The sequence below is a fragment of the Micromonospora sp. DH14 genome, from assembly GCF_029809455.1.
Taxonomy (GTDB): domain Bacteria; phylum Actinomycetota; class Actinomycetes; order Mycobacteriales; family Micromonosporaceae; genus Micromonospora; species Micromonospora parva.
On the sequence record NZ_JARVKT010000040.1, the window covers coordinates 1 to 53,781 of the forward strand.

61 protein-coding genes and 1 riboswitch are annotated in these 53,781 nt (G+C 71.6%); of the genes, 37 read left to right on the forward strand and 24 right to left on the reverse strand.

Going from position 1 to position 53,781, the window contains the following annotated elements; all coding sequences use genetic code 11:
• Positions 1–169: 169 nt before the first annotated feature.
• The 10 genes from QCZ28_RS30815 (at position 170) to QCZ28_RS30860 (ending at position 8,609) form a co-directional block, all read left to right on the forward strand.
• Positions 170–454, forward strand: a complete 285-nt coding sequence (locus QCZ28_RS30815) for a GlsB/YeaQ/YmgE family stress response membrane protein (protein ID WP_279519895.1) — start codon at positions 170–172, stop codon at positions 452–454.
• A gap of 250 nt (positions 455–704) precedes the next feature.
• On the forward strand, positions 705–1,991 hold the full coding sequence (locus tag QCZ28_RS30820) for a sugar ABC transporter substrate-binding protein (RefSeq protein ID WP_279519896.1): 1,287 nt from the start codon (positions 705–707) through the stop codon (positions 1,989–1,991).
• Positions 1,988–2,974, forward strand: a complete 987-nt coding sequence (locus QCZ28_RS30825; RefSeq protein ID WP_030336498.1) for a sugar ABC transporter permease — start codon at positions 1,988–1,990, stop codon at positions 2,972–2,974. Before QCZ28_RS30820 ends, QCZ28_RS30825 begins: the two co-directional genes overlap by 4 nt.
• Complete coding sequence (locus QCZ28_RS30830) at positions 2,971–3,801, forward strand: carbohydrate ABC transporter permease (RefSeq protein WP_279519897.1); 831 nt, start codon at positions 2,971–2,973, stop codon at positions 3,799–3,801. The genes QCZ28_RS30825 and QCZ28_RS30830 overlap by 4 nt, the downstream gene beginning before the upstream one ends.
• A gap of 70 nt (positions 3,802–3,871) precedes the next feature.
• Positions 3,872–4,513 carry an MOSC domain-containing protein gene (locus tag QCZ28_RS30835; RefSeq protein ID WP_279519898.1) on the forward strand — a complete coding sequence of 214 codons (642 nt, stop codon included), beginning with the start codon at positions 3,872–3,874 and terminating at the stop codon, positions 4,511–4,513.
• An 80-nt stretch (positions 4,514–4,593) separates the two neighbouring features.
• Positions 4,594–5,190: a helix-turn-helix domain-containing protein gene (locus QCZ28_RS30840; protein ID WP_279519935.1), complete on the forward strand. Its 597-nt coding sequence runs from the start codon at positions 4,594–4,596 to the stop codon at positions 5,188–5,190.
• Complete coding sequence (locus tag QCZ28_RS30845) at positions 5,190–5,561, forward strand: hypothetical protein (protein ID WP_279519899.1); 372 nt, start codon at positions 5,190–5,192, stop codon at positions 5,559–5,561. The genes QCZ28_RS30840 and QCZ28_RS30845 overlap by 1 nt, the downstream gene beginning before the upstream one ends.
• The gene (locus tag QCZ28_RS30850) at positions 5,558–6,478 is read left to right on the forward strand and encodes an ATP-binding cassette domain-containing protein (protein ID WP_279519900.1); all 921 of its coding nucleotides are present in this window, start codon (positions 5,558–5,560) and stop codon (positions 6,476–6,478) included. The genes QCZ28_RS30845 and QCZ28_RS30850 overlap by 4 nt, the downstream gene beginning before the upstream one ends.
• Positions 6,478–7,275 (forward strand): ABC transporter permease, encoded by a 798-nt coding sequence (locus tag QCZ28_RS30855; RefSeq protein ID WP_279519901.1) that lies wholly within the window; start codon positions 6,478–6,480, stop codon positions 7,273–7,275. Before QCZ28_RS30850 ends, QCZ28_RS30855 begins: the two co-directional genes overlap by 1 nt.
• Positions 7,276–7,412: 137 nt before the next feature.
• The gene (locus QCZ28_RS30860; RefSeq protein ID WP_279519902.1) at positions 7,413–8,609 is read left to right on the forward strand and encodes a low temperature requirement protein A; all 1,197 of its coding nucleotides are present in this window, start codon (positions 7,413–7,415) and stop codon (positions 8,607–8,609) included.
• A 28-nt stretch (positions 8,610–8,637) separates the two neighbouring features.
• Here QCZ28_RS30860 and QCZ28_RS30865 read toward each other — a convergent pair whose 3' ends face one another.
• The 3 genes from QCZ28_RS30865 to QCZ28_RS30875 all read right to left on the reverse strand — a co-directional run bounded on the left by QCZ28_RS30865 (position 8,638) and on the right by QCZ28_RS30875 (position 11,984).
• The gene (locus QCZ28_RS30865) at positions 8,638–9,840 is read right to left on the reverse strand and encodes a low temperature requirement protein A (RefSeq protein WP_279519903.1); all 1,203 of its coding nucleotides are present in this window, start codon (positions 9,838–9,840) and stop codon (positions 8,638–8,640) included.
• A 158-nt stretch (positions 9,841–9,998) separates the two neighbouring features.
• Positions 9,999–10,901 carry a phytanoyl-CoA dioxygenase family protein gene (locus QCZ28_RS30870; RefSeq protein ID WP_030336481.1) on the reverse strand — a complete coding sequence of 301 codons (903 nt, stop codon included), beginning with the start codon at positions 10,899–10,901 and terminating at the stop codon, positions 9,999–10,001.
• Between the two features lie 222 nt (positions 10,902–11,123).
• Entirely contained in the window at positions 11,124–11,984 is an 861-nt protein-coding gene (locus QCZ28_RS30875) for a hypothetical protein (protein WP_279519904.1), read from the reverse strand.
• Positions 11,985–12,304: 320 nt separating this feature from the next.
• Between QCZ28_RS30875 and QCZ28_RS30880 the strand changes: the two genes are divergently transcribed.
• Positions 12,305–13,069: an SDR family NAD(P)-dependent oxidoreductase gene (locus QCZ28_RS30880; protein WP_279519905.1), complete on the forward strand. Its 765-nt coding sequence runs from the start codon at positions 12,305–12,307 to the stop codon at positions 13,067–13,069.
• A gap of 108 nt (positions 13,070–13,177) precedes the next feature.
• Here the strand turns inward: QCZ28_RS30880 and QCZ28_RS30885 are convergent, their stop codons facing one another.
• Positions 13,178–13,987 carry an enoyl-CoA hydratase-related protein gene (locus QCZ28_RS30885; RefSeq protein ID WP_279519906.1) on the reverse strand — a complete coding sequence of 270 codons (810 nt, stop codon included), beginning with the start codon at positions 13,985–13,987 and terminating at the stop codon, positions 13,178–13,180.
• A gap of 19 nt (positions 13,988–14,006) precedes the next feature.
• On the opposite strand from QCZ28_RS30885, the gene hemW reads away from it, so the two are divergent.
• Entirely contained in the window at positions 14,007–15,230 is a 1,224-nt protein-coding gene (hemW, locus tag QCZ28_RS30890) for a radical SAM family heme chaperone HemW (protein WP_279519936.1), read from the forward strand.
• Between the two features lie 48 nt (positions 15,231–15,278).
• Here hemW and QCZ28_RS30895 read toward each other — a convergent pair whose 3' ends face one another.
• Positions 15,279–15,902 carry a DUF4870 domain-containing protein gene (locus QCZ28_RS30895; protein ID WP_279519907.1) on the reverse strand — a complete coding sequence of 208 codons (624 nt, stop codon included), beginning with the start codon at positions 15,900–15,902 and terminating at the stop codon, positions 15,279–15,281.
• A gap of 225 nt (positions 15,903–16,127) precedes the next feature.
• Between QCZ28_RS30895 and hrcA the strand changes: the two genes are divergently transcribed.
• From hrcA to QCZ28_RS30910, 3 genes are all read left to right on the forward strand, one after another.
• On the forward strand, positions 16,128–17,150 hold the full coding sequence (gene hrcA, locus QCZ28_RS30900) for a heat-inducible transcriptional repressor HrcA (protein ID WP_030336470.1): 1,023 nt from the start codon (positions 16,128–16,130) through the stop codon (positions 17,148–17,150).
• 75 nt (positions 17,151–17,225) lie between these two features.
• Positions 17,226–18,368: a molecular chaperone DnaJ gene (dnaJ, locus tag QCZ28_RS30905; protein ID WP_279519937.1), complete on the forward strand. Its 1,143-nt coding sequence runs from the start codon at positions 17,226–17,228 to the stop codon at positions 18,366–18,368.
• A complete protein-coding gene (locus QCZ28_RS30910) occupies positions 18,369–19,103 on the forward strand; it encodes a 16S rRNA (uracil(1498)-N(3))-methyltransferase (protein WP_279519908.1) in 735 nt (244 codons plus the stop codon).
• A 52-nt stretch (positions 19,104–19,155) separates the two neighbouring features.
• Here the strand turns inward: QCZ28_RS30910 and QCZ28_RS34585 are convergent, their stop codons facing one another.
• The 5 genes from QCZ28_RS34585 to QCZ28_RS30930 all read right to left on the reverse strand — a co-directional run bounded on the left by QCZ28_RS34585 (position 19,156) and on the right by QCZ28_RS30930 (position 22,849).
• Positions 19,156–19,395: an alcohol dehydrogenase catalytic domain-containing protein gene (locus tag QCZ28_RS34585; protein ID WP_347815144.1), complete on the reverse strand. Its 240-nt coding sequence runs from the start codon at positions 19,393–19,395 to the stop codon at positions 19,156–19,158.
• Between the two features lie 78 nt (positions 19,396–19,473).
• Entirely contained in the window at positions 19,474–20,433 is a 960-nt protein-coding gene (locus tag QCZ28_RS30915; RefSeq protein WP_279519909.1) for an NADP-dependent oxidoreductase, read from the reverse strand.
• 25 nt (positions 20,434–20,458) lie between these two features.
• Entirely contained in the window at positions 20,459–21,553 is a 1,095-nt protein-coding gene (locus tag QCZ28_RS30920; RefSeq protein ID WP_279519910.1) for a Gfo/Idh/MocA family oxidoreductase, read from the reverse strand.
• Between the two features lie 175 nt (positions 21,554–21,728).
• Positions 21,729–21,953, reverse strand: a complete 225-nt coding sequence (locus QCZ28_RS30925; RefSeq protein ID WP_279519911.1) for a hypothetical protein — start codon at positions 21,951–21,953, stop codon at positions 21,729–21,731.
• 134 nt (positions 21,954–22,087) lie between these two features.
• Positions 22,088–22,849 carry an SDR family NAD(P)-dependent oxidoreductase gene (locus QCZ28_RS30930; RefSeq protein WP_279519912.1) on the reverse strand — a complete coding sequence of 254 codons (762 nt, stop codon included), beginning with the start codon at positions 22,847–22,849 and terminating at the stop codon, positions 22,088–22,090.
• 100 nt (positions 22,850–22,949) lie between these two features.
• Between QCZ28_RS30930 and QCZ28_RS30935 the strand changes: the two genes are divergently transcribed.
• The 8 genes from QCZ28_RS30935 to QCZ28_RS30970 all read left to right on the forward strand — a co-directional run bounded on the left by QCZ28_RS30935 (position 22,950) and on the right by QCZ28_RS30970 (position 30,314).
• A complete protein-coding gene (locus QCZ28_RS30935) occupies positions 22,950–23,309 on the forward strand; it encodes a histidine triad nucleotide-binding protein (RefSeq protein WP_279519913.1) in 360 nt (119 codons plus the stop codon).
• Positions 23,306–24,694: a serine hydrolase gene (locus tag QCZ28_RS30940; RefSeq protein ID WP_279519914.1), complete on the forward strand. Its 1,389-nt coding sequence runs from the start codon at positions 23,306–23,308 to the stop codon at positions 24,692–24,694. The genes QCZ28_RS30935 and QCZ28_RS30940 overlap by 4 nt, the downstream gene beginning before the upstream one ends.
• Before the next feature lie 131 nt (positions 24,695–24,825).
• Positions 24,826–25,884: a PhoH family protein gene (locus tag QCZ28_RS30945; RefSeq protein WP_030336459.1), complete on the forward strand. Its 1,059-nt coding sequence runs from the start codon at positions 24,826–24,828 to the stop codon at positions 25,882–25,884.
• Positions 25,885–25,899: 15 nt separating this feature from the next.
• A complete protein-coding gene (gene ybeY / locus QCZ28_RS30950) occupies positions 25,900–26,373 on the forward strand; it encodes an rRNA maturation RNase YbeY (protein WP_030336457.1) in 474 nt (157 codons plus the stop codon).
• Entirely contained in the window at positions 26,349–27,773 is a 1,425-nt protein-coding gene (locus QCZ28_RS30955; RefSeq protein ID WP_279519938.1) for a hemolysin family protein, read from the forward strand. The genes ybeY and QCZ28_RS30955 overlap by 25 nt, the downstream gene beginning before the upstream one ends.
• A complete protein-coding gene (locus QCZ28_RS30960; protein WP_030336454.1) occupies positions 27,766–28,152 on the forward strand; it encodes a hypothetical protein in 387 nt (128 codons plus the stop codon). The genes QCZ28_RS30955 and QCZ28_RS30960 overlap by 8 nt, the downstream gene beginning before the upstream one ends.
• The gene (era, locus tag QCZ28_RS30965; RefSeq protein WP_279519915.1) at positions 28,149–29,054 is read left to right on the forward strand and encodes a GTPase Era; all 906 of its coding nucleotides are present in this window, start codon (positions 28,149–28,151) and stop codon (positions 29,052–29,054) included. Before QCZ28_RS30960 ends, era begins: the two co-directional genes overlap by 4 nt.
• A gap of 129 nt (positions 29,055–29,183) precedes the next feature.
• Positions 29,184–30,314: an acyltransferase gene (locus QCZ28_RS30970; protein ID WP_279519916.1), complete on the forward strand. Its 1,131-nt coding sequence runs from the start codon at positions 29,184–29,186 to the stop codon at positions 30,312–30,314.
• On the opposite strand, the gene QCZ28_RS30975 is transcribed toward QCZ28_RS30970, so the two are convergent.
• Positions 30,301–31,116, reverse strand: coding sequence for a DUF4097 family beta strand repeat-containing protein (locus QCZ28_RS30975; RefSeq protein ID WP_279519917.1), 816 nt, complete (start codon positions 31,114–31,116; stop codon positions 30,301–30,303). The genes QCZ28_RS30970 and QCZ28_RS30975 overlap by 14 nt on opposite strands.
• 102 nt (positions 31,117–31,218) lie before the next feature.
• Here QCZ28_RS30975 and recO point away from each other — a divergent pair, with 102 nt between their 5' ends.
• The 5 genes from recO (at position 31,219) to QCZ28_RS31000 (ending at position 34,345) form a co-directional block, all read left to right on the forward strand.
• Positions 31,219–32,085: a DNA repair protein RecO gene (gene recO, locus QCZ28_RS30980; RefSeq protein WP_279519918.1), complete on the forward strand. Its 867-nt coding sequence runs from the start codon at positions 31,219–31,221 to the stop codon at positions 32,083–32,085.
• Positions 32,086–32,089: 4 nt separating this feature from the next.
• Complete coding sequence (locus QCZ28_RS30985) at positions 32,090–32,902, forward strand: isoprenyl transferase (RefSeq protein WP_030336443.1); 813 nt, start codon at positions 32,090–32,092, stop codon at positions 32,900–32,902.
• A gap of 71 nt (positions 32,903–32,973) precedes the next feature.
• The gene (locus QCZ28_RS30990; protein WP_279519919.1) at positions 32,974–33,159 is read left to right on the forward strand and encodes a hypothetical protein; all 186 of its coding nucleotides are present in this window, start codon (positions 32,974–32,976) and stop codon (positions 33,157–33,159) included.
• A 200-nt stretch (positions 33,160–33,359) separates the two neighbouring features.
• On the forward strand, positions 33,360–33,587 hold the full coding sequence (locus tag QCZ28_RS30995) for a thioredoxin reductase (protein ID WP_279519920.1): 228 nt from the start codon (positions 33,360–33,362) through the stop codon (positions 33,585–33,587).
• Positions 33,584–34,345 (forward strand): pirin-like bicupin family protein, encoded by a 762-nt coding sequence (locus QCZ28_RS31000; RefSeq protein WP_279519921.1) that lies wholly within the window; start codon positions 33,584–33,586, stop codon positions 34,343–34,345. The genes QCZ28_RS30995 and QCZ28_RS31000 overlap by 4 nt, the downstream gene beginning before the upstream one ends.
• A gap of 249 nt (positions 34,346–34,594) precedes the next feature.
• On the opposite strand, the gene gndA is transcribed toward QCZ28_RS31000, so the two are convergent.
• Positions 34,595–36,037 (reverse strand): NADP-dependent phosphogluconate dehydrogenase, encoded by a 1,443-nt coding sequence (gene gndA / locus QCZ28_RS31005; protein WP_279519922.1) that lies wholly within the window; start codon positions 36,035–36,037, stop codon positions 34,595–34,597.
• 189 nt (positions 36,038–36,226) lie between these two features.
• Positions 36,227–36,523, reverse strand: a complete 297-nt coding sequence (locus tag QCZ28_RS31010; protein WP_196919265.1) for a thiamine-binding protein — start codon at positions 36,521–36,523, stop codon at positions 36,227–36,229.
• Positions 36,524–36,814: 291 nt separating this feature from the next.
• On the opposite strand from QCZ28_RS31010, the gene QCZ28_RS31015 reads away from it, so the two are divergent.
• A complete protein-coding gene (locus tag QCZ28_RS31015) occupies positions 36,815–37,315 on the forward strand; it encodes a hypothetical protein (protein WP_279519923.1) in 501 nt (166 codons plus the stop codon).
• A 347-nt stretch (positions 37,316–37,662) separates the two neighbouring features.
• On the opposite strand, the gene QCZ28_RS31020 is transcribed toward QCZ28_RS31015, so the two are convergent.
• The 3 genes from QCZ28_RS31020 to QCZ28_RS31030 all read right to left on the reverse strand — a co-directional run bounded on the left by QCZ28_RS31020 (position 37,663) and on the right by QCZ28_RS31030 (position 40,608).
• Positions 37,663–38,463, reverse strand: coding sequence for an energy-coupling factor transporter transmembrane component T (locus tag QCZ28_RS31020; RefSeq protein WP_279519924.1), 801 nt, complete (start codon positions 38,461–38,463; stop codon positions 37,663–37,665).
• Positions 38,460–39,890 (reverse strand): ABC transporter ATP-binding protein, encoded by a 1,431-nt coding sequence (locus QCZ28_RS31025; protein ID WP_279519925.1) that lies wholly within the window; start codon positions 39,888–39,890, stop codon positions 38,460–38,462. Before QCZ28_RS31025 ends, QCZ28_RS31020 begins: the two co-directional genes overlap by 4 nt.
• A 130-nt stretch (positions 39,891–40,020) precedes the next feature.
• The gene (locus tag QCZ28_RS31030) at positions 40,021–40,608 is read right to left on the reverse strand and encodes an ECF transporter S component (RefSeq protein WP_279519926.1); all 588 of its coding nucleotides are present in this window, start codon (positions 40,606–40,608) and stop codon (positions 40,021–40,023) included.
• Positions 40,609–40,681: 73 nt separating this feature from the next.
• A riboswitch (TPP riboswitch) is annotated at positions 40,682–40,786 on the reverse strand.
• Positions 40,787–40,893: 107 nt separating this feature from the next.
• On the opposite strand from QCZ28_RS31030, the gene QCZ28_RS31035 reads away from it, so the two are divergent.
• From QCZ28_RS31035 to QCZ28_RS31050, 4 genes are all read left to right on the forward strand, one after another.
• Entirely contained in the window at positions 40,894–41,715 is an 822-nt protein-coding gene (locus QCZ28_RS31035; protein WP_279519927.1) for an alpha/beta fold hydrolase, read from the forward strand.
• A 29-nt stretch (positions 41,716–41,744) separates the two neighbouring features.
• Positions 41,745–42,494, forward strand: coding sequence for an SIS domain-containing protein (locus tag QCZ28_RS31040; RefSeq protein WP_030338174.1), 750 nt, complete (start codon positions 41,745–41,747; stop codon positions 42,492–42,494).
• Positions 42,495–42,613: 119 nt separating this feature from the next.
• Entirely contained in the window at positions 42,614–43,117 is a 504-nt protein-coding gene (locus QCZ28_RS31045) for a DUF6328 family protein (protein WP_279519928.1), read from the forward strand.
• A gap of 104 nt (positions 43,118–43,221) precedes the next feature.
• Positions 43,222–45,219, forward strand: a complete 1,998-nt coding sequence (locus QCZ28_RS31050; RefSeq protein WP_279519929.1) for an acyl-CoA dehydrogenase family protein — start codon at positions 43,222–43,224, stop codon at positions 45,217–45,219.
• A gap of 75 nt (positions 45,220–45,294) precedes the next feature.
• Here the strand turns inward: QCZ28_RS31050 and QCZ28_RS31055 are convergent, their stop codons facing one another.
• The 8 genes from QCZ28_RS31055 to QCZ28_RS31090 all read right to left on the reverse strand — a co-directional run bounded on the left by QCZ28_RS31055 (position 45,295) and on the right by QCZ28_RS31090 (position 49,808).
• On the reverse strand, positions 45,295–45,462 hold the full coding sequence (locus tag QCZ28_RS31055; RefSeq protein ID WP_167337361.1) for a hypothetical protein: 168 nt from the start codon (positions 45,460–45,462) through the stop codon (positions 45,295–45,297).
• Positions 45,463–45,471: 9 nt separating this feature from the next.
• Positions 45,472–46,080 carry a hypothetical protein gene (locus tag QCZ28_RS31060; protein WP_279519930.1) on the reverse strand — a complete coding sequence of 203 codons (609 nt, stop codon included), beginning with the start codon at positions 46,078–46,080 and terminating at the stop codon, positions 45,472–45,474.
• Between the two features lie 109 nt (positions 46,081–46,189).
• The gene (locus tag QCZ28_RS31065) at positions 46,190–46,588 is read right to left on the reverse strand and encodes a Fur family transcriptional regulator (RefSeq protein ID WP_030338188.1); all 399 of its coding nucleotides are present in this window, start codon (positions 46,586–46,588) and stop codon (positions 46,190–46,192) included.
• Positions 46,585–46,884 carry a metalloregulator ArsR/SmtB family transcription factor gene (locus QCZ28_RS31070; protein WP_030338189.1) on the reverse strand — a complete coding sequence of 100 codons (300 nt, stop codon included), beginning with the start codon at positions 46,882–46,884 and terminating at the stop codon, positions 46,585–46,587. Before QCZ28_RS31070 ends, QCZ28_RS31065 begins: the two co-directional genes overlap by 4 nt.
• A 42-nt stretch (positions 46,885–46,926) precedes the next feature.
• Entirely contained in the window at positions 46,927–47,793 is an 867-nt protein-coding gene (locus QCZ28_RS31075; protein ID WP_279519931.1) for a metal ABC transporter permease, read from the reverse strand.
• Positions 47,794–47,796: 3 nt separating this feature from the next.
• Entirely contained in the window at positions 47,797–48,558 is a 762-nt protein-coding gene (locus tag QCZ28_RS31080; protein WP_279519932.1) for a metal ABC transporter ATP-binding protein, read from the reverse strand.
• Positions 48,555–49,496 carry a metal ABC transporter substrate-binding protein gene (locus QCZ28_RS31085; protein ID WP_279519933.1) on the reverse strand — a complete coding sequence of 314 codons (942 nt, stop codon included), beginning with the start codon at positions 49,494–49,496 and terminating at the stop codon, positions 48,555–48,557. The genes QCZ28_RS31080 and QCZ28_RS31085 overlap by 4 nt, the downstream gene beginning before the upstream one ends.
• A 54-nt stretch (positions 49,497–49,550) precedes the next feature.
• Positions 49,551–49,808 (reverse strand): hypothetical protein, encoded by a 258-nt coding sequence (locus QCZ28_RS31090; protein ID WP_030338196.1) that lies wholly within the window; start codon positions 49,806–49,808, stop codon positions 49,551–49,553.
• Between the two features lie 29 nt (positions 49,809–49,837).
• Here QCZ28_RS31090 and QCZ28_RS31095 point away from each other — a divergent pair, with 29 nt between their 5' ends.
• The 4 genes from QCZ28_RS31095 to dusB all read left to right on the forward strand — a co-directional run bounded on the left by QCZ28_RS31095 (position 49,838) and on the right by dusB (position 53,416).
• Entirely contained in the window at positions 49,838–50,179 is a 342-nt protein-coding gene (locus QCZ28_RS31095) for an antibiotic biosynthesis monooxygenase (protein ID WP_030338198.1), read from the forward strand.
• Positions 50,180–50,203: 24 nt separating this feature from the next.
• Positions 50,204–50,683 (forward strand): hypothetical protein, encoded by a 480-nt coding sequence (locus tag QCZ28_RS31100; RefSeq protein ID WP_279519934.1) that lies wholly within the window; start codon positions 50,204–50,206, stop codon positions 50,681–50,683.
• Positions 50,684–50,799: 116 nt separating this feature from the next.
• Complete coding sequence (locus tag QCZ28_RS31105) at positions 50,800–52,179, forward strand: glycine--tRNA ligase (RefSeq protein ID WP_030338202.1); 1,380 nt, start codon at positions 50,800–50,802, stop codon at positions 52,177–52,179.
• Positions 52,180–52,243: 64 nt separating this feature from the next.
• Positions 52,244–53,416, forward strand: coding sequence for a tRNA dihydrouridine synthase DusB (gene dusB, locus QCZ28_RS31110; RefSeq protein ID WP_030338204.1), 1,173 nt, complete (start codon positions 52,244–52,246; stop codon positions 53,414–53,416).
• Positions 53,417–53,781 lie beyond the last annotated feature (365 nt).

Here is a 53,781-nt window from a genome sequence, read left to right on the forward strand (position 1 = left end):
GGGCGGGTGGGCAGGGTGCGGGGGGCCTGCGGTGGAACGTGCTCCTGTCGGCCAGATCGTGATCGTTTGGTGAGTGAAGTCGGTTTGGAATTTCGGTGGGTCGGGCAATTAACGGTCACGACAGGAAGCACACGCACCGTGTGTCAGACATTCTTGAAGGAGGGTGGCCGTGGAGCTCACCGTGTGGGGCATCATCACTGCGATCGTTGTTGGTCTCATCGTCGGCGCGCTCGGCCGCCTGGTCGTTCCGGGCCGGCAGAACATGCCGATCTGGCTGCACCTGCTGATCGGTATCGGTGCGGCGCTGCTGGGCACCGTCCTGGCTCGGGCCATCGGTATCGCGACCGAGACCAGCGGTGTCGACTGGGGCGAGCTGCTGGTGCAGGTCGTGGTGGCCGCGATCGCTGTCGCGCTGGTGGCCGGTGTGGGTCGCCGCCGCAGCATCACCCGATAACGACCCGGCATCATCTGGTAACACCCCCACTACCGGTGGGACAGCACGACTCGAAAGAGCGCCCGGCCACGCCGGGCGCTCTTTCGTGTTGAAGCGCCCAACTTTGGCCCGACGTCGGAGTGCCTGCCGGTGGGGCGCTGCGGTACGTTCGCCACGCTTCGGCCAGCGCCACCCACTGTCGTAAAGGAATTCTCCGTACTAGGGTGCGGCGGAGAAGGTTAGTTCCAGGCGGCGCGAGGGGAGAAGTGGCGTGAACAGGTGGAAGCGGTTGGCCCCGGTCACCGCCATGGTGGCCTCGGCCGCGATGGTGCTGACCGGCTGTGGGGGCTCCGGCGACGATGCGGCCGACGACAGCAAGCTCACGGTCTGGATGATGGGCGAGGGCGGGGACGCGCAGAATTCCTTCCTCGACGGGGTCGAGGCCGAGTTCCGTCAGAAGCACCCCGACACCGATGTGGTCGTGCAGTACATCCCCTGGCTGGAAGCGCCCAAGAAGTTCCAGGCCGCGCTCGCCGGCGGTGAGGGACCGGACATCACCGAGCTGGGCAACACCGAGACCCAGGGGTGGGCCGCCCAGGAGGCGCTCGCCGACGTGAGCAGCCGGATGGGTGGCTGGGCGGACGGCAAGGACCTGCTGCCCGACCTGGTGCGCAACGCGCAGCTCGACGGCAAGCAGTACGGCGTGCCCTGGTACGCGGGTGTGCGGGCCATCTACTACCGCACCGACTGGTTCGCCGAGGCCGGCGTGCAGCCCCCGAAGACCTGGGACGACCTGGTCAGCGTGGCCAAGGCCGTGCAGGCGAAGAAGAAGGGCACCTACGGCATCGCCCTGCCGGGCAACTCCGAGCTGCCCTTCTACTCCTTCCTCTGGGGAGCCGGCGGCGAGATCGCCAGCAACCAGGGCGGCACCTGGAAGTCCGGCTACACCACGCCGGAGGCGCAGCGGGCGGTCAAGTTCTGGACCGACCTGGTGACCGTCCACAAGGTGGCCCCGCCGGCCGCCGCGGGTTGGAACGAGATCGACGCGCGTACCCAGTTCGCCACCGGCAAGGCCGCGATGGCCTTCGCCGGCAGCTGGCAGCAGGGCGCCATCAAGAAGGACAACCCCGAGATCGAGAAGGTCTGGGGTACGTTCCCGATCCCCGGCCCGGACGGCAAGGCGGCGCCCGGTTTCGCGGGCGGCTCGGACGTGGCGATCTGGAAGGACAGCGAGCGGCAGGACCTGGCCTGGGACTACCTGACCGTGCTGCTGAACAAGAAGAACGCGCAGAGCTTCGCGAGCAGCCTCGGCTTCTTCCCGGTCTACCAGGATCTGGTGTCCGGTGACGCGTACGCGAACGACAAGGTGATGGCGGCGTTCGCCACCACGATGCAGAACACCAAGCTCACGCCGCTCACCCCGAAGTGGGTGGAGGTCAGCCGGACGAAGACGGTGACCCAGGCGATGAACAGCTCGGTGATGAAGGGTCAGAAGACGGTCGAGAAGGCCACCACCGACGCGGCCACCGAGATGGAAAGCATCCTCAACGCCAAGTGAGCACGCTGACCGAGGTGCCGGAGGCGGCCGCCGCGCGGGACACCCCCGCGCGGCGCCGTCGCCGGGTGGACCGCCTGCCCTACCTGCTGCTCCTGCCCGCCCTGCTGATCATCGGGGTGCTGCTGCTCTGGCCGCTCGGCCAGGTGGTGGTGATGTCCTTCTACCGGCTGAACAGCGTCCGGCAACTACGCGGTGATCGGGAGTGGCCGTGGGTGGGGCTCGGTAACTACACCGACATCCTCTCCGATCCGTTCTTCCTGACCGTGCTGCGCAACACGGTGCTGTTCGCCGCGGCCAACGTGCTGCTCACGATGGTGCTCGGCACCCTGGTGGGGTTGCTGCTCAACCGGCTCGGGCGCAAGATGGCGACGTTCGTGGCGAGCTGCGTGATGCTCGCCTGGGCGACGCCGGCGCTGACCGGCACCATCGTCTGGAAGTGGATCTTCGACGACACGAGCGGCCTGGTCACCTGGTTGTTCAACGCGTTGCCGGACGGGCTCTCGAACGGCCTGTTCGGGCGCAGCGACTGGACCGGCTACGGCTGGTTCAACTCGCCACTGCTCTTCTTCGCCATCCTCACGCTGGTGGTGGTCTGGCACTCGTTCCCGTTCATCGCGGTGAGCGTGCTCGCCGGGCTGAAGAGCGTGCCGAGTGAGCTGCACGAGGCGGCCCGGGTGGACGGCGCCAGCCCGTGGCGGGTCTTCTGGAAGATCACTTTTCCGTTGCTGCGCCCGGTCTTCGGAATCCTGATCGTGCTCTCCACGATCTGGGACTTCAAGGTCTTCACCCAGCAGTTCGTGCTGGCCGGCGGCACCCAGGACCGGCCGACGTTCATGCTCGCCATCTACTCGTACGCCGAAGCTTTCTCGCCGCCGCCGAAGTACGGGCTCGGCGCGGCCATCGCGGTCATCCTCACGCTGATCCTGTTGGTGGTCACCGGCTTCTACGTACGCATGGTGCTCAGGCAGGAGGACGAGTCGTGAAGAAGGTCGCCCTCAACGGCGCCGGGCTGCTGGTCGCGCTCTTCGCGGCGTTCCCGGTCTACTGGATGATCTCCACCTCGCTGAAGCCGAGCAGAGAGATCTTCTCGTCCACCCCGCAGCCGGTGCCGACCCACCCGACGCTTGAGCACTACCGGGAGATCCTGACCGGCAACCTGATCCCCGGTGTCAGCTTCCTCGACTTTTTCCTCAACAGCGCACTCGTCGCGGTCTCGACGGTGGTGCTCAGCGGTCTGGTGGCGTTGCTCGCCGCGACCGCTGTGGCCCGGTTCCGCTTCAAGCTGCGGACCAGCTTTCTGATCATGCTGCTGGTGGTGCAGATGATCCCGCTGGAGGCGTTGGTCATCCCGCTGTTCCTGATGATCCAGCGGCTGGGGCTCTACAACACCCTGCCCAGCCTGATCCTCACGTACCTGGGTTTCTCGCTGCCGTTCGCGGTGTGGATGCTGCGCGGCTTCGTCGCGGCGGTGCCGAAGGAGTTGGAGGAGGCGGCGGCGATCGACGGGGCCAGCCGGGCCCAGACCTTCCGCCGGGTGCTCTTCCCGCTGGTCGCACCCGGCCTGGTGGCCACCAGCATCTTCTCCTTCATTACCGCGTGGAACGAGCTGATCTTCGCGTTGACGTTCATCAACGACCAGGGCAGCTACACGCTGCCGGTGGCGATGACCTTCTTCTTCGGTCGCGACGACACCAACTGGGGGCCGGTGATGGCCGCGTCCACCCTGTTCACCCTGCCGGTCATCATCTTCTTCCTGTTGGTGCAGCGTCGGATGGTCTCCGGCCTGGTGGCCGGCGCCGTCAAGGGCTGAGGATCGCCCCGGTGCCGTCGGACGATCTTGAGGGCGGGTCGACCCCGCCGGCCCCGCTAGGCTGACCGTCATGACGGGCAGGGTGGCAGCGGTGAACCTCGGCGTGGTGACCGAGGCGGAGTGGGCCGGCGACGCGAGCGGGCGCAGCGGCATCGACAAGCGGCCGGTGGACGCGCCCGTGCTGTTCCGCGTCGACGGGGTGGTTGGCGACTTCATCGGCGAGCGGGCCCACCACGGGGGCGAGGACCAGGCGGTCTACGCCTACGCGGAAGAGGACGCCGCCTGGTGGGCCACCGAGCTGGGGCGCGGTATCGGGCCCGGTGGCTTCGGCGAGAACCTCACCACGTACGCGGTGGACCTGACCGGCGCGGTGATCGGTGAGCAGTGGCAGGTCGGATCGGCAGTGCTCCAGGTGACCAAGCCGCGAACGCCGTGCGCCACCTTCGCCGGTTTCTGGGGCGTACCGGATCTGATCAAGCGGTTCACCGTCCGGGCGCTGCCCGGGGCCTACCTGCGGGTGCTTCGGGAGGGGGAGGTGGGCCCGGGTGACCCGGTCGACGTGGTGGACCGGCCCGCGCACGGGGTGACCATCGGTGAGGTGTTCCGGGCCACCACCCTGGAGCCGGAGCTGCTGCCCCGCCTGCTGGAGGCACCCGACCTGCCGGAGTCGATCCGGGACAAGGTCCGCCGGCGTCTCTCCACCCGTAGCTGACATCGAGGGCCGACCGCCCACCCGCGTAGAACGGCGCGCTTCGTTATCACTATCAATAGTGATAACGTTTGGTTGTGGAGATGTCGAGAGAACGCTGGGCGGACCTGGCGCTGCACCCGGTGCGGATCCGGATCCTGCGTGCGGTCGCGGGCACCCGCCTGACCACACAGGGCCTGCTTGAGCTGCTGCCCGATGTCCCACAGGCCACGATGTACCGGCACCTGGCGATCCTGGTCAAGGCCGGACTGGTCGAGGTGATCGATGAACGCAGGGTGCGCGGTGCCGTCGAGCGGGTGTACGCGTTGCCCGCGCGCGGCGCGACGCTCGACCCTGCGAGCCTCGCCACGGCTACGCGGGAGGACCACGCCCGTTACTTCACGGCGTTCATGTCGAGCCTGCTGTCGGAGTTCTCCCGCTATCTCACCCGGGAGCGCATCGACTTCACCGCCGACGGCGTGGGCTACCAGCAACTCGTGCTGCACCTGACCGACGCCGAACTGGGCGAGTTCGCCGCCGGGCTCAACGCGCTGGTGGCTCCGTTGCTCGGCAACCAGCCCGGCGGCGGGCGGATACCGCGACTGTTGGCGACCGTCCTGCTGCCCACCGATCCGGCGACGGCCGACAGGCGCGCACCCGCGTCGACCGACGACTCCGACACGACGAGAGGGGAAGACTGATGGCATCGGTCATGGTGACCAACGATGTGATCGACATTCGGTTTACCGGATGGGAGCGGGTCTGGGTCGGGCGGGAGCGGTTCGCACCGCCCCTCACCGCGGTGCGGCAGGCCGCCCTGGTGGACAACCCGCTCCGCCTGGCCCGTGGCGCCCGCCGCGGATACGTGGTGTCCGGCTTCGCCAAGATCGGAGTGTGGGGCCTGTACGGCGGTCCCCGGCAGCTCGTGGCGGCCCGCCGGGCGGAACCAGGGCTGCACCTCGTTCTGGACCGGGCGGCGACCGACGGCGAGTTCGACGAGGTGGTGCTCTCCAGCCTCGCCGCGCCGGGCCTCGTGGAGGCGATCACGCGTGCCATGGCGGCCCGCGCGTGACCGGCGACCACCTCGCGATCGAGGTGTCGCGCCTGACGAAGCGCTTCGGTGACGTCACCGCCGTGCGCGATCTGAGCTTCACCGTGCGGCCCGGCGTGATCACCGGGTTCCTCGGCCCGAACGGCGCCGGCAAGACCACCACGATGCGCATGATGACCGGGCTGGTGTCGCCGACCGGTGGCACCGCCACGATCGGCGGGCGGCCGTACGGCCAACTGGCCCGGCCGTCGCGCACGGTCGGCGCCGTGTTCGACGCCAACGCGTTCCACCCTGGACACACCGCCCGTGACCACCTGCGCGTCTACGCCGCGATGGGCGGATATCCGGACAGCCGCGTCACCGACCTGCTCGACCTGCTCGGCCTCGCCGAGGCCGCACACCGGCGCACCCGAGGATTCTCCACGGGCATGCGACAGCGGCTCAACCTCGCCACGGCGTTGCTCGGCGACCCCCGCGTCCTGCTGCTGGACGAACCCGGCAACGGCCTGGACCCGGAAGGGATGTCGTGGCTGCGCGGCTTCCTGCGTCAGTTCGCCGACGAGGGCCGCACCGTCCTGATCTCCAGCCACGCGCTCGGCGAGATCCAGCAGCTCGTGGACGACGTCGTGGTGATCCGGCGTGGCGAACTCGTCGCCGCCGGGCCCTGTTCCCGGCTCGCCGGCCCGCCGGCGGTGCTGGTCACCTCACCCGACGCGGACGCGCTCGCTGCCGCCCTGACGGCCGCCCCGGCCAACGGCGGCACGGCACCGCACGTCGAAGCCGTCGGGTCCGACCGGCTGCGGGTACGGGGGCTGGACGCGCCGGGCCTCGCCGACCTCGCCGCCGCCCATCACGTGCGGGTGCACGAGCTGGTCGTCGAGACCACCAGCCTCGAAGAACTCTTCCTCCACCTCACCAGGGACAAGGCGGTCAGCTGATGAACCTCCTGATCAGAGCGGAGTTCCGCAGGCTGCTGGCCACCCGGATGTGGGGCGGCCTGCTGCTCGTCGCCGCTGCGCTGGGCGGCGGCATGTTCGGGGCCATGGCGCTGGCGGGGCCGGAGAACTTCGACCCGCCGATGCCCGGTCTGGACACCGAGGCCGGCCTCCGCGCGATCCTCGGCATCCTCGGCTACACCGCGTTCGTGCCGGCCGCAGCCGGGGCCCTCGCGGTCACCTCCGAGCACCGACACCACACCGCCGCGGTCACCTTCCTGTTCGCGCCGCGCCGTGGGCGGGTGCTCGCCGCCAAACTCACCACGTACGCGGTGGTCGGTCTCGCCTATGGGCTCGTCCTCGCGGGCACTGCCGCGGTGGCGCTGTTCGCCGTCGCCGCCGCCCGCGGCGTCCCACTCGGTCTGCCAACCACCACAGTGCTGGCGCTGCTCGGCCGTATCGCCGTCGCGATGGTGGTGTACCTGCTCCTCGGGGCCGGGGTGGGCGCCCTCGTCCACCACCAGATCGCGGCGCTGTGTGTCGTGACCGGCTATCTGTACGTGGGGGAGCCGGTGCTGATGATGATCCCGGGCGTCAACACGCTGTACCCGATCCTCCCCGGCGGAGCCACCGCCGCGCTCACCGATTTCACCTACGTCGCCGACGCCATCTCCGCGGAACTCGGCAGCGGCGCCGTCCACCTCCTCCCACCGGCGGCCGGGGCTCTCCTGCTCACCGCGTACGCGGTGGCCGCCTCGGCGATCGCCGTGTTGCTGCCCCTGCGCCGGGACGTCACCTGACCGCCCCGTGCCGCCGGGACGACACGCCAGCGTCGGGGTGACCGGCGGCCGGTAAGAACCGGATGACAGGGTCGAGTCCGAGTCGTTGCCCGTATTGTCCCCTTTGAGGGCGTGCGGTGGAGGCCGGGTGGAGCGCGATGTCGATGGCAACGGACGGCGGCGCCACGGCAGCGGCGCCCACCGATCCCGACCTGGAACGTCCGGCGTTTCTGGAACTCTTCTTCGACCTCGTCTACGTCTTCGCGCTGGTCACCCTGGCGAACATGCTCGCCAACGACCTGACCTGGACCGGCCTCGCCGAGGCGTTGGTGCTGCTGCTCGCGTTCACGATGATCTGGGCGCTCACCGTGTGGACGGCGGACACCATCGACCTGACCCGTCCATCAGGGCAGGGGCATCTCACCTGGGTGGCGGCGGCCAGTCTGCTGTTGGCGGCGACCGCGGCCGACGCGTACGGCGATCGTGCGCTGCTCTTCGCGATCACCTTCGTGATCATTCCCCTCAGCACCACCGCCTACTACGCCGTCTTCGTCTCGAAGGGCTGGCCCCTGCGGCGTTCGACGATCCGGATCCAGACCTGGAAGTCCATCGCCGCCGTCGGATGGATCGGCGGGGCGGTCGTCGGCGGCTCGGGTCAGCTGCCGATCTGGGCGCTCGCGGTCGTCGTCGAGTACGTCGGGGCGGTGTGCGGTTGGCCGCTGCCCCGGATCGGCCGCTCACGAGCCCGGGACTGGCGGCTGGTCCACGCGCGGGTGGCCGAGCGCTATCGGCAGTTCGTCATCATCGCGCTCGGGGTGTCGATCTTCGTGACCGGGACGACCTTCAGCAGGAGCGAGTACACGCTGGAGAGCGCCTGGGCGCTGCTCGTGGTGTTCAGCACGGTGGTGCTGATGTGGCGGATCTACATCTATCGCGCCGGTGAGCTGCTGACCGACGCGATCGTCCGGTCGACCGACCCGGCGTTGCTCACCCAGTCCGCCGCGCTCACCCATCTGATCATGGTGGCCGGCATCGCCGGCGCGGCGGTCACCAGCGACCTCGTGGTGAATCGACCGTTGGGCGAGACCCCGCCGTCGTGGGCCGCGGTCATCCTCGGCAGCCCCGCGTTGTACCTGCTCGGCCGGGGCCTCCTCGATTTCACCGTGTTCGGACGCATCTCGCGGTCCCGGCTGGCTGGCGTGGTGCTGCTGGGGTGCCTGGCGCCGGCCACGCCCGTGCTGCCGCCGATCCTGGTCGCCCTGCTCGCCATGATCGTGCTGGCCCTGATCGCCGTGGCGAACCTGGCCAGCACCCGACGACACACCCGTACCCCGGCGCCGCCGATGCTGGGGTGAGACTCCGCGCGGCCGGTGGGGCGACCTCTCATCGGGCCGCCGTGGTGACCTCGGCCGGTCTGCGCCGTGCAGCCAGGACTTCCCCGGCCAGGGTGAGCAGCATGACCAGGTTCGCCACCACCAGGACTGTCAACGGCGGCAGCCGGAACGCGCCGGGCGCGACAAGCGCGCCCAGCAGCACGCCCGCCAGCAGCACGATCGCCAGCACCCGGGACCAGAGAATCCGGGCTGTCACCACGGCTTCGAACAGCACGCTGCCGAGCAGGAACAGCGCCGGGCCGCCGAGGATGGCAACCATCACATCCACCGGGGTGTGACCGGACGGCCGAGCGATGACCATCGAGGTGCCGGTCGAGACCAACACCACCCCGGCCACCATCACCAGGTGGGTGTACGAGGTGGAGGTGCCGGAGCGGACCCTCTCCACGGTCGTGACGCTCGGTGGGGCCAGGATCCGCTGGAAGCGCTGGAAGTAGAGCTGGAACAGCAGGACCGCGCTGACGAACGCGACTGCGCTCGCGGTCACCTGACCGGCGGTGAACCCGCTGCCGGCCAGCTCCATGCCGGTGCTCAGGATCAACTCGCCGAGCGCGACGATGAAGATCGCCCGGTGCCGCTCGGAGAGGTGTACCCCGGTGAAGATCTGGCTGGCGAGTTCGGTGCGCCCCAGCCCCGGCGTCGGCCAGCCGAACCGTGCCGAGCCGAGGTCGACCACCACCGCGAGCGACCAGAGCGCCAGCCGAGCCGTCCCGTCCACGAATACCCCGGCCACCCAGGGCGCCACGGTCACGCCGAACCAGAAGAAGACCCTGATGCTCCGGGCCTGGATCGGACGATTGACCCGGGTGCCGGGGATCAGGACGGCGTCGCGGACCAGGTGGATGCCGAAGTACGCGGCCACGAAGAGCCACCCGTACCTGCCGAAGGCGTGCGGTGTCGCGATCGCCATCAGCAGGGTGCCGAGCATGACCAGCAGGACGGTCGCCTGGATGATCGGCAGTCGGGGGTCGAACAGGTCGGTGAGCCACGCCGTCAGCACCCAGACCCACCAGGCGGCCAGCAGCAGGACGGCGGTCTGCGCCGCGTGCCGAACGGTGAGGTTCTCGCCCAGGCTGGCCGAGAGCCGGGAGAGCAGGAAGATGTAGACCAGGTCGAAGAAGAGTTCCAGGAAGGTCGGATATTCCGGCTCGCCGCGACGGCGGAGGATCCGGGGGAGCGGAGCGGACGTCACTGCGGCTGCCTCCTGTGCCACCCCGCGCCCCGGCCAGGCGCTGCGCCCCGGCTCTGCCTACCCGTCACGCTACCGACACCGCGGCGCCCGGTGGCCCGGAAGCGAATACGAGAACGGCCCCCGCCAACGGTGGCGGGGGCCGTTCTACGAGCAGCGGGTCAGCGCAGCCAGGGGATGCTGCGGTCGAGCAGACCGCGCTCCTTGAGCTCCTTGCGCAGCGGGATCTCGTCGTCGACGTACCCGTCCCAGTTGATGCCCCAGTAGTTGGCGGTGTGGGTGCCCTCACCGATCAGCTGGCGCTGCACCGGGGTGCGGTTGCGGTACCACTCGCCGTTCACGTCGGGGTGCAGCTCGTCCAGCGGACGGATCCACCGGTAGGTGTAGCCGACGAAGAGCATCTTGCGGGTGATGGTCGACAGGTTCGTCGAGCGCGAGTGCCACTGCCGGCGGTCGAAGATGAACGCGTCGCCCGGGTTCGCGGTGATCTCCACCGTGCCCTCCGGGTCCGGGTTGTGCACGCTGAGGTCCTTGGGGCGGTCCAGCGAGTTCCACAGGTGGCTGCCCGGGATGACCTTGGTGGCGCCACGGCCGGTCTCGGAGAGGTCCGACAGCACGTACGCGACCTTCAGCGAGAACATCGGGCGGGGCAGGTTCGGGTCCATCGTCTCCGGGTCGGAGTTCTGCCGGTACCCGTCCTGGTGCCAACCCCAGTACGGCTTCTCCGGCTCGGCGGCCGGCGGGGTGACGTCCAGGTGGTTGTGGTGGGTGTAGATGTTCCAGCCGGCCAGCCCCCACATGTACGGGAAGGCGATCGGGTGGGTCAGCAGCTCACCGAAGAGCTCGTCGCGCTCCAGGAAGCCCAGCAGGTGCAGGGTGCCGTCCTTCTTGGTGGTGCCCTTCGCCTGCTCCTCGGCGTAGACGCGGTCGACCGCCGCCTCCAGCGCCGCCCGGTGGTCCTCGGTCAGGACGTTGCGCAGCAGGAGGAAACCCTGCTCGTGGAACTCCTTGCGGTCAATGTCGCTGATCGGCTCGTAACCGGTCCGGTCGCCGTAATCGAACACCGCGTCGTACCCCTCCCCATGAGGTGAAACCTTTTCTGGCACAGGCCGCCGATCGTAACGCGGTGGCCCAGGCATCGGGGAGGGTGTGTTGGGGGATTGGGCCGCACCGGGACCCCGCGCAGCGAGAGAAACGCACAGAGTGAGATCAAGGCGATCAATAGCCGGATTTCATGCATATTGCCGGATTGTGCGGTCACTGCCGGTTAGGAGATCCGGGTCGGGTCAGCCCTCGTTGAACACCTCGGCCACCACCTGACCGGCCGGGCTCTGCTGCCCGTCCACCCGGCCCCACGAGCCGTTGCGCGCGGTCCACTCCAGGTCGCCGAAGCGGACCCGCTTCACCCCGTGGTCCTGGGCGTGCGACACCAGCCAGTGCGCGTACCGCCAGCCGTCGCGTTGGTCGCCCGGAGTGACCGCCAACCCCGTCGGGTCGGTCGGGTCGGTGCCCTTCAACCCCCAGTCCAGCACCAGGTTGCGGGTCAGTTGCGCCGCCGCCGCCGCGCCGTACATCGCCGGGGTGCGCCCCACGGTGCAGGCGACAGCGCCGCTGGCGTCGCCGAGCAGGGCCCGGCTGAGCACCTCGGAGTCGTCGGCCCACTTCTGGTACGCCTCGGGGAACGCCGAGCGCTGCACCCGCTGGGCGGCATCGGTGACCCGCATCTTCTCCCAGCCGCGCACCTTCTTGAGGGCCGCGTAGAACCGGTTGGCCGCGTAGCGCGGATCGCGGATCTGCGCCGGGGTGCCCCAGCCCTGGCTCGGCCGCTGCTGGAACAGGCCGACCGAGTCGCGGTCGCCGTCGGCGAGGTTGCGCAACCCGGACTCCTGGTACGCGGTGGCGAGCGCGACCACGACGGCCCGCTCGGGCATGCCACGCTTCGCGCCGATCGCCGCGATGGTCGCCGCGTTGGCCATCTGGTCGGCGTCCAGCGCGACCCGGCCATCGGCCTGCACCGTGCACTTCCGTGCCACCAGCGGCAGCGTGAGGTTGTCGCCGACCTGCCGTACGACGAGCCAGATCGCGATCACGGCGATGAGGATGAGCACCACTCCACCCGCCACGGTTGCCCGAGTTCGCACCCACACCCCCAGATCGACAGTCCGCCAAGCGTACGTCCCCGCACGCCCTCTCCGGCTCGTCCGAGCGGTTCGGGCCCGACTCGGGCGCCACGGGCCGGTTCGGGTCGGCTCCGTTGTCGCGTACCGGTTGGCGACGTTCCCGCTTCGGTGGCGATCTCACCTGCTCGCTGGTTCTGTCACCCGCCCGGTGCCGGGCTGTCGGGAGCGTCACCGGGTGCGTGACGGCGGGAAGCGATTGACCAGTCAAGGACTTACCCCTGTTGACATGTCAATCTGACCGACCGCCACCACCTGGGCGGGGCGGTCACCGAACGAGGAGGAGTGTCATGGGAACGCTTGACGGCAAGGTCGTGCTGATCACCGGCACCGGGGGTGGTCTGGGCCGCGTCGCGGCGCTGACCTTCGCCCGCGAGGGCGCGAAGGTCGTCGGGGCCGACCTCCAGGTCGCCGGAAACGACGAGACGGTCGACCTCGTCCGCCGCGCCGGAGGCGAGATGACCGGCATCGCGCCGGTCGACCTCACCGACCCCGAGCAGGTACGCAGGCTCGTCGACGACGCTGCCGCCGCCTACGGCGGGCTGGACGTGGTCTACAACAACGCGGCAGCGCTCCGCTTCGGCCCGATGCCCGACTTCTCCGTGGCGGACTGGCGCTACACCATCACCGGAGAACTCGACATTCCGTACTTCGTGTCGAAGTTCGCCTGGCCGCACCTGGTCCGGCGCGGCGGCGGCGTCATCATCAGCGCCGCCTCCATGGCCGGGATGATCGGCGGCCACGTGCCGCCGATGGTCGGTCACACCGCCGCAAACGCCGGCATCATCGGGATGACCCGACAACTCGCGCTCGAAGGCGCGCCACACGGGATCCGCGCCGTGGCGGTCAGCCCTGGGCCCACCCTCACCCCGGCCAGCGAACGCGACCTCGGTGACAACCAGGAGGCCCGGGACGCCATCACCGCCAAGACGCTGCTCAAGCGCTTCGCGCGCCCCGAGGAGGTCGTCGAGCTGGTGGTCTTCCTCGCCTCGGACCGGGCGTCGTACATCACCGGGGCGAACTACCCGGTCGACGGCGGCGCGACCGCCTGGTGACCCGGCCGACAACCGGGGCGCTGCCAACCGAAGGTAGCGCCCCGGCAACCACTCGTGACCCCGCCGGCGCCCCGGCAACCGCTGGTGACGCCGCCAGCGCCCCCGGTCCTACCCGGCATGATCAGCGGAACCACCGTCCAGAGCGGCCACCCATCGAGCCAATCGCTTCTCGCGGAACGCGGTGACCCCCTCGCGTCCCTCGTCGGACAGGAAGTAGCCGGTCGAGACGGCGGAGAGCCGGGCCAGCTCGGCACGCAGCTCGGCGGTGGCCGGCCGGCGCAGCAGATCCTTCGCGCCGGCCAACGCGCCCGGCGCGCCGCGCACCAGCGAATCGCAGTAGCCGCGCACCGCGTCGTCCAGCCCGTCCGCCGGGACCGACGCCGTGACCAGGCCGATCTCGGCGGCCCGGCGACCGTCGAAGGTGTCGCCGGTCAGGTACAGCTCGGCGGCGGCGCGGGGGTGCAGCCGGGGCAGCACGGTCGCCGAGATCACCGCCGGGATCACCCCGATGCGGACCTCGGTGAACGCGAACGTCGCCTCGTCGGCGCAGACGGCCAGGTCGGCGGCGGCGATCAGGCCGAGCCCGCCGGCCCGCGCCGGCCCGGCCACCCGAGCGAGCACGGGCTTCGGGCACTCCCAGACCGCGGCGAGCACGTCACCCAACATGCCGGCCGGAACCGTCCCGCTGGCGTACGCCAGGGCGGTCTCCTTCAGATCCGCCCCGGAGCAGAAGACCGGGCCGGTGTGGTCGAGCACCACCGCTCGGACCGCCTCGTCGGCCACCGCGTCCGCCAGCCCGGCCAGCAACTGGGTCATCAGGGCGGTGGAGAGCGCGTTGCGGTTGTGTGGGCTGTCCAGGGTGAGGGTGGTCACCCCACGGGCCGTGGCGACCCGCACGAGGACGTCGGGAGAGGTCATGCCGGGCACACTAGTGGCCATGCCCGGCGTCCTTCCAGATGGTGAGACCGTCCCCGTCGACGGATCGTTGCCCGCCACCGCCACCGCAGCGGTCGGCGCGCGCGGCTTCGGCGTGTACGTGCACGTCCCGTTCTGCGCCAGTCGCTGCGGCTACTGCGACTTCAACACCTACACCGCAGCCGAACTGGGCGGCGGTGCCAGCCGCGAGGGGTACGCCGACACCGTCCTCGCGGAGCTGGCGCTCGCCGCCCGGGTGCTGGGCGACAACCCGCCGCCCCGGGTCGACACCGTCTTCGTCGGTGGTGGCACGCCCACCCTGCTCCCCGCCGACGACCTGGCCCGCATCCTCGACGGCATCGACCGCACCTGGGGGCTGGCCGCCGACGCCGAGGTGACCACCGAGGCCAACCCCGAGTCGGTCACCCCGGAATCGTTGAAGCTGCTGCGGGCGGCCGGCTACACCCGGATCTCGCTGGGCATGCAGTCCGCCTCCCCGGGGGTGCTGGCGATCCTGGACCGCACGCACAGCGCCGGCCGGGCCACCGCCGCCGCCCTGGAGGCGCGCGACGCCGGGTTCGCGCACGTCAACCTGGACCTGATCTACGGCACCCCGGGGGAGCGGGCCGAGGACTTCGCCGCCTCGCTGGAGCAGGTCGTCGCGGCCGGGGTGGACCACGTCAGCGCGTACGCCCTGATCGTCGAGGACGGCACCCGGCTCGCCGCCCGGATGCGGCGCGGCGAGCTGGCGTACCCCAGTGACGACGTGGCGGCGGACCGCTACCTGGCGGCGGAGGCCGCGCTCGACGCCGCCGGGTTCTCCTGGTACGAGGTCTCCAACTGGGCCCGCAGCGACGAGGCCCGGTGCCGGCACAACCTGCTCTACTGGACCGGCGCGGACTGGTGGGGCCTCGGCCCGGGGGCGCACAGCCACGTCGGCGGGGTGCGCTGGTGGAACGTCAAGCACCCCTCCGCGTACGCCCAACGGTTGGCCGCCGGTGCGTCTCCCGGGCTGGCCCGGGAGGTGCTCACTGTCGACGAGGCGCACATGGAGGACGTGATGCTGCGGCTGCGCCTGGCCAGCGGTCTCCCGCTGGCGGTGCTCGACGCCGCCGGGCGGGCCGGCGCCGAGCGGGCGCTGGCCGGCGGCCTGCTGGCCGCCGACGAGTACGCCGCCGGCCGGGCGGTGCTCACGGTGCGCGGGCGGCTGCTCGCCGACGCGGTCGTCCGCGATCTGTTGCCCTGAGCGGGGGCGGCGGTGTGCCGAACCGGCCGGGGGAGCGGCCGGCCCGGTTCACTTGATGAAGTTGGCGGTCATCGGGTAGCGGTACGGGGTGCCCTCGTTGGCCTTCACGCCGGCGATGATCCCGAACAGGATCTGGATCACCACGACGGCGATGCTGGGCAGGAAGAGCAGGCACCAGCTCACGAAGAGCAGCACGAACGCGATGATCGACCAGAGGATCTGGAAGTTCAGGGCGGCGAGGGCGTGCGCCCGGACGGTCGGCGACTGCTGGCCGCGGGCCAGGTAGGCGATGAGCGGGGCGACGAAGCCCAGCGGGCCGAAGCTGATCAGCGCGCCGAGCGCGCCGCCGAAGTGGGCGACCAACGCCCAGGTCTTGTCCTCGTTGTTGGCGTAGCCGCCGCCGGGGCCGCCGTAGGCCCCACCGGTCGGATAGCCGCCGGGCGGGTAGCCCCCGGGCGGGGGGTAGCCGCCTGCCGGAGGGTAGCCACCTGACGTCGGTTGGTCACCGGTGGGCGGCGGATAGCCACCGGCCGGGGGATAGCCGGCCGGGCCGGGTGCGCCGGACAGTGGTGCGGTGGGCGGCTCGGCCGACGGGAACGGGCCCGGGGAGGTCGGCTCCGGCGGGTAGTTGCCGGGCTCACCCGAACCGGGAGGGCGAGGAGGTTCAGTCATGGATGTCACGGTAGGGGCCCGTGGCAACGCCGCACCAGAGCGACACCGCCCGGTAGTGCGGGCCGATCGGCCCAGTGCGGTGGCGCGGGCCGCACCGACCGGCGGCCGTTGATCATCGCGTCGGCGGGCCTGCCGACGTAGACTGGCACTCGCTACAGTCGAGTGCCAGGACGGCTCGGCCGGCCCAGGGCGCCGGCGGCCGACGTGCGACAGGAGGTGCGGAGGATGGGTCTCGACGACCGGAAACTCGCAGTGCTCCGCGCCATCGTCGAAGACTACGTCTCCACCCAGGAGCCGGTCGGCAGCAAGGCGCTGGTCGAGCGGCACCAGCTCGGGGTCTCCCCGGCCACGGTCCGCAACGACATGGCCGTGCTGGAGGAGGAGGGTTACATCCGGCAGCCGCACACCAGTGCCGGCCGGGTGCCCACCGACCGCGGCTACCGCCTCTTCGTCGACCGGCTGTCCCGGGTCAAGCCGCTCAGCCCGGCCGAGCGCCGGGCCATCGAGCGCTTCCTGGTCGGCGCTGTCGACCTCGACGACGTGGTGCACCGCACGGTGCGGCTGCTCGCCCAGCTCACCCGGCAGGTCGCCGTCGTGCAGTACCCGTCGCTGGCCCGCTCCTCGGTGCGTCACCTGGAGCTGGTGCCGATCTCCACCACCCGGCTGATGCTCGTCATGATCGCGGACACCGGCCGGGTGGAGCAGCGACTCGTGGAGCTGCCCGGGCCGGTGCCCGCCGACGACGTCACCGACCTGCGCCGACTGATCAACGAGAAGCTCGCCAACGCCCGGCTGTCCGAGACGCCACCGCTGGTGCAGGCGCTGGTCGAGGAAGCGCCGACCGGGCTGCGACCGACCATGACCACGCTCGCCAGCGTGCTGCTGGAGACGCTCGTCGAACGGCACGAGGAACGGATCGCCCTCGCCGGCACCGCCAACCTCACCCGGGGCGGGCTGCTCGACTTCCAGGGCTCGCTGCGGCCGATCCTCGAGGCGCTGGAGGAGGAGGTCGTGCTGCTCAAGCTCATCGGTGAGACCGAGCCGAGCACGACCCGGGTGCTGATCGGCGACGAGAACGAGTTCGACAACCTGCGCGCCGCCTCGGTGGTCAGCACCGGCTACGGCCCGGGCACCACCATCGTGGGCGGCCTCGGGGTGCTGGGGCCCACCCGGATGGACTACCCCGGCAACATCGCCACGGTGCGCGCCGTGGCACGCTACGTGGGCGAGTTGCTGGCCCAGAACTGATTGGTCAGGGCCGATGCGGCCGGCTGCGGCCGCCGACCGGCGCAACGCGAGACGAACATGAGGACACGGAACGCAGTGGCCAGGGACTACTACGGCATTCTCGGTGTGAGCCGGGAAGCCTCCGATGACGAGATCAAGCGCGCCTACCGCAAGCTGGCGCGCCAGTTCCACCCGGACGTCAATCCGGACCCGGAGGCTCAGGAGAAGTTCAAGGACATCAACGCCGCGTACGAGGTCCTCTCGGACGACCGGAAGCGGCAGATCGTCGACCTGGGTGGCGACCCGCTCGCCCCGGGTGGCGGCGCCGGTGGCCCGGGCGGCCCCGGTGGAGCCGGCCCGTTCGTCGGCTTCCAGGACATCATGGACGCGTTCTTCGGCGGTGCCGGAGGCGGCGCCCGTGGCCCACGGCCGCGTACCCGCCCGGGTGCCGACGCGATCCTGCGGCTCGAGCTCGACCTGCACGAGACGGCGTTCGGCGTCGAGGCGCCGATCACCGTCGACACCGCTGTGCTCTGCACCACCTGCTCCGGCGCCGGCACGGCCGCCGGCACCCACCTGGCCACCTGCGAGGCGTGCGGCGGTCGGGGCGAGGTGCAGTCGGTGCAGCGCACCTTCCTCGGCCAGGTGGTCTCCGCCCGGCCGTGCACCGTGTGCCAGGGCTACGGCACCACCATCCCGCACCCCTGCCCGACCTGCGCCGGTGACGGCCGGGTGCGCACCCGCCGGTCGCTGACCGTGAAGATCCCGGCCGGCGTCGAGGACGGCATGCGGATCCGGCTGGCCCAGCAGGGCGAGGTCGGCCCGGGCGGCGGCACCGCCGGTGACCTCTACGTGGAGATCCACGAACGTCCGCACGACGTCTACTCGCGCAAGGGCGACGACCTGCACTGCCGGGTCACCGTGCCGATGACCGCCGCCGCGCTCGGCACCCGGCTGACCATCAAGACGCTGGACAGCGAGGAGCCGGTCGACGTCAAGCCCGGCACCCAGCCGGGCAGCACGCTGCGGCTGCGGGCCCGAGGCGTCCCGCACCTGCGCGGCACCGGCCGGGGTGACCTCTACGTCCACCTGGACGTGCGGACCCCGACCAAGCTCGACGCCGACCAGGAGAAGATGCTGCGCGACTTCGCCAAGACCCGTGGTGAGGAGGTCGCCGAGCTGTCCAAGCAGGGCGGCTTCTTCTCCCGGATGCGTGACGCGTTCAACGGGCACGCCTGAGTGTCCGCGCCGCTGTTCCTGGTCGAGGCGCTGCCCACCGGCGACACCCTGACCCTGGACGGCCCGGAGGGGCACCACGCCGCCACCGTGCAGCGACTGCGCGTCGGCGAGGAGTTGCTGCTCGCCGACGGCCGGGGTGGCACTGCCGCCGCCGTGGTCACGGCCGTCGGCCGGGGCAGCCTGGAGGTCAGCGTCACCTCCCGGGGGTACGCGGACGCGCCCGTACCCCGGCTGGTGACAGTGCAGGGCATCGCCAAGGGCGAACGGGGCGAGCTGGCCGTGCAGGCGATGACCGAGGTCGGGGTGGACGAGATCGTCCCCTGGGCGGCGTCGCGTTCGGTGGCCCAGTGGCGCGGCGACCGGGGCGTACGCGCCCGGGAGAAGTGGGTGGCCACCGCCCGGGAGGCGGCCAAGCAGGCCCGCCGAGCGTGGTTACCGGTGGTGGCCGGTGCGCCGGACGAGTCCACCGCCACGGTGGCCCGCCGGATCGCCGGTGCCGCCGCCGGGTTCGTGCTGCACGAGGAGGCCGAGGACCGGCTCACCACCGCCGAGCTGCCCTCCAGCGGGGAGATCGTGCTGGTGGTCGGCCCGGAGGGTGGCATCGCCCCGGCCGAGCTGAGTGCCTTCCGGGAGGCCGGCGGTCGACCCGTACGCCTCGGGCCGGCCGTGCTGCGCACCTCCACCGCCGGGGTGGCGGCCCTCAGTGTGCTCGCCACCCGGCTCGGCCGCTGGTAAGCCCCGCGCCGTCTCGGAAAAGGGTCGAAGGTGCCCCGTCACTCGACGTCAATCACGATTGTGCCGGTACCGGTGCCGCTCTCCACGCCACGACACCGGCCAGGTCCAGACCGAGTACGGCCGGCGGCTGTATCCGGGCGTGGGCGGCCTTTCCAGCTCGGATCTTGGCGTCCAGCGGATTGACACCACTCGCCGCGACCCGGACCAGTACCTGTCCGGGACCCGGTATCGGCTTCTCGATCTCCGTTAGGACCAGCGGGGCGCCGAATTCCTTGAGCACTACCGCGCGCATGTCGCTGCCTCTCCCTCCCTTCCATTTCCTGATGGGGCTCCGCCGACAGGCCGAGCAGGGTACGCACGAACGGCGGGCTCACAACTCGATGACGAGCCGGCCCCGGACGCCGCCGGCCGCCAGGAGCCGATGGGCCTGCGCCGCCTGCTCCGGCGGGAAGGTGTCGGCGACCCGGAGGCTGAGCCGCCCTTCGTCGGCGAGCTGGCGGAGCAGGTCGAGCTTGTCGCGTCGCCCGTCGTAATCGTGCACGTGGGCGTAGGTGAGGGTCACGCCGCGCGTCGCGGCCGCCCGCTCGAACGCGGCCTGGTCCGCCCCGCCGCGTACGTACACCAGGGAGCCGCCACGGCGGATGGCCGACAGCAGCGGGGCGCCGATGACAGCGGCGTCGACGACCGCGGCGACGCCGTCGGCGGTGAGCGCGCGGAAGCGATCGGCGACCCCCGGCCCGCGCTCGACGATGTGGTCGGCGCCCAGCGACGCGACGAGGTCGGTGTCCTGCGGGGCGGCGTCGGCCAGCACGCGGTGTCCGGCGGCCTTGGCCAGCTGTACGGCGTAGCCGCCGACCGCCCCGGCCGCGCCGGTGACGGCTAGGGTGCTACCCGGAGCGGGGCGTAGCTGGTCGAGGGCGTGCAAGGCGGTCAGACCGTTCGTCGGGAGCGTGGCGGCCTCGGCGTGACTCGACCCGGCCGGCGCCGGGACGACCCACGACTCGGGGAGCACTATCCATTCGGCGTACCCGCCGCCGGCGGGGCGGGTGGGGTTGACCATGGCCATCACCCGGTCGCCGACGGCGAGGCGAGGGCTGGTGCCGGGACCGATCTCGTCGACGGTGCCGGCGACGTCCAGGCCGGGGATGACTGGTTCCGTTCCGCGTTGCCGGATGGGCGTGACGCCGGCCCGGATCAGGGTGTCGGCGGGGTTGACGGTGGTGGCACGTACCCGGATCCGGACCTCGCCCGGTCCGGCGTGCGGAGTTGGCCGCTCGACGACCTCCAGTACCTCGGGTCCGCCGTGGCGCAGCAGTCCTATCGCTTTCACGTCATTGACTCCGGCCGCCGGTTGGTCACTTCAGGGATTGGGCGACGCCGGTGCGCGAGGCGCGTTCAACGGCGTCGATCAGGCGGTGCCGGTTGAGGGCGTGCTCGAAGTCGGGCACGGTGCGGGTGTCGTCGGCCAGGTCGCGGGCCAACTGCGCGTAGAGCCGCGCGATGCTTCTGGCCGGGGTCTGGGCCAGGCCCGTGGGGATCCCGTCCGAGTAGGAGGCGGGAACGTCGATGGTGGTGACGGTGGTGTCCGCGCCGCGGCCACCGGCGAGGGTGAGCTGGGCGACTTGCATGTTGCCCCAGTCCGAGGTCAGAACGAGGTCGCCGTCGGTGCCGTTGATCTCCCATCGGAAGTTGTCACCACGGGACGCGCCGCCGCGATAGAAGACCGAGGCGGCCGCACCGGAGGTGAGGGTGCCGATCAGGGCGACCTGATCCGGCACTGTGACCGGGATCCGGCCGCCGTCCTCGGTGACGGTCGCCTCCTTGCGCCCCACCACGAGGTTGGCCGCGACCGTGTCGAACTCGCCGAGGACGAAGTGCAGCGGGTCGAGGGCGTGCAGCGCGGCGGAGGCGAGCGGGGTGGCGCCGTTGGCGTTGTCGAACCAGTAGGCCTGGCTGCGGCTGGCCACCTCGCCGCCCCAGACCATGCCGGAGCCGACCAGAGTGGTGCCGAGCACCTCGCCGACGTACCCGTCGCGAACCAGGTCCGCGGCGTGCTGGACCTCGGGGGCGAAGCGTCCCTGGAGCCCGACCACAGTACGGACGCCGGCCCGGCGGGCCAGTTCGGCGAGGCGCTCCGCCTCGGCCAGGCCGTTGGCGAGCGGCCACTCGCTGTAGACCGTCTTGCCCGCCTCAAGCGCCGCCGAGATCAGCTCGAAGTGCTGGGTGACCTGTACCGCGACCACCACCACATCGACCCGCGGGTCGGCGAGCAGGCGGCGATGGTCGTCGTATCCGGGCACTCCGTACTTGGCCGCCGCAACCTCCGCCGAGCTGCGACGGGACGTGCTGACCGCCCGCAGTTCGAACGCCGGCGACGCCGCGATCACCGGGATATGCGAGATCGAGGCCCATGCGCCGGGCCCGATGATCCCTACGCCTATCGGTTTCATCCCTTTTCCTCCGAATTTATGTTGAGTGTTCGTTACAGAATTTCGTGCGACAAAAGGGTCGAATGGGTCCCAGTATCAAGTCAATCCAGGCAATTCGGTGCGACCTCGGCGGACCGCATCAGGGTGGCCCGGTCGGGGTTGATCCCGCCCATCACCCGCAGCCCCTGGAGGCTGGTCACCGGAAAGGTGGCGAGGTCTGTGGCACCCGCTGGTCGTCGCGGATCCGCTCAACCGTGGCGCCGACAATCAGGCAGGCCAGGCGCCTCCCGTCCCCGGCGATCTCGTCCACCGCGCCGACAGAGACCTCGCGGATCACCTCCCGGGCGTCGTTGCCCGAACGCCGCATGGCGATCAGTGGCGTCGCGTGGCGCTGTCGGTCGAGCTCCCGGGTACGAGCCATGCACCCACCGTACGGGTAATTGGAACGATCGACAAAGAACTGTGCCTCCGCTCACCCTGGGCGGCTACCCGCTGGCCTGGGGCGTCGCGAGAGGGCCACCCTGGGCCCGCACGTCCGCCATCTGCAACTCGGGCTCAGCTGCGCAGGTAGGAGGCCCCGTTGAGGTCGACGATCGTGCCGGAGGCCCACTCGGCCTGCGGCGAGGCCAGCCAGTGCACGGCGGCCGCGATCTCCTCCGGTTTGCCCACCCGGTCGAACGGGCTCTGCGCCCGGATGGCCGCGCCCCGCTCGCCGCGCAGGTGGTCGGTGGTCATGTCGGTCGCCACGAAGCCCGGCGCGACGGTGGCGACCGTGATGCCGTACGGCGCCAGCGCCACGGCGAGGGACTGGCCCAGCGCGTTCAGTCCCGCCTTGCTGGCACCGTACGCCGGCTGATCCGGCTCGCCGCGGAACGCGCCCCGGGACGAGACGTTGACGATCCGCCCGCCGCGCTCCCGCATGTGCTGGGCGGCGCACCAGGTGACGTTGCCGGCGCCGGTCAGGTTGGTCTCCAGCACCTGCCGCCAGCGCTGCTGCCACTGCTCGTACGAGGTGCCGAAGATCGGGTGCGGGTCGTCGCGGTCGCCGTACGTGCCGGCGTTGTTGACCAGCACGTCCAGCCCGCCGAGCAGCTCGGCCGCCCGGTCGACCATCGCCCGGACCGCGTCCGGGTCGGTGAGGTCGGCGCGGACCACCACGTGCCCGGCGCCCGGCAGTTGCGCGCGCACCTGCTCGGCCGCGTCGGCGGAGTCGCGGTGGTGGATGGCCACCCGGTCACCGCTGGCCGCGAACGCCGTCGCCACCGCGCGGCCGATCCCGCGCGAGGCCCCGGTCACGAGTACCGCCCGATCCGTCATGCCGGACATCCTGCCTCAGCCGTACCTTCCCCCGGAGAACGGGCCGGCGGCGCATGCCGCGCCACGGTGGCCCCGGCCCGTTACTCCTTACACTGCCCCGATGGGATCCGACTGCCTGTTCTGCCGCATCGTCGCCGGGGAGATCCCGGCCACCGTGGTCCGGGAGACCGAGACCACGCTCGCCTTCCGTGACATCGACCCGAAGGCGCCGGTGCACGTCCTGGTCATTCCGAAGGAGCACTACGCCGACGTGGCGACGCTCGCCCAGGGTGACCCGGCGCTCGCCGCCGACGTGCTGGCGACGTCCGCCGCCGTGGCCGAGGACGAGGGACTGCTCGGCGACGGTTTCCGGCTGATGTTCAACACCGGCGCGTACGGCGGGCAGGAGGTGTTCCACGTGCACGCGCACCTGCTCGGTGGCGCGCCGCTGGGCCCGATGCTGGCCCGGGACCTCGGGTGAGCGTGCCGGACAGCCGCGTGCACGAGCACCTGGACCGACTGGTCCGGCGGGTGCAGGCCGACGCCCGGGTGCCGGCGGTGTCGGCGGCGCTGCACCGGGCCGACCGACCGCTCTGGACCCGTACCGTCGGCGGGACCGGCACCGACAACCCGCTGGGGCCGGGCACCCAGTTCCGGATCGGCTCGGTCACCAAGACGTTCACCGCGGTGCTGGTCCTGCAGTGCCGCGACGACGGGCTGCTGGACCTGGACGACCCGGTGGGCCGGCACCTCGACCTCCCGGCGCACGGCGAGCTGACCGTACGCCGGTTGCTGTCGCACACCGCTGGCCTGCAACGCGAGCCGTTCGGCGACGTCTGGGACAGCCTGCGCGCACCGGACGCCGACCAACTGGTCGCCGAGCTGGACCGCGCCGAGCGGGTGCTGCCGACCGGCCGCCGGTTCCACTACTCGAACCTGGGTATGGCAGTCCTCGGCCAGCTCGTCGCCCGGCTGCGGGGCGGAAGCTGGGCGCAGGCCCTCACCGAGCGGATCCTGACGCCGCTGGGGCTGACCGACACCACAGTGACCCCACGGCCGACCGCGGCCACCGGGTTCCTGGTCGACGCGTACTCCGACGAGGCGCACCCGGAACCGCCGACCGACTTCGGCGCTGTCGGCCCGGCCGCCCAGCTGTGGAGCACCGCCACCGACATGGCCCGCTGGGCGGCGTTCCTGGCCGACCCGGTCGCGCTGGACCCGGCCGGCGCGGTCCTCGCCCCGGCCACCCTGGACGAGATGCGCTGGCCGTTGACCACCACCGACGAGACGCTCTGGGGCGCGGGCTTCGGGCTCGGGCTGATCCTGATCCCACAGGGGGAACGGGTGATGCACGTGGGGCACGACGGGGCGATGCCCGGCTTCCTCGCCGGGGTGTACGGCCGTCGCGGTGGTGACGGCACGGCCGGTGCGATGGGCGCCGCGGTGCTCGGCTCGTCCGGCACGGCCGCCGAACTGCTCAGCCTGCCGCACCGGCTGCTCGCGGTGGCGGTCGAGCACGACCCGGCCGAGATCGAGCCCTGGCGTCCCGGGGCGCCCGCGCCGGCGGCCCTGCGCGGCGCGCTCGGCCGCTGGTGGGGCGAGGGCAGCGAGTACGTCTTCTCCTGGCACGACGGCACCCTGCGGGCGCGTGGGGTCGACGACCCGGCCGGACGACCGCCGGCGATCTTCACCCCGTTGGCGGACCAGCCGGACGTGTTCCGGGTGGTCTCCGGTCGGGAGGCCGGTGAGCTGCTGCGACTGACCCGGGACGAGGCCGGCGTGGTGGTCCGGATGCACTGGGCGACGTACCGGTTCACCCGTCACCAGGAGACCTTCGACCGGTACGACTTCCGGGCCGGGGGTTGATCGCGGCCAGCGGAAATGGGCGCGATGCGGCCCGTGTTGAACCGATACGATGGGTGTAACGTCCGCACGCCAGGCCAGCAGGCCGGCGCCGAGATCGAGAGCAGGTGGCGCAGGGCCCTTCGGCCCGACCTATGACCGGCACCCCACCTCCCGGCCCGCCCCGGGTGCAGACCAGGATCACCGTGCCCGACCCGAAGATCATGGTGAATCTGCTCGGCGCGGGCGACGAGATCCTCCGACTCGTCGAACGCTCGGTCACCAGTGACGTGCACGTCCGCGGCAACGAGATCACCATCACCGGTGACCCCGCGGACAACGCTCTCGCCGAGCGGGTCTTCAGCGAGCTCCTCGAACTCATCGAGAAAGGCGAGACCCTGACCACTGACGCCGTCCGGCGTACCGTCGGCATGCTCGAGCAGGGCAGCGCCGAGCGGCCCGCCGAGGTTCTGACGCTCAACATCCTCTCCCGGCGTGGGCGCACCATCCGCCCCAAGACGCTCGGGCAGAAGCGGTACGTCGACGCGATCGACACCCACACCATCGTCTTCGGCATCGGCCCGGCCGGCACCGGCAAGACCTACCTGGCGATGGCGAAGGCCGTCCAGGCGTTGCAGGCCAAGCAGGTCAACCGGATCATCCTCACCCGGCCGGCGGTCGAGGCGGGCGAGCGGCTGGGCTTCCTGCCCGGCACACTCAACGAGAAGATCGACCCGTACCTTCGCCCGCTCTACGACGCGCTGCACGACATGCTCGACCCGGAGACGATCCCGAAGCTGATGGCCGCCGGCACGATCGAGGTCGCGCCGCTGGCGTACATGCGGGGTAGGACCCTTAATGACGCGTTCATCATCCTGGACGAGGCGCAGAACACCACGCCCGAGCAGATGAAGATGTTCCTCACCCGGCTCGGCTTCAACTCGAAGATCGTCGTGACCGGTGACATCACCCAGGTGGACCTTCCCGGCGGGACGAGCAGCGGCCTGCGGGTGGTCCGGGAGATCCTGGAAAACGTCGACGACGTGCACTTCTCGCAGCTGTCCAGCTCCGACGTGGTCCGCCACCGGCTGGTCGGGGAGATCGTCGACGCGTACGCCCGCTGGGACGCCGAGCGGGAGAATCAGCAGGCGCAGGGCGTTCACGCCGTGCCTGGGCGCCCCGCCCAGGGCGGCCGGGCCGGCCGCCGCCGCTAAAGCAGAGGAAAGCAGTTGTCCATCGAGATCGCCAACGAGTCCGGTGTCGACGTCGACACCGACGCCGTGCTCGCCGTCGCCCGGCACGCCCTCGACGAGATGGGGGTCAACCCCCTCGCCGAGCTGTCAGTGCTGCTGGTCGACATCGACTACATGACCGAGCTGAACCACCGCTGGATGGGTGGCGACGGCCCGACCGACGTGCTCGCCTTCCCCATGGACGAGGGCAGCGTCGACCACGGCCCGGGTGAGTCCGCACCGGCCGGCGGTGAGCCCGCCCTGCTCGGCGACATCGTGCTCTGCCCCGAGGTGGCGGCCAAGCAGGCGGCGACCGCCGGGCACGCGTCGGCCGACGAGCTGCACCTGCTCACCGTGCACGGGGTGCTGCACCTGCTCGGTTACGACCACGCCGAGCCGGAGGAGGAGCGGGAGATGTTCGCGCTCCAGGCTCGGCTGCTGGCGAGCTGGCGGTCGACCCGCACCCAGTGATGTCAACTCCTCCGTTACTGGCGGCCGGCGCCACCGCCGGCCTTCCCGACTTCCAGCTGATCGTCTTCGCGGCCGGCCTGGTGGTGCTGGCCGGCCTGATCGCGATGACCGAGGCGGCCCTCGCCGCCGTCTCACCCGCCCGCGCCGCCGAGCTGGCCCGCGACGGTGTGCGCGGTGCCCGTACCCTCCAGGTCGTCGCCGGCGACGTGGTCCGGCACCTCAACCTGCTCCTGCTGTTGCGACTGCTCGCCGAGCTGACCGCCACCACGCTGGTGGCGCTCGTCGCGGTGGACAGCTTCGGCGCCGGCTGGTGGGCCGCGCTGGTGACCGCCGGCGCGATGACAGTGGTCAGCTTCGTGGTGGTGGGCGTCGCCCCGCGCACCCTCGGCCGGCAGCACGCCTACGCCGTGGGTCGTGCGGTGGCGCCGCTGGTCCGTTGGTTGGGCCGGGCGCTCAACCCGCTCGCGTCGTTGCTGATCCTGATCGGCAACGCGGTCACCCCCGGGCGCGGCTTCCGGGAGGGCCCGTTCGCCTCCCAGGTGGAGCTGCGGGAACTGGTCGACCTGGCCGAGCAACGTGGCGTGGTCGAGCACGGCGAGCGCCAGATGATCCACTCGGTCTTCGCGCTCGGCGACACCATCGCCCGTGAGGTGATGGTGCCGCGCACGGAGATGGTGTGGATCGAGGAGGGCAAGACGCTCGCGCAGGCGCTGGCGCTGTTCCTGCGCTCCGGCTTCTCCCGCATCCCGGTGATCGGCGAGAGCGTCGACGACGTGCTGGGTGTGCTCTACCTCAAGGACCTGATCCGGCGTTCCCGGGGCGGTGACCCGGGAGCCGAGCAGTTGCCGGTGGCCGAGCTGATGCGCCCGGCGACCTTCGTACCGGAGTCCAAGCCGGTCGACGACCTGCTGTCCGAGATGCAGGCCGCCCGCAACCACCTGGTCATCGTGGTCGACGAGTACGGCGGCACCGGCGGTCTGGTCACCATCGAGGACATCCTGGAGGAGATCGTCGGTGAGATCACCGACGAGTACGATGTCGAGCGCCCGCCCGTCGAACGGCTGGGGGACTCCTCGGTGCGGGTGACCGCCCGCCTGCCGGTGGAGAATCTCGGCGAGATGTTCGACACCGACCTGCCCACCGACGAGGTGGAGACGGTCGGCGGCCTGCTCGCCCAGTCCCTGGGGCGGGTGCCGATCCCGGGTGCCGAGGCCGAGGTCGCCGGCCTCCGCCTGGTCGCCGAGGGCACCACCGGCCGACGCAACCGGATCGACACCGTGCTGGTCAGCCGGGTGGAGCCGGGCCACGAGCAGGACACCGCGGGGCGCGGCGAGCACGCCGGCCCCGGGGACGACACGGACAACTACCGAGACGACGAGAGGCAACCCGCCGATGCCTGACACACCCGCCGCGCCTGTCGCCCGGCCCACCCCCACCGCGTCGGGCGCACTGAGCGCCGAGGACGGCAAGCTCGTCGTCCTGGCCCGGGGAGCCCGCGCCCGGGTCGGTGCCGTGGAGGGTGCCGCGGTCCGCGATCAGGACGGCCGGACGTACGCGGCGGCAAGTGTCGCGCTGCCGTCGCTGACGCTCACCGCGTTGCAGTTGGCTGTCGCTTCGGCGGTGGCGGCTGGGGCGAGTCGGTTGGAGGCAGCGGTGGTGGTGACCGAGGCGTCGACGCTGGACGGTGCCGGGCACGCTGCGGTGCGGGACCTCGCGGCCGACGCGCCGGTCCACGTGGCCGCTCCGGACGGCACGGTGCTCGGCACGGTGACCGAGTGAGCCCGGTGCAGGATCCGCAGGCGCGACCGTACCGGGCCGGGTTCGGCTGCTTCGTCGGTCGTCCCAACGCTGGCAAGTCGACGCTCACCAACGCCATCGTCGGCACCAAGATCGCCATCACCTCGAACAAGCCGCAGACCACCCGGCACGTCATCCGGGCGGTGCTGCACCGCCCGGAGTCGCAGCTGGTCCTCGTCGACACGCCGGGCCTGCACCGCCCCCGTACGCTGCTCGGTGAACGTCTCAACGACCTGGTCCGGTCCACCTGGACCGAGGTCGACGTGATCGGCCTGTGCATCCCGGCCGACGAGCCGGTCGGGCGTGGTGACCGGTTCATCACCGGTGAGCTGGCCGGGTTGAAGGCGACAGTGCTGGCGGTGGTGACCAAGACCGACCTGGTGGACAAGCGCCGCCTGGCGGAGCAGCTGCTCGCGGTCAGCGAGATGGGGGAGTTCGCCGAGATCGTGCCGGTGAGCGCGGTGGCCGGCCACCAGGTGGACACCCTGGTCGACGTGATGACCAAATACCTGCCGCCGTCGCCGCAGCTCTACCCGGACGACATGCTCACCGACGACCCCGAGCAGGTTCTCGTCGCGGAGCTGATCCGGGAGGCCGCGCTGGAGGGGGTCCGCGACGAGCTGCCGCACTCCATCGCCGTGGTGGTGGAGGAGATGATCCCCGAGGGTCAGGTCATGAAGATCTACGCCGACCTGTACGTGGAGCGGCCCAGCCAGAAGGCCATCGTGCTCGGGCACAAGGCGAGTCGGCTCAAGGAGGTCGGCACCACCGCCCGCAAGCAGATCGAGGAGCTGCTGGGCAGCCGGGTCTATCTCGACCTGCACGTGCGGGTCGCGAAGGACTGGCAGCGCGACCCGAGGCAGCTGCGCAAGCTGGGCTTCTGACCCACCTGAGCGGGCCGCGTCGCCCTCGCGGTGGGGTGTTCACCTCCGGTTGGCGTCGTGGCCGTTTCGTGCGGGCAACGTGCGGGGTAGGGGAGTTGTACCCCCGGAGCCCCCGACCCTGGCAGGCTGATGCGCAACAGGTACCTCGATCTCCTCCGTTCCCTGGCCATCGTGCGAGTGGTGGTCTACCACGTCACCGGATGGGCGACCCTCACCCTCGTCTTCCCCGCCATGTCGGTGATGTTCGCGCTGGCGGGCTCGCTGATGGCCGCCTCGCTGACCCGCTCCGGGCCGGCGGCGGTCGGGCGTCGGCTGCGTCGACTGCTGCCGTCGCTGTGGGTGGTCGCTGTGGTCTTCGTACCGGCCATGCTGTTCACCGGGCTGCCGGTGAGCCCTCGGGTGCTGCTGTGGCTGTTCCCGGTGGCCGACCCGCCCGCCAACCACTGGGGCGCGCTGGCGCTGAGCGTCATCTGGTACCTGCGCGACTACCTGTGGTTCGTGTTCGCCTCACCGGTCGCGTTCTGGCTGTTCCGGCGTGCCCCGCTGCCGACCCTGCTCGCCCCGTACCTCCTGCTGGTGATGATCGAGGTGGGGATCTACCCGGCACCGCCGGTGCTGCGCGAGTTCGGGCTCTACTTCGGAGCGTGGCTGCTCGGCTTCGCCCACCACGCCGGGATGCTGCGCCGACTCTCCGGTTGGCTGCTGTACCCGTTGGCGCTCGCCCTCGCCGTGGGCGGCGGCGCCTGGATCGTCGGGCATCCCGGGCCGCGCGGGTACGACCTGAACGACAACCACCTCGGCAACGCCCTCTGGTCGGCCGCTTTCATCCTGATCGCGCTGGGTCGGGCACCGGCCGGGGTTTCCTGGCTGAGCCGGAGCCGGCTGGCCGAGCGGGCGGTCACCGTGCTCAACCGGCGCGCGCTCACCGTCTACCTCTGGCACATGCCGTTCGTGGTGGCGCTCACTCCACTGGTCGACGTGGTGGGCTGGTCCCACCAGGACCCGGTGGGCCTGGCCATCCGGGTGCTGCTGGTCTTCGCCCTGGTCGGGTTGGTCACACTGGCCGTCGGCTGGGTCGAGGACGTCGCCGCCCGCCGCCGCCCGGAGCTGATCCCCGGTGGCTCGGCGCCGCCCGCCGACGAGGCGGCCCAGCCGGGCGGCGACACCTCGGACGGTGCCGGGACGACCGGCGGTCGAGCGGTGGTGCCCGCGCAGCGGGTGGCCGGGGAGGAGGCCACCGTCACGCTCAACGCTGGCTGATCGTGAGGTTGCCGCTGTTGGCCGAACCGTCGAGCACCAGGGACGCGGCCGGGTTGTCGGCGACGGTGATGGTCTCGTCGCCGGAGTCGGCGTTGGACCGGACCCGGTAGCTGCCCTGGGGCACCAGCAGCGTGACGTCACCGCTGGAGGCGTGCACCCGGGCCGAGGCGGGCTGGTCGAGCTGGACGTCGACGTTGCCGGAGTTGGCCTCGGCGTCGACAGTGCCGGCCAGCCGGCGTGCGGTGATGTCCCCGGACGAGGCACGCAACCGTACCGCCGCGGTGGCCTCGCTCACCTCGATGTTGCCCGAGCGGGCCTCCACCCCGACCGCGCCCGACGCGCCGGAGATCCGCACGTCGCCCGATCTCACCTGCAGCTCCACCGCGCCGACCCGGCTCAGCTCGACGTTGCCGGAGCTGGTCTCACCCTGCACCGCCACGCCCTCGGGCACCGTCACCTCGTAGGAGATGCTGCACCGCGAGCCGCAGTCGGTGTCCAGCACCAGTTCGGTGCCCTTGATCTCGTAGCGGGTGTTGTCCGGTTCACCGCCCTGGTAACGCACCACCCGCTTGATCCGCACCTCGGACGCCGGGCCGGTGCCGCGCACCACCAGGTCACCCGAGCCACCGGAGACCCGGACCGTGGTGATCCGGACCGCCTCGGTGTTGTCGTAGTCGAGCCGGCGGAACGACAGGTTGTCGCACCCGGCGAGCACGATGAGGGTGGCGGTGAGTCCCAGCGCGACGGGAGCGGCGACGCGACGCCGGCGGAGGGTGGTGGTGGAGGTCAGGCGCAGTTGCATGAGCAGCACGCTACGGCCGGGCACGACTCGGCCGCATCGGGGTTCATCCGCGCTTGCACCCCGAACCAACCCTGATTTCACACCCCGAGGGAGAATGGCCCGATGGCCGGGTATCGCCGACAGCTCTACCGCGACGACGCGGTGGTGCTGCGTGTGCAGAAGCTCGGCGAGTCCGACCGGATCATCACCCTGCTCACCCGCCGGCACGGCCGGCTGCGCGCGGTGGCCCGAGGGATCCGCCGCACCACCAGCAAGTTCGGTGCCCGGCTGGAGCCGTTCGGCCACGTCGACCTCCAGCTCGCCGGTGACCCGAAGGGCAACCAGGGCAGCTCGCTGCACACCGTCAGCCAGGTCGAGGGCATCGACCTGTACGGCAAACGGTTCCTGGGCGACTATCCGCGCTACACGGCGGCCAGCGCGATCGCCGAGACCGCCGAGCGGCTCACCCCGGTGGAGCGGGAGCCGTCGCTGCGGCTGTTCCAGCTCACCGTGGGCGCGCTGAAGGCGCTGTCCCGAGGCGAGCACGCCACCACCCTGGTGCTCGACGCGTACCTGCTGCGGGGGATGTCACTGGCCGGCTGGGCACCGGCGCTGGTCGCCTGCGCGGTCTGTGGCACTCCCGGGCGGCACCGGGCGTTCTCCGTACCGGCCGGTGGTGCGGTCTGTCCGGATTGTCGGCCACCCGGGGCGGCTCATCCCGCGCCGGCCACCATCGATCTGATGTCCGCGCTGACCACCGGCGACTGGGTGATCGCCGACGCCACCGACGCCGCCGTACGCCGGGAGTGCAGTGGGCTGGTCGCGGCTCACCTGCAGTGGCACCTGGAGCGCGCGCTACGCTCGCTGCCGCTGGTCGACCGGGGTTCCCCGGCGGCCGGCGCGGCCTCGCCGCCGGAAGGCACCGGGGCCGTGGTGCTCCGGCCACGTGGCGACGTCGAGGCCGGGGCGGACGGCGCGAACAGGGAGTGACCGAGTGATCCGATCGAAGAAGGCTGGCCGGCGCGAGCCGACCCCGCCGGTGCCACACCCGTCCGGGGCACGCCCCCCGGCGCTGCCCGCCGAGGCGGTGCCGAGGCACGTGGCGGTGGTGATGGACGGCAACGGCCGCTGGGCCAAGGACCGCGGGCTGCCCCGCACCAAGGGGCACGAGGCGGGGGAGCACAGCCTCTTCGACACCATCGAGGGCGCCATCGAGATGGGCATCCCGTACCTGTCGGCGTACGCGTTCTCCACGGAGAACTGGCGGCGCTCGCCCGACGAGGTCCGGTTCCTGATGGGGTTCAACCGGGACGTGATCCGTCGCCGTCGTGACCAGCTGGTCGACCTCGGTGTCCGGGTGGTGTGGTCGGGCCGGTCCGGGCGGCTGTGGAAGAGCGTCATCTCGGAGTTGCAGACCGCCGAGGAGATGTCCCGCGACAACTCGACGTTGACCCTGCAGTTCTGCGTGAACTACGGCGGGCAGGCCGAGATCGGTGACGCCGCCGCGGCGATCGCGCGGGACGTGGCGGCCGGCCGGCTGGACCCGGCGAAGGTCACCGAGAAGACCGTGGCGAAGTACCTCTACCACCCGGAGGTCCCGGAGGTGGACCTGTTCCTGCGCCCCTCCGGGGAGGAGCGGATCTCCAACTTCCTGCTCTGGCAGACCGCGTACGCCGAGTTGGTCTTCCTGGACACGCTCTGGCCCGACTTCGACCGCCGCCACCTCTGGTACGCGTGCGAGTTGTACGCGCAGCGGGACCGACGCTTCGGCGGCGCGCTGCCCAACCCGGTCGCCCCGGTTATCTGAGCCGACGCGCTTACCCGCACGTCACTCTGGGTACCAGAAACGTCAGGAGCCACTGACGGAGGTGAACCCACATGATCCAGAAGCGCATTGCCCAGTGGGCGGTGATGGCGATCGCGGTGCCGCTGGCCGCTGCCGGTGCCCGCCGGCTCAGCCACACCCTGGAGGCCCGGCGTGGTCCCTCCGGGGCGACCCGGCTGCTGACCAAGGGTGCGGACCTGATCCGCCCGCAGAAGGCCAAGCGCCGCCGCATCTTCTGACCAACCCGTCTCTCCCCGGCGCCGTCCGCACCCCGTGCGGGCGGCGCCGTCGTGTCCCCCGGTGGCGAGACGACGTTGCCGGCCGACGCGCGGGTGGGCAGCGCGGTGTGCCGACGTGGGTGGTGTGCTCGTTTCGGGGTCCTGCGCAAGGGGGGCGGGTAGGGTCCGGAGGTGGTGGGACGACGGCGGTGGGGGGCGAGATGCGGGATCTCCGATTCAAGATGATCATGGCGTTGAACGCCGCCGATCTGGGCGACCCGATCTGCGAGCAGGTGGCCGAGATCTGCGCCGAGATCGCCGAGCAGCACTGCGCCGAGTTCGGCCACACACCGCAGCTGCGCAGCGGTGAGATCGCCGAACTGGCCATCGGTGAACCGGCCCTGAGCTGGGCGCCGTCGACCCCCGACTCCGGGCAGCGTGCCTGGTGACCGCACCCGCGCCCGCCGTCGACGTCCGCCGGGCCGACGATCGCTTCGCCACCCGGATCTCCTGGCTGGACTCCAAGCACTCCTTCTCGTTCTCCCGGCACTACGACCCGGCCAACACCCACCACGGCCTGCTGCTGGTCAACAACGACGACGTGGTCCGGCCGGGGGCCGGCTTCGAGACCCACCCGCACCAGGACATGGAGATCGTGACCTGGGTGCTGCGCGGCTCGCTCGTGCACCAGGACTCGACCGGGCACTCCGGGGTGATCTACCCGGGTCTGGCGCAGCGGATGAGCGCCGGCACGGGCATCCTGCACTCGGAGAAGAACGACGCCTGGCGGCTGAACAACCAGGAGCCGCACAGCGACCCGGTGCACTTCGTGCAGATGTGGGTGCTCCCCGACGAGCAGGGCGTCGACCCCGGCTACGAGCAGCTGGAGATCGAGGACGAGCTGCTGCGCGGCGGTCTGGTGCCGATCGCCTCCGGGATGGACCGCTACGACGGTGCGTCCGCGATCCGCATCCGCAACCGGTACGCGACCCTGCACGCCGCCCGTCTCGCACCCGGCGACGAGGTCACCATCCCCGACGCGCCCTATGTGCACCTCTACGTGCCCAACGGCACCGTGACGCTGGAGGGCAGCGGCCCGCTCGGCACCGGCGACGCCGCCCGGCTCACCATGACCGGCGGCCGACGGGTCACCGCCGACGAACCGGCCGAGATCCTCGTCTGGGAGATGCACGCCACGGTCGCCTGACCCGCCCCCACCCCGCCCCCACCCGCTCCCGCCCCGCCCCGCTCTCGCCCCCGCCCCGTCGATCATGAGGTTGTGGTGGGTGACAAAGCGCCCTCCCGGCCCCAAGCCGGGCACCACAACTCCTTGATCGACGAAGCCGGGCTGTCTCCGCTCTGGGATCTTGCGCCAAATGGCCGTGGTGGGCGCCCAACCTGGGTGGCCCCCACCGCCCGAATCGAGCACGGTGCGGGCGCGGGGGCGCCTGGCCGGCTACGCCGGGGACTCGGTGCGGTCGCCGGCCCAGGTGGTGTGGAACGAGCCGTCGCGGTCCACCCGCTGGTAGGTGTGTGCGCCGAAGTTGTCCCGCAGACCCTGGATCAGCGCCGCGGGCAGCCGCTCGGCGCGCAACGCGTCGAAGTACGCCAACGACGACGAGAACGCGGGCGTCGGCACCCCGGCCCGGGTCGCGTCGCCCACCACCCGTCGCCAGCTCGGCACACCGGCGCTGACCGCCTCGGCGAAGTACGGGGCCACCAGCAGCGTCGGCAGGTCCGGCTGCTGGTCGTACGCCTCGCGGATCCGGTTGAGGAAACGGGCCCGGATGATGCAGCCGCCCCGCCAGATCGTCGCGGTGCCCCCGAGGTCGATGTCCCAGTTGTATTCCTGGCTGCCCGCGCGGATGTGGTCGAAGCCCTGCGCGTACGCGACGATCTTGGAAGCGAGCAGCGCCCGGCGGACGTCCTCGATGAAGGTCTCCCGGTCGGTGACCTGCCACTTCTCACCCGCGTCGGGGAACGCCCGGCGGGCCGCCTCACGCTGGTCGACGTGCCCGGAGAGCGAGCGGGCGAAGGTCGCCTCGGCGATCCCGGTGATCGGGATGCCCAGGTCCAGCGCGCTCTGCACCGTCCACCGACCGGTGCCCTTCTGCTCGGCCCGGTCCTGCACGATGTCCACGAAGGACCGGCCGGTCGCCGCGTCCGTGTGCGCCAGCACGTCGGCGGTGATCTCGATGAGGAACGACTCCAACTCGCCGTTGTTCCACTCCCGGAAGATCTCCGCGATCTCGGCCGGCGTCGCGTCCAGGCCGGCCCGGAGCAGGTCGTACGCCTCGGCGATGAGCTGCATGTCGGCGTACTCGATGCCGTTGTGCACCATCTTGACGAAGTGCCCGGCGCCGTCCGGCCCGACGTGCGTGCAGCACGGCACGCCGTCCACCTGGGCGGCGATCTTCTCGAACATCGGCCCGAGCTTCGCGTACGACTCGGCGGAACCGCCCGGCATGATGCTCGGCCCGCGCAGCGCGCCCTCCTCGCCGCCGGAGACACCGGTGCCGCTGAAGTGCAGCCCCTGCGCCCGCAGCGCCTCCTCACGGCGACGGGTGTCCGCGAAGTGGGCGTTGCCGCAGTCGACGATGATGTCGCCCTCGTCGAGCAGCGGCACCAACTCGTCGATCACCGCGTCGGTGGGCGCGCCGGCCTTCACCATCACGATGACAGCGCGGGGCCGCTCCAGTGACGCCACGAAATCAGCCATCGTCTCGCCCGGCACGAACGTGCCCTCGTCGCCGTGCTCGGCGACCAGGCTGCGGGTGCGCTCCGGCGAGCGGTTGTGCACTGCCACCGTGAAGCCGTTGCGAGCCAGGTTGCGGGCCACATTGCGACCCATCACCGCCAGCCCGGTCACCCCGATTTGAGCCCTCGCCTGATCAGCCATCCGTGCCGCCACCTCTCGTCACACCACTATCAGCGTTTGGAAACTTACCGTGATGTGAGCCGATACGGACCAGTGACCGACGTCGCGTTACTGCACGTAATGTGGAAGATGACGCTGGCGGTTTCGACGCCCGACGATGGTCGGCGAGCCCCGCGCAGGGAAACCTGTCGTCATTGCCCGCCGCGCGCGTCAGCCTTCGGCGAGACGGGCTTCGATACGGGCGATCTTCCCGGTGAGGGCGTCGGTGACCCCGGGCCGGACGTCGGCCTTCAGCACCACGCTCACCCGGGGTGCCCGCGCGGCGACCACGTCGACCGCCTGCTTCACCACCGCCATCACCTCGTCCCACTCGCCCTCGACGGTGGTGAACATGGCATCGGTCCGATTGGGCAGGCCGGACGCGCGGACCACCCGAACCGCCTCAGCGACCAGGTCACCCACCGAATCGTCACCGCCGAGCGGGGTGATCGAGAACGCGATCAGCATGTGCCGATGGTGCCAGGAAAAACGGATGCGCGCCGGTGCGGCGGCGGCTACGGTACGGACATGCGTAACTGACGCCCCACTTCCGAGCCGGCCCGCCGTCCCGCGTCGCGGTCCGTGCGCTCCCGGGCGTCCCGCATCCCCCTCCCCGCCGTTCGGCGGCGACGGTCCTGCCCGACACCGGTGAGCAGTCCCTTCCCCACTCGACCGTCGCGCGACGGCGGTCACCAGCCGATCCGACCGACCGCCGCAGCGCGGGACCGGCCGTGCCGGTCGGCGCAGAAGGAGGCCCGGATGCCTGCCAGGCGTAACCCGAAGAAGACCCGTACCCCCGGCGCGACGCCGCTCGGCGTCGACCCGGCGGCCGGCCACGGCCCGCTGCCACCCGCTCTGCCGTCCCGCGACCCGTCCCTGCCGGCGGCGCTGGTGGAGCCCGGAGCGCTGGTCGAGCCGGCGGCGCTGGTGGAGCCCGGAGCGCTGGTCGAGCCGGCGGCGCTGGTGAAGCCCGGAGCGCTGGTCGAGCCGGCGGCGCTGGTGGAGGTGGCGCAGCCGGCGGTGTCGGCGGCCGTCCCAGCCGAGGTGGTGCTGCCGGTCGACCTGCCGGACGCGGTCGACGTGCCGAAGGTCGACGTGCCGGTGGTTGTCGACGCGCCGAAGATGGCAGACCTGCCGAAGCCAACCGGGCGACCGAAGGCACCGACGGCCGGCCCACCGCAGGGCGGCGGCAACCGCTCCGGCGGCGGCCGCAGCCAACAGGCCGGCCAAGCCCGCCGCTACGCCTTCCGCCGCAGCTGACCACCCCACCCCACGCACCCACCCATCCACCCCGCCCCGGCCCACCCCACCCACCCCGCCGATCCTGCACTTTCTGTCCTCGCATAACCGGCATACCGGGATGAAACAACGACAGGGAATCGCAAGATCGACGGGGGCGGCGGGGCTGGGCCGGGCGGGGGTTGCGGCGGGGCGTGGGTGGTGGGTGGTGACAACAACATCAGGGATGTAGTGGTCTCCGTCGGCAGCGAGGCCACTACATCCCTGATGTTGTGCGGATCTTGCCGGCAGGTGCCAGCGCCGGGCGTCAGCGCCGGGAGCCAGCGCCGGGCGGCACGGACGGCGCGGGCGGTGCGCGGCGGATGGGGTCAGCTGATCAGGGGGCGGAAGGTGCCCAGGAGGATGCTGGTGGTCAGGGCTGCTGAGGCGAGCACGACGGCGCCGGCGATGAGGAGCGCGTCGGCGCGGGTGAAGTGCTGCCGGCGGGCGACGGTACGGGGGGCGCCGGCGTCGAAGCCGCGCGCGTCCATCGCCACGGCCAGCCGGGTGCCTCGACGGATCGCCCCTACCAGCAGCGCGAACGCGGTGGAGGTGAAGAGCCGCAGCTTCGCCACCGGATTGCGTCCCGCGTCGACGCCGCGCGCACGCCGAGCCATGCTGATCATCTGCCACTCCTGGCCGAGCAGCGGCACCAGCCGGAACGCGGCCAGCGCCCCGATGGCGAACCGGGCCGGCGCCTTCGCGTTCTGGATCAACGCGTCGGCCAGGTCGGTGGGGTCGGTGGTCGCGAAAACGATCACGCCGGGCAGCGCCACCGCGAACACCCGCAGCACGAGGCCGAGCGCGGTGAGCAGCACACCGGTGCTCACCAGCACCGGCCCCGCGTCCAGCAGGACCCGACCGGACCGGTCGGCGGCGAACAGCACCAGGGTGACCAGGATGCCGGCGGCGCTGAGCAGCAGGGGCCAGGCCCGTCGGGCCAGTACCCGGTAGCGGATGCCGAACAGCGGCAGGACGGCCAGTTCGAGGGCGATGGCGATCGCCGGGGCGACCGGGTCCAGGGTGGCCAGCAGGATGAACGAGAAGGCGAGCGCGGCGGCGACCTTCGCCACCGGGTTGCGGCGGGCCAACGGCGCGTCCGGCGCGGCGACCGGCTCGATGCTGATCATCGGTGGTCGTCCGGGGCGCGGTGCAGGGTGACGGTGCGGTCGGCGAGCGCGGCGACGAAGTCCGCGTCGTGGGTGACGGTGACCACCCCGTGGCCGGCGTCGCGCAGGTCGGCGAAGAGGTCGACCAACTCCCGCCAGGTCCGCCGGTCCTGGCCGAAGGTGGGTTCGTCGCAGATCAACAGGCGGGGCGCGGTGGCCAGGGCGGTCGCCACGCTCAGTCGCCGCGCCTCACCACCGGAGAGGGTGTACGGGTTGGCGGCGGCGAGCCGGGCCAGCCGCAGCCGTTCCAGGAGCCCGGCCACGGTCTCGTTGACCACCGCCTCGGGTTGACCGGTGCGGCGTGGGCCGAGCGCCAGCTCGTCGAAGACGGTGCTGGTGACGAACTGGTGTTCCGGATCCTGGAAGACCGACCCGATCCGCCGGGCCAGCGCGGGGGCCGGCCAGCGGTGCGGGGGAGTGCGGTGGTCCGGCCCGGCCAGTTCGACGGACGCGGTGACCCGCCCACTGCCCGGCCGGAGCAGACCGCCGAGCAGCAACGCCAGGGTGGACTTGCCGGCACCGTTGGGTCCGCGTACGGCGAGTGCCTCACCGGCGCGTACCGACAGGTTGGTGTGGCCCAGCCGGGGTGGCAGGCCGACCTGGTCGGCGGTGAGCAACAGCTCCCCTGGCCCGGCGGTGGCGGCCCGGGGCGTGATGGGGTGACCGGGCACCCAGACGCCCTCGGCGGCGAGGGCGCCGCCGAGGGCGGCGAAGACCGCATCGGGGGTGCCGTCCGCGCGGACGCCGCCCCCCGGTTCCAGAACGACCACCCGGTCGACCAGTGGCAACGCCTCGGCGACCCGGTGCTCGACCAGGATCAGCGTGGTGTCGGCGTCCAGCGCGCCGGCCACCGCGTGCCGGACCAGGTCCGCCCCGGCCGGGTCGAGGTTGGCGGTCGGCTCGTCGAGGAGGAGTAGGGCGGGGCGCAGGGCCAGCGCGCCGGCCAGGGCGAGGCGTTGCTGCTCGCCGCCGGAGAGCGCCGCGGTGCGGCGGTCCCGGGGGTACGGGAAGCCCACCCGGTGCAGGGCCTCGTCGACCCGGGGCCAGATCTCGTCGGCAGGTACCCCCCGGTTTTCCAGCCCGAACGCGACGTCGTCGCCGCAGCGGGCCATCACCAGTTGGGTCTCCGGGTCCTGGAAGACGACGCCGACCCGTTCCCGCCCCTTGCGCGGGTCGAGCCCGTCGATCTCGACGGTGCCCTCCTGCTCGCCGGAGTCGTCGGGAAGCAGCCCGGCCAGCGCGCTGAGCAGGGTGCTCTTGCCGGCCCCCGAGGGCCCGAGCAGCAGCACCCGTTCCCCGACCTCGATCCGCAGGTCGACCCCGCGAAGCGCCCAGGCTCGCCGCCCGGCGTGCCGCCACCCGAACCCCCGCAACACCACAGCGCCCACCGAACCCCCACCCTTCCGCCCCACCCCACCCCACCCCCGGCCGATTGATCATGAGGTTGACGGGGGTTTCAAAGATCCATTCCACCGCCAACCTCATGATCAACGAGGATTGGCGCGGCGCGGGTGGGGATCAGACCAGGGCGCGGTCTCGGCCTACCGGGAAGCGGTCCAGGACACCGGTGTTGGCCAGGGCCTTGGTGAGCAGCCAGCCGCCCGCGCCGGCGATCACGGTGGCGCTGACGACGGTGAGCAGCGCGTACGGGATGCGGTAGTCGGCCAGCGCGTAGTCGACGTTCCAGACGAAGAAGTCGAACAGCGCGGCGCTGAGACCGGTCAGCGCGCCGGCGAGCACCGCTGTCGGCAGCCGGAACGACCGGTACCGGAAGGCGGCGAAGGCCAGCTCGGCGCCGATGCCCTGCACGATTCCCTGCGGGATCACCGTGCCGGCCCACTGGCTGCCCAGGAGCGCGGACAGGACCGCGGCCACGGTCTCGCAGTAGAGCGCGGCGCCGGGCTTGCGGATGACCAGCCCACCGATCACCGCCGGCATCAACCAGACGCCGTAGAGCAGCGTCTGCGCCGGCGGGAAGAAGGCGAACGCGCCCTCGGTGGCGCTCCAGACCAGGCCCCAGGCCCAGAAGATGACGCCGAAGGCGACCGCGATCACCGAGGCGACCACGATGTCGATGGTGCGCCAACGGTTGGTGGTGTTGTCCATGATTGCTCCCAGTTCAACGAAGAGAACCAGGAGAAGACGCACGCCGCGTCCGGTGGCACCGGACTGCGGCGCGGCTGGAGGTCGACCGAACTCCCTGCGCTGGCATTACCCAGATCAGGTTCGAGGGTCTGCGGGCGTACCCGCACTCTCAGCGCTGTGCGCTCCCCTGTCGGATATGAAGTTGTCTCGGTGACGCTAACACCGACCCGGGTCGTGGGCCCAGCAGGGCATGCGCCTGACCTGCGGGAGCGGCCGGCCCACCGCCTTCTGGGTACGCTTCCGATCATGCGGGTTGATGCGCGAGGCCTCACGTTCGACGTGACAGTCGACGGTCCACCGGACGGCGTACCCGTCCTGCTGCTGCACGGTTTCCCTCAGCACAGCGGTGAGTGGGACGACGTGGTGCCGAGGCTGCACACGGGTGGGCTGCGCACGTACGCACTGGACCAGCGCGGCTACTCGCCCGGTGCCCGGCCTTCTGCGGTGGCCGACTACCGCATCCCCGAACTCGTCGCCGACGTGGTGGCGGTGCTCGACGCGCTGGAGTTGGACGCCGTGCACCTGGTCGGCCACGACTGGGGCGCGGTGGTGGCGTGGGCGGTCGCCGCCCGGCACCCCGACCGGGTGCACACGCTGACCGCGGTGTCCGTGCCGCATCCGGCGGCCATGGCGCACGCCCTGAGCACCGACAGCGGACAGAAGGCCCGCTCGTCGTACATGGCGTTGTTCCGCAAGCCGGACAAGGCGGAGAAGGTGCTGCTGGCGTGGCACGCCGCCGCGCTGCGCAAGCTGCTCGGCGGGGTGGGCGACGCGTCCCGGGTGAACAGGTACGCCGACCCGATGCGCGAGCCGGGGGCGCTCACGGCGGCCCTGAACTGGTACCGGGCGATGTCCCGCGCCGACCTGGCCGGCGTCGGCCCGGTCACGGTGCCCACCACGTACGTCTGGAGTGACCGGGACGTCGCCATCGGCCGGACCGCCGCCGAGGCGTGCGCGCCGAACGTCACCGGGGACTACCGCTTCGTGCAGCTGTCCGGGGTGAGTCACTGGATCCCGGACGAGGCGCCGGCCCCACTCGCCGAAGCGATCCTGGCCCGGGTCGGCTAAGTGGCAGGCAATCGAACGACGGAGGACGTATGACGGTGAGTGCCGAGGACTACCTGGCCGTGGTGACCGAGACGATCGGCCGGGTGGCCGCCAGCCAGCGGGAGGCGGTGGGGCGGGCCGCCGACCTGATCGCCGAGGCCGTCCGGGCCGACGGCGTGGTGCACGCGTTCGGCACCGGGCACTCGGAGGCCCTCGCGATGGAGATCGCCGGGCGGGCGGGTGGCCTGGTGCCGACCAACCGGATCGCGCTGCGCGACCTGGTGCTGATCGGCGGCGAACCGGCCGACCGGCTCGGCCCGCTGCTGGAACGGGACCCGGCCGTCGCGCACCGCCTCTACGAGCTGGCCCCGGTGCGCCCCACCGACGTCTTCGTGCTCGCCTCGAACTCCGGGGTCAACGGCGCGATGGTGGAGTTCGCCACGCTGGTGAAGGAGCACGGTCACGGGCTGGTGGCGATCACCTCGGCGCAGCACTCCGGCCGGATGACGTCCCGGCACCCGTCCGGGCGCAAGCTGAGCGACCTCGCCGACGTGGTGCTCGACAACGGCGCCCCGTACGGCGACGCAACGCTGCCCCTGCCCGGCGGTGGCGCGGTCGGCGCGGTCTCCTCGATCACCGCGGCGTTGCTGGCCCAGCAGGTGACGGTGGAGGTCGTGGCGCGGTTGCTGGCGGCGGGGCAACGGCCCCCGGTGTACCTGTCGGCGAACATCCCCGACGGCGACGCGCACAACAACGAGCTGGAAGCCCGGTACGCGGGCCGCATCCGACGCGGGTCCTGACGTTGCCACACGATGAACGGCCGATGTCGTGAACCTGTTTCGCGCTCGGCCGGGTGGGGCATTGGCGTTGCTGCCGGCGGCCGGGACCGCCGGCAGTAGCGTCTCACCGGAGGTAGCGCGTGTCCAAGGAGACCGAGAAGCAGCGTTGGCAGCGCAACTTCGCCGACCTGCTGCAGGAGTTGCGGGTCGCTCAGACCGGCGTTCAGATCCTCTTCGCCTTCCTGCTCACCCTGCCGTTCAGTAACGGGTTCACCAGGACCAGCGAGTTCCAACGCGACGTGTACATCGTGGCGTTGCTCGCGGCGGCCGCCGCCACCGCGATGATCATCTCGCCGGTGGCGTTCCACCGGGCGCTCTTCCGGCAGGGGCGTAAGCCGGAGCTGGTGCGGTTCGCCCACCGGATGGCCACCGGCGGTCTCGCCTTCATGCTGATCGCGATGGTCAGCGCCGTCCTGCTGATCACCGACTTCGTGTTGGACCGGCCGATCGCCTTCCTGCTCAGCGCCCTGACCGGGCTGTGGTTCCTCACGTTCTGGATGATCCTGCCGTTCGCCCGGCGCAACTGGGGTGAGGACGACATCGACGACGATGACGACGACCCGGACACGATCAACGGCCGCTGACCCGGCCGATCCGCACGCAGCGCTACCCCCGGGTAACAACCGGGGGTAGCGTGACGGTAGTCGCACACGTCGACGCAGCCGCACCGAACTTCGAGGGGGCAGCCGTGACCACGACGCAGAACGGCCGACCGGCACCGGACGGCCCCGACTCCGAAGCCACCGCCCAGGCCGCGGGGCCACTGCCCGCGGAAGCCGGACAGGTTTCCGAGAAGGAGGCCCGGCAGGTCGCCGAAGCCGCCCGAGAGTCCACCTGGGACCGACCCAGCTTCGGCAAGGAGTTGTTCCTCGGCCGGTTCCGGCTCGACCTGATCGATCCGTGGCCCCGATCCGACCCTGACGACATGGCGCGGGCGGAGGAGTTCCTTGGTCGGTTCCGCGCCTTCCTGGCCTCCGAGGTGGACGGCGCCGCCATCGAGCGGGACGGCTCCATTCCCGACTCGGTGTTCCACGGCCTGGCCGACCTTGGCGCGTTCGGCATGAAGATCGACCGGAAGTACGGCGGGCTCGGGCTGAGCAACCTGCACTACTGCCGGGCGCTCATGCTGGCCGGCTCGGTCAGCCCGGCCATCGGCGCGCTGCTCTCGGCCCACCAGTCGATCGGTGTGCCACAGCCACTGAAGATGTTCGGCACGGCCGAGCAGAAGCAACGCTTCCTGCCCCGGCTCGCGGCCGGTGAGGTGTCGGCGTTCCTGCTCACCGAGCCCGACGTCGGCTCCGACCCGGCCCGGCTGGCCACCGTCGCCGAGCCGACCGAGGACGGCACCGGTTACCGGCTCAACGGGGTGAAGCTCTGGGCCACCAACGGCATCGTGGCGACCCTGCTGGTGGTGATGGCCCGGGTGCCGGCCAGCGAGGGCCGCCGGGGCGGGATCACCGCGTTCGTGGTGGACGGCGACACCCCGGGCATCACCGTCGAGCGGCGCAACGAGTTCATCGGCCTGCGCGGTCTGGAGAACAGCCTGACCCGGTTCCACGACGTGTTCGTCCCCGCCGAGAACGTCATCGGCGGCGAGGGCAAGGGGCTGAAGATCGCCCTGACCACCCTGAACACCGGCCGGCTCTCACTGCCGGCGATGTGCGTGGGTGCCGGCAAGTGGGCGTTGAACGTGGCCCGTGGCTGGGCCGCCGACCGGGTCCAGTGGGGTCGTCCGGTGGGTGAGCACGAAGCGGTGGCGCAGAAGCTGTCCTTCATCGCCGCCACCACGTACGGCATGGAGACCATGCTCGACCTCTGCTGTCTGCTCGCCGACGACGACCGCAACGACATCCGGATCGAGGCGGCGCTGGTCAAGCTGTACGCCAGCGAGATGGCCTGGAAGATCGCCGACGAGCTGGTCCAGATCCGGGGCGGGCGCGGCTACGAGACGGCCGACTCGCTGGCCGCCCGTGGCGAACGCCCGGCCGCCGTCGAGCAGATGCTGCGTGACCTGCGGATCAACCGGATCTTCGAGGGCTCCACCGAGATCATGCACCTGCTGATCGCACGGGAGGCGGTCGACGCCCACCTGTCGGTGGCCGGCGACATCATCGATCCGGACGCGGGGCTGGGCCGCAAGGCCCGCGCCGGCGCGCGGGCGGGCGCCTTCTACGCGAAGTGGCTACCCACCCTCGCCGTGGGCCGGGGGCAGACCCCCTCGGCGTACGCCGAGTTCGCCCCGCTCGCCGCGCACCTGCGCCAGGTGGAGCGTTCCTCGCGCAAGCTGGCCCGGTCGACGTTCTACGCGATGTCCCGCTGGCAGGGAAAGATGGAGCGTAAGCAGGCGTTCCTCGGCCGGGTGGTGGACATCGGCGCCGAGTTGTTCGCGATGTCGGCGGTCTGCGTCCGGGCCACCGCCGAACGTGACAGCCGACCGGAGAACGTCGAGCTGGCCGACCTGTTCTGCCGGCAGGCGCGGGTGCGGGTCGACGCCCTGTTCGCCGCACTCTGGGACAACACCGACTCGGTCGACACCGCCGCCGCGAAGCGCATCCTCGCCGGCCGTTACGCGGGCCTGGAGGAGGGTGTGCTCACCCCGTCCGAGGAGTTGCCCTGGGTGGCCCGCTGGTCGCCCGGCCCGTCCACCGCTGAGGACGTCCGTCGCCGAATCCCCCCGAAGCCGTGAGCGCCGCGCCGAGCGGACTGGCCGCCGTGCCGGTCGGCGGTGCGGGTCGTCGACCGGTCGGGCCGGCGGTGTTGGTCAGCGGGAGACCGCCCAGGCCAGCACCCCCGCCAGGATCAGACCGTTGAGCCCGGCCAGCGCCAGGTACGCCGCGGGTGGGATCTTCTTGCCCCGGCGGACGAAGGAGACCAGGACGGCGGCGTAGCCGAGCAGCAGGACGGCGATGACGACGAGGAAGTAGAACACCCGACGACCTTAGCGGCCCCGACCGCGCAGGCCGAGTTGGCGCAGCTCCAAGGCGGCCAGGGCGTCGAGCGTCGCGTCGTCGCCGCGACGCCACGCCTCGGCGACGTCCGGGCCGATCCGGGTCAGCTGGCCCAGCGGCTGGGTGGCCAGCGCGCGCAGGGCGAGCAGGTCCCGACCGGCCGGCCCGGCGGCCAGCTTCGCCGCCGACCCGGCCCGGCGCATCCAGCGGACCCGCAACGGCAGCCAACCGAGGAGCACGATGCCGAGCGGGAAGATCAGCACCGCGACGGCCAGGGCGAGGGCCAACTGGTCGACCAGATGCTGCTGGTCGCGGCCGGCGTCGGCGAGCGACCGGGCGGCGTCGGCGGCGCGTTGGAACGGGGCGGTGAGTTCGTCGCCGACCAGCGGCACCCGGCCGACCTTGCTGCCGGCGTCACCCAGGTTGTCGGCGAGGCCACTACCGGCGCCCTCCAGCTTCTGCCCCGGTACGGCGAGCTTCTGCACCAGGTTGTGCAGCCACAGCGCACCGCGGATCGCCGCGTACACCCAGACGACGACGAGCAGGTCGGTGAGCAACTGACGGACGGCGGTCGGAAACCGATCGGCATAGATTTTCACGCCGGCCAGCGTGCCACGAACGTCCCGCTCCGTGCAGCAGTGATGTGAGCCCGGCACGCGACCGGCCGCCGACCGCACCGGAGCGTCGCGCCAGCGGCGGCGCTGCCGATCAGCGCGGGCAGGTCGGGCAGGTGCCGAAGATCTCCAGGGTGTGGCTGACGTCGGCGTAGCCGTGCTGAGCGGCGACCCGGTCGGCCCAGCTCTCCACGGCCGGGCCGGCCACCTCGACGGTACGACCGCAGACCCGGCAGACCAGGTGGTGATGGTGCCCCTCGCTGCACCGGCGGTAGAGGTGCTCGCCGCCCGGCGGGCGCATCACGTCGATCTCACCCGCGTCGGCCAACCCCTGCAGGGTGCGGTAGACGGTGGTCAGGCCGACCCGCTCGCCGCGCTGGCGCAGCATCGCGTGCAGGTCCTGAGCGCTGTGGAAGCCTTCCATCTCGCCCAGCAGCGCGCTCACCGCCGAGCGTTGCCGGGTGTTGCGCACCGCGGCGCCGCTCTCGCTCATGATCCCTCCCCGGCGTGGCTGACCGCGTCCGCCACGATGTGCGCGACGTGTTCGTCGACCAGGCTGTAGGCGATCTCCCGACCCCTGCGGGAGCCGCGCACCACGCCCGCTCCGCGCAACACCCGCAGGTGCTGCGAGACCAGCGGTTGCGCGGCCCCGAGCTTCTCGACCAGTTCGTGCACGCACCGCTCGCCGCCGGCCAGCTCACTGACGATGGCCAACCGGATGGGCGCGGACAGGGCGCGGAGCAACTCGCTGGCCCCGTCGAATCCGTCGTAGCCCGTCGCGCTGGTCATCCTGCAACGGTAACCAATACCACCGACGTCCACCGCGCAGGCTCAGCTCAGCACGACCTCGTGCGGCTCCGGTGCCGGTACGGCACTCGGCGTCGTGCGGCGGCGCACCACCCGCCAGACACCGCCCGCCACCGCCACCACCAGGAACGAGGCGATCGCCACCAGCACCACCGACGCGCCCGGCGCGGTGTCCGCGGTGGCCGCCACCCAGACACCCGAGCCGGCGGCGAACAACCCGAGCGCCATCGCGGCCGCCATCGTGCTGCGGAAACCCCGGGTGACCTGCTGCGCGGTGGCCACCGGCACCACCATCAGCGCGCTGATCAGCAGCACCCCGACGGCCCGCATGGCGATGGTCACGGTGACCGCGGTGGCGACCGCGATCAGCAGGTTCAGCGTGCGGACCGGGAGGCCGGAGACCCGGGCGTACTCCTCGTCGTGGCTCACCGCGAACAGCGCCGGCCGCAGCGCGATCATCGTGACCAGGATCGCCGCGCCGAGCACCGCGATGGTGGTCAGGTCGGCGGGCGAGATGGTGGTCAGCGACCCGAACAGGTACGCGTTCAGGTTCGCGCTCGTCGCGTCGGAGAGACCAACCAGGAGTACGCCGCCCGCGATGCCGCCGTAGAAGAGCAGGGCCAGGGCAAGGTCACCGGAGGTACGCCCGCGAGCGCGGACGATCTCGATGGCGACCGCGCCGATGGTGGCGGCGATCACCGCGACCAGCACCGGTGAGCGGTTGAGCAGCAGCCCTGCCCCGACCCCGGTCAGCGCCACGTGCCCCACCCCGTCGCCGATCAACGCAAGCCGGCGCTGCACCAGGTAGATGCCGAGCGCCGGCGCGGCCAGGCCGATCACCAGCGCGCCGATCAGGGCGCGCTGCATGTAGGGGTACTGAAAGAGTTCCATGGGTCAGTTGCTCCACAGCCCGGCGGGCTCGTCGTAGCAGTGCGGGTGCACGTGGTCGTGGTCGGGCTCCGCGTGGTGGCCGGCCGGGTCCGGCACCGCGCCGTCGTGGGCGATGCGACCCTCGTGGACGACCACGGCCCGGCTGATCACCGGGCGCAGCGGGCCCAGCTCGTGGGCGACGAGCAGCACCGTCCCGCCACGGGCGACGAAGTCGCGCAGCGCGCCGGCGAACGCCTCCTGACTGGCCGCGTCCACCCCGGCGGTCGGCTCGTCGAGGACCAGCAGTTCCGGCTCGCCGGCCAGGGCGCGGGCGATCAGGGTGCGCTGCTGCTGGCCGCCGGAGAGCGTGGACACCGGGTCGCCGGCCCGGTCGGCGAGCCCGACCGCGCGCAGCGCCGCGTCGACGGCGGCCCGGTCGGCCCGACCCGGCGGACGCAGCACCCCTCGACGGGCCAGCCGGCCGGAGGCCACCACCTCGCGGACGGTGGCCGGCACGCCGCCGCCGGCGCCCAGGCGCTGCGGGACGTACCCGATGCGCGCCCACTGTCGGAAACGGCGCAACGGCCGGTCGAAGAGGGTGACCGAGCCGGCGCTGATCGGCACCAGCCCGAGCACGGCGCGGATCAGGGTGGACTTGCCGGAGCCGTTGGCGCCGAGAATGGCGACCACCTCGCCCGTGGTCACGGTGAGCGAGATGTCCCGGAGCACGGGGCGGCCGTCGTAGCCGACCACCCCGTGCTCGACGGTGATGACAGGTGAGGTCACGAGCAGCCCAGGGCGGTCTGCAGGGTCCGCAGGTTGGTGCGCATCACCGAAAGGTAGTCCCCGTCGCTGCCGGCGGCGAGCCCTTCGATGGGGTCGAGCACGGCGGTCTTCGCGCCGACCTGACCGGCGATGGTCTCGGCCACCTTCGGGCTGACCAGGGTCTCGAAGAAGATCGTGGTGGCCCGGTGCTCCTTCGCCTCCTCGATCACGTGCGCGAGGCGCTGCGGCGAGGGCTCGACGTCGGGGCTCAGCCCGGTGATGCCGACCTGGTCGAGCTGGTACCGGTCGGCGAGGTAGCCGAACGCGGCGTGGCTGGTCACGATCTCCCGCCGCTGGCAGGTCGCCAGACCGTTCTTGAACTCGTCGTCAAGCGTCGTCAGGTCGGCGCGCAGGGCCGCCGCCCGCGCGGTGTAGTCGGCGGCGTGGTCCGGGTCGGCAGTGCCGAGTCGCTGAGCGAGCTGGTCGCCGATGCCGGCCAGCCGGGTCGGGTCGAGCCAGACGTGCGGGTCCTTGCCGCCGCTCTCCTCGGTGTGCCCCTCCTCGCCCTCGTGGTCGTGGCCGCCGGCGGACGCGTCCAGCAGCGGCTGCACGCTTGTCACGTCGAACGCCCGGTCGCCGCCGTTCTGGGCCACGGCGTCGTCCACCGCCGGCTGGAACCCCTTGAGGTAGACGATCAACTCGGCGTCGCTGACCTCACCGACCTGACTCGGGTTGAGTTCCAGGTCGTGCGGCTCGGCGCCGGGCTTGGCCAGGTTGGTCACCCGGACCGCGTCGCCGCCGATCCGCTCGGCCAGGAACTGGAGGGGGTAGAACGCGGCCACCACGTCGACTCGTTGAGGGTCGGCGCCGGCGCCGCTGGAGGAACAGCCGGCCCCGGCAGTCAGGGTGAGCAGGGCGGTCGCGGCGGCCAGGACACGGTACGTGGTGCGGTTGGTCATGTCGTCAACTGTCCGTGGCAACGATAATGATTGTCAAAAACGCATGCTTGCATGTCAGAGGAGCTTCGCGAGACCCACCGTCACCAGCAGGGTGAGCATCACCAGCCGGATCAGCCGGGTCTGCGGCGCCTGAACCGCCCAGGTCGTCGCCAACAGGGCGATCAGGACCCCGGCGAGCGCGAGCGTCAGCAGCCCGCCGATCACCCCGGGCGTGAAGAACGCCACCAGCACCACCACCAGGGTGAGCAGGAACACCGACGTCGGGTTCGCCCCGGCCAACCGGGCGAGCAGAGGGCGCTGCGTACGCTGCATCCCACAGACTCTACGAGGAGGAACCCCTGGTGCTGGTGACCAACCGGTTCGTGGTCGACGTCGATACCGCCGACGACTTCACCGAACGGGCGCACGCCGCCCTCACCGCCCTCGCCGCCCGGCCCGGGTACCTGCGCGGCCAACTGGTCCGGGCACTCGACGACCCCCGGCACTGGTCACTGGTCACCGAGTGGGAGTCGGTCGGCACCTACCGGCGGGCCCTCGGTGCCTTCGAGGTCAAGGTCAGCGCCGTACCGCTGCTCGCCGAGTCCATCGACGAGCCCTCCGCCTACGAGGCGCTGGCCACCGCCGCCCCCGGCGGGGCCGTGGTCGTCGCCGAGAGTGATCGGGCCGCGGGTCCTTACCGCTGAGCCGCCGGACACTACGCTGCTCCTATGACCGCACCCGCCCCGCCACCCGGTCCCGGCGTGGCTCCGCCGTTCGCCGCGCCCCCCACCGAGGGCCGCCGGACCCGGCTCTGGATCGGCCTCGGCGTCGGCGCGCTCGCCGTGGTGCTCTGCTGCGGCGGGGGTGGCACCGCCGTCGTCGGCCTGGCCGTCAGCGGAGTCCAGGCGATCCGGGAACAGGGCCGCACCGTGACCGGCGACTACTACCAGGCGCTGGTCGAGCGGGACTACGGGCGGGCGTACGACCAGCTCTGCGACGACGCGCAGCGGCGCGAGTCCCGGCCGGAGTTCGAGCGGCGCGCCGCCGCCGAGCCGCAGGTGACCGCGTTCCGGGTGGGTGAGGTGGACACCACCTACCTGACCGTGCCGGTCGACGTGACCCTTGCCGGCGGCGATCGGGAGCGGCAGCAGGTCAGCCTCGGCCAGGACGGGCAGACCGGCGGCGTGGAGGTCTGCGAGGTCAGCTGACCCGCCCCCGGTATTCTGCTGGGGCTCGGGGGGTCGATCGTCGTACCGTGGTCCCCGAACCGACCGTTCCATCCACATCTCGCCCCCGCCGACCGCCAGCCGGCGTAGGAGGAAACATGCCAGCCGACCGTATCGACGCCGTCGTCAGCCTCGCCAAGCGCCGAGGCTTCGTCTTCCCCTCCAGTGAGATCTACGGGGGCACCCGATCGGCGTGGGACTACGGTCCGCTCGGCGTGGAGCTCAAGGAGAACGTCCGCCGGCAGTGGTGGAAGACCATGGTCCAGCAGCGCGACGACGTCGTCGGCCTGGACTCCGCCGTGATCCTGGCCCGGAAGGTGTGGGAGGCGTCCGGCCACATCGCCGAGTTCGTCGACCCGCTCACCGAGTGCCAGTTCTGTCACAAGCGGTTCCGCGCTGACCACCTGGAGGAGGCGTACGCCGAGAAGCACGGCAAGCCGCTGACCTCCCTGTCGGAGCTGAACTGCCCCAACTGCGGCAACAAGGGCACCTTCACTGAGCCGAAGATGTTCAACGGCCTGATGAAGACCTACCTGGGCCCGGTGGAGAGCGACGAGGGGCTGCACTACCTGCGCCCGGAGACCGCGCAGGGCATCTTCGTCAACTACAAGAACGTCGAGACGGTCGCCCGCAAGAAGCCGCCGTTCGGCATCGCGCAGACCGGCAAGTCGTTCCGCAACGAGATCACCCCGGGCAACTTCATCTTCCGAACCCGCGAGTTCGAGCAGATGGAGATGGAGTTCTTCGTCGAGCCGGGCACCGACGAGCAGTGGCACGAGTACTGGCTCCAGGAGCGCTGGAACTGGTACCTCGACCTGGGCCTCTCGGCGGACAACCTGCGCCTGTACGAGCACCCCAAGGAGAAGCTGTCGCACTACTCGAAGCGGACCGTGGATATCGAGTACCGCTTCCAGTTCGGCGGCACCGAGTTCGCCGAACTGGAGGGTGTCGCCAACCGCACCGACTTCGACCTCTCCACGCACAGCAAGCACTCCGGCGTCGACCTGTCGTACTTCGACCAGAGCAAGAGCGAGCGGTGGATGCCGTACGTCATCGAGCCGGCCGCCGGTCTGACCCGGGCGGTGCTCGCCTTCCTGCTGGAGGCGTACGACGAGGACGAGGCGCCGAACACCAAGGGCGGCGTGGACAAGCGCACCGTGATGCGGTTCGACCCGAGGCTCGCTCCGGTCAAGGTGGCGGTGCTGCCGCTGTCCCGCAACGAGGCGCTGTCGCCCAAGGCGAAGGACCTTGCCACGCTGCTGCGCAAGCGCTGGGTGGTGGAGTTCGACGACTCGCAGGCGATCGGCCGCCGCTACCGCCGGCAGGACGAGATCGGCACCCCGTTCTGCGTCACCGTCGACTTCGACACCTTGGACGACAACGCCGTGACGGTGCGCAACCGGGACACCATGGCCCAGGAGCGGGTCTCCCTGGACCAGGTGGAGCGTTACCTGATCGAGCGTCTCCCGGGCTGCTGAGACTCCGCCCACGGGGCCTCGGCCGACGCGATCAGCGCCGGTCGGGGCCCCGTACACTTGTGCGGTGACTGCCTCGACCGTGCCGGCGCTGCGCCCGCTGACTCTCGGCCAGCACCAGGTGTGGCCGCCTGTCGTGCTCGCGCCGATGGCCGGGATCACCAACGTCGGGTTCCGCCAGCTCTGCCGTGAGCAGGGCGGCGGCATCTACGTCTGCGAGATGATCACCACTCGGGCGCTGGTCGAGCGCAACCCGAAGACGCTGCGCATGATCGCGTTCGGCGACGACGAGAAGCCCCGCAGCCTCCAGCTCTACGGCACCGACCCGGAGATCACCGCCGCCGCCGTGCGGATCGTCGTCGAGCGCAACCTGGCCGATCACATCGACCTCAACTTCGGCTGCCCCGTACCCAAGGTCACCCGGCGGGGCGGCGGCGCGGCGCTGCCGTGGCGGCGCCGGCTCTTCGCGCGGCTGGTGCGGGCCGCGGTGGCTGCCGCGGCGCCGTCCGGCGTGCCCGTCACGGTCAAGATGCGCAAGGGCATCGACGACGACCACCTGACGTACGTCGAAGCCGGGCTCGCCGCCCAGGACGCCGGCGTGGCCGCGGTGGCCCTGCACGGGCGGACGGCCTCGCAGCGCTACTCCGGCACCGCCGACTGGGACGCGATCGCCACCCTGAAGCAGGCCCTCGACGTGCCGGTGCTCGGCAACGGCGACATCTGGGAGGCCGACGACGCGCTGCGGATGGTGGCCCACACCGGCGTCGACGGCGTGGTCGTCGGGCGCGGCTGCCTGGGCCGCCCGTGGCTCTTCGCCGATCTGGAAGCCGCCTTCAACGGCCGGCCGGAGCGGCGGCTGCCCACCCTCGGCGAGGTGGCGGTGACCATGCGGCGGCACGCCGAACTGCTGGTCGACCAGTTCTCCGCCGGCGCGCGGAACCCGGCCCGAGGTGAACGCGACGGCTGCACCGACTTCCGCAAGCACGTCGCCTGGTACCTGAAGGGCTTCCCGGTCGGCGGCGAGCTGCGCCGCTCCCTGGCGATGATCGAAAGCCTGGCCCAGCTCGACGACCTGCTCGGCAAGCTCGACCCGGCGGAGCCGTTCCCGGTGACCGCCCTCGGGCAGCCGCGCGGGCGCACCAACTCACCGGGCAAGGTCGCCCTGCCGGACGGCTGGCTGGCCAGCCGGGACGACGACACCGTCCCCGAGGGCGCCGAGATGGACGACTCCGGCGGCTGAACCCTCGGTCCACGACGGGTCGCCGTCGGGCGAGTCTCTGCCGGGGTGCGCGACCAGGTCGCGCCGGGCGCATGGGGCGAGTCTCTGCCAGAGCGCCGACTAGGTCGCGCCGGGCGCAGGGGTCGGACATAGGTGTACGGCAGGCTGTAGAGCTGATGTTGTAAACGAGTCATGACCTCAGCCCGGAGTGCGCTGCTCCGCGCTGCCGCCGAACCTTTGCGGCCACCAATACCCCCGTCGTTGCCTGCGTGCGGCGTTGCCTGTGCGTCGCGTTGCCTGCGTGCGGCGTTGCCTGTGCGTCGCGTTGCCTGCGTGCGGCGTTGCCTGTGCGTCGCGTTGCCTGCGTGCGGCGTTGCCTGTGCGTC

Coding starts and splice junctions, on each gene's coding strand:
- QCZ28_RS31035 (WP_279519927.1), top strand. CDS start 40,894: ATGCGGGTTGATGCGCGAGGCCTCACGTTCGACGTGACAGTCGACGGT.
- QCZ28_RS31010 (WP_196919265.1), bottom strand. CDS start 36,523: ATGCTGATCGCGTTCTCGATCACCCCGCTCGGCGGTGACGATTCGGTG.
- QCZ28_RS30935 (WP_279519913.1), top strand. CDS start 22,950: ATGGGATCCGACTGCCTGTTCTGCCGCATCGTCGCCGGGGAGATCCCG.
- QCZ28_RS31015 (WP_279519923.1), top strand. CDS start 36,815: ATGCCTGCCAGGCGTAACCCGAAGAAGACCCGTACCCCCGGCGCGACG.
- QCZ28_RS31085 (WP_279519933.1), bottom strand. CDS start 49,496: ATGACCAACCGCACCACGTACCGTGTCCTGGCCGCCGCGACCGCCCTG.
- QCZ28_RS31100 (WP_279519934.1), top strand. CDS start 50,204: ATGACCGCACCCGCCCCGCCACCCGGTCCCGGCGTGGCTCCGCCGTTC.
- QCZ28_RS31105 (WP_030338202.1), top strand. CDS start 50,800: ATGCCAGCCGACCGTATCGACGCCGTCGTCAGCCTCGCCAAGCGCCGA.
- QCZ28_RS30840 (WP_279519935.1), top strand. CDS start 4,594: ATGTCGAGAGAACGCTGGGCGGACCTGGCGCTGCACCCGGTGCGGATC.
- QCZ28_RS31065 (WP_030338188.1), bottom strand. CDS start 46,588: ATGAGCGAGAGCGGCGCCGCGGTGCGCAACACCCGGCAACGCTCGGCG.
- hemW (WP_279519936.1), top strand. CDS start 14,007: ATGCCCGGCGTCCTTCCAGATGGTGAGACCGTCCCCGTCGACGGATCG.
- QCZ28_RS31070 (WP_030338189.1), bottom strand. CDS start 46,884: ATGACCAGCGCGACGGGCTACGACGGATTCGACGGGGCCAGCGAGTTG.
- QCZ28_RS30990 (WP_279519919.1), top strand. CDS start 32,974: ATGATCCAGAAGCGCATTGCCCAGTGGGCGGTGATGGCGATCGCGGTG.
- QCZ28_RS30885 (WP_279519906.1), bottom strand. CDS start 13,987: ATGACCTCTCCCGACGTCCTCGTGCGGGTCGCCACGGCCCGTGGGGTG.
- QCZ28_RS30960 (WP_030336454.1), top strand. CDS start 27,766: ATGCCTGACACACCCGCCGCGCCTGTCGCCCGGCCCACCCCCACCGCG.
- QCZ28_RS30920 (WP_279519910.1), bottom strand. CDS start 21,553: ATGAAACCGATAGGCGTAGGGATCATCGGGCCCGGCGCATGGGCCTCG.
- QCZ28_RS31030 (WP_279519926.1), bottom strand. CDS start 40,608: ATGGACAACACCACCAACCGTTGGCGCACCATCGACATCGTGGTCGCC.
- QCZ28_RS31040 (WP_030338174.1), top strand. CDS start 41,745: ATGACGGTGAGTGCCGAGGACTACCTGGCCGTGGTGACCGAGACGATC.
- QCZ28_RS30945 (WP_030336459.1), top strand. CDS start 24,826: ATGACCGGCACCCCACCTCCCGGCCCGCCCCGGGTGCAGACCAGGATC.
- QCZ28_RS30855 (WP_279519901.1), top strand. CDS start 6,478: ATGAACCTCCTGATCAGAGCGGAGTTCCGCAGGCTGCTGGCCACCCGG.
- QCZ28_RS30975 (WP_279519917.1), bottom strand. CDS start 31,116: ATGCAACTGCGCCTGACCTCCACCACCACCCTCCGCCGGCGTCGCGTC.
- QCZ28_RS34585 (WP_347815144.1), bottom strand. CDS start 19,395: ATGCGCGCGGTAGTGCTCAAGGAATTCGGCGCCCCGCTGGTCCTAACG.
- QCZ28_RS31020 (WP_279519924.1), bottom strand. CDS start 38,463: ATGATCAGCATCGAGCCGGTCGCCGCGCCGGACGCGCCGTTGGCCCGC.
- QCZ28_RS30880 (WP_279519905.1), top strand. CDS start 12,305: ATGGGAACGCTTGACGGCAAGGTCGTGCTGATCACCGGCACCGGGGGT.
- QCZ28_RS31090 (WP_030338196.1), bottom strand. CDS start 49,808: ATGCAGCGTACGCAGCGCCCTCTGCTCGCCCGGTTGGCCGGGGCGAAC.
- QCZ28_RS31075 (WP_279519931.1), bottom strand. CDS start 47,793: ATGGAACTCTTTCAGTACCCCTACATGCAGCGCGCCCTGATCGGCGCG.
- gndA (WP_279519922.1), bottom strand. CDS start 36,037: ATGGCTGATCAGGCGAGGGCTCAAATCGGGGTGACCGGGCTGGCGGTG.
- QCZ28_RS30970 (WP_279519916.1), top strand. CDS start 29,184: ATGCGCAACAGGTACCTCGATCTCCTCCGTTCCCTGGCCATCGTGCGA.
- QCZ28_RS30895 (WP_279519907.1), bottom strand. CDS start 15,902: ATGACTGAACCTCCTCGCCCTCCCGGTTCGGGTGAGCCCGGCAACTAC.
- QCZ28_RS30995 (WP_279519920.1), top strand. CDS start 33,360: ATGCGGGATCTCCGATTCAAGATGATCATGGCGTTGAACGCCGCCGAT.
- recO (WP_279519918.1), top strand. CDS start 31,219: ATGGCCGGGTATCGCCGACAGCTCTACCGCGACGACGCGGTGGTGCTG.
- QCZ28_RS30925 (WP_279519911.1), bottom strand. CDS start 21,953: ATGGCTCGTACCCGGGAGCTCGACCGACAGCGCCACGCGACGCCACTG.
- QCZ28_RS30835 (WP_279519898.1), top strand. CDS start 3,872: ATGACGGGCAGGGTGGCAGCGGTGAACCTCGGCGTGGTGACCGAGGCG.
- QCZ28_RS30860 (WP_279519902.1), top strand. CDS start 7,413: ATGTCGATGGCAACGGACGGCGGCGCCACGGCAGCGGCGCCCACCGAT.
- QCZ28_RS30930 (WP_279519912.1), bottom strand. CDS start 22,849: ATGACGGATCGGGCGGTACTCGTGACCGGGGCCTCGCGCGGGATCGGC.
- QCZ28_RS30845 (WP_279519899.1), top strand. CDS start 5,190: ATGGCATCGGTCATGGTGACCAACGATGTGATCGACATTCGGTTTACC.
- hrcA (WP_030336470.1), top strand. CDS start 16,128: ATGGGTCTCGACGACCGGAAACTCGCAGTGCTCCGCGCCATCGTCGAA.